The organism is Microbacterium sp. B35-30 (assembly GCF_010634855.1).
In the GTDB taxonomy this organism is placed as follows: Bacteria; Actinomycetota; Actinomycetes; order Actinomycetales; family Microbacteriaceae; genus Microbacterium.
Genome location: NZ_MWLQ01000015.1, coordinates 1 through 44,387 on the forward strand (window position 1 = coordinate 1; position 44,387 = coordinate 44,387).

The 44,387-nt window shown below is 71.1% G+C and carries 44 protein-coding genes; 21 read left to right on the top strand and 23 right to left on the bottom strand.

Going from position 1 to position 44,387, the window contains the following annotated elements; all coding sequences use genetic code 11:
* The 8 genes from B2K11_RS08450 to B2K11_RS08485 all read left to right on the top strand — a co-directional run.
* Positions 1-620: beta-propeller fold lactonase family protein (locus B2K11_RS08450; RefSeq protein WP_163617838.1), on the top strand; the 620-nt coding region annotated here is incomplete at its 5' end.
* A 52-nt stretch (positions 621-672) separates the two neighbouring features.
* Positions 673-1,488 carry a hypothetical protein gene (locus tag B2K11_RS08455; RefSeq protein ID WP_163617839.1) on the top strand — a complete coding sequence of 272 codons (816 nt, stop codon included), beginning with the start codon at positions 673-675 and terminating at the stop codon, positions 1,486-1,488.
* Positions 1,489-1,523: 35 nt separating this feature from the next.
* A complete protein-coding gene (locus tag B2K11_RS08460; RefSeq protein WP_163617840.1) occupies positions 1,524-2,285 on the top strand; it encodes a hypothetical protein in 762 nt (253 codons plus the stop codon).
* Between the two features lie 28 nt (positions 2,286-2,313).
* Complete coding sequence (locus tag B2K11_RS08465; protein WP_163617841.1) at positions 2,314-3,936, top strand: AAA family ATPase; 1,623 nt, start codon at positions 2,314-2,316, stop codon at positions 3,934-3,936.
* 37 nt (positions 3,937-3,973) lie between these two features.
* Positions 3,974-4,189, top strand: coding sequence for a DUF2997 domain-containing protein (locus tag B2K11_RS08470; RefSeq protein WP_163617842.1), 216 nt, complete (start codon positions 3,974-3,976; stop codon positions 4,187-4,189).
* Positions 4,186-4,971: a 4Fe-4S single cluster domain-containing protein gene (locus tag B2K11_RS08475; RefSeq protein WP_163617843.1), complete on the top strand. Its 786-nt coding sequence runs from the start codon at positions 4,186-4,188 to the stop codon at positions 4,969-4,971. The genes B2K11_RS08470 and B2K11_RS08475 overlap by 4 nt, the downstream gene beginning before the upstream one ends.
* On the top strand, positions 4,968-5,492 hold the full coding sequence (locus tag B2K11_RS08480) for a hypothetical protein (RefSeq protein WP_163617844.1): 525 nt from the start codon (positions 4,968-4,970) through the stop codon (positions 5,490-5,492). Before B2K11_RS08475 ends, B2K11_RS08480 begins: the two co-directional genes overlap by 4 nt.
* Positions 5,489-6,379, top strand: a complete 891-nt coding sequence (locus B2K11_RS08485; protein WP_163617845.1) for a helix-hairpin-helix domain-containing protein — start codon at positions 5,489-5,491, stop codon at positions 6,377-6,379. The genes B2K11_RS08480 and B2K11_RS08485 overlap by 4 nt, the downstream gene beginning before the upstream one ends.
* A gap of 93 nt (positions 6,380-6,472) precedes the next feature.
* On the opposite strand, the gene B2K11_RS08490 is transcribed toward B2K11_RS08485, so the two are convergent.
* On the bottom strand, positions 6,473-7,675 hold the full coding sequence (locus tag B2K11_RS08490; RefSeq protein WP_163617846.1) for an AI-2E family transporter: 1,203 nt from the start codon (positions 7,673-7,675) through the stop codon (positions 6,473-6,475).
* Between the two features lie 140 nt (positions 7,676-7,815).
* On the opposite strand from B2K11_RS08490, the gene B2K11_RS08495 reads away from it, so the two are divergent.
* The gene (locus B2K11_RS08495; protein WP_163617847.1) at positions 7,816-8,109 is read left to right on the top strand and encodes a chorismate mutase; all 294 of its coding nucleotides are present in this window, start codon (positions 7,816-7,818) and stop codon (positions 8,107-8,109) included.
* 82 nt (positions 8,110-8,191) lie between these two features.
* On the opposite strand, the gene B2K11_RS08500 is transcribed toward B2K11_RS08495, so the two are convergent.
* The 3 genes from B2K11_RS08500 to B2K11_RS08510 are packed head-to-tail and all read right to left on the bottom strand — an operon-like array spanning position 8,192 to position 10,202.
* The gene (locus B2K11_RS08500) at positions 8,192-8,887 is read right to left on the bottom strand and encodes a hypothetical protein (protein ID WP_163617848.1); all 696 of its coding nucleotides are present in this window, start codon (positions 8,885-8,887) and stop codon (positions 8,192-8,194) included.
* A complete protein-coding gene (locus tag B2K11_RS08505; protein ID WP_163617849.1) occupies positions 8,884-9,813 on the bottom strand; it encodes an ABC transporter ATP-binding protein in 930 nt (309 codons plus the stop codon). Before B2K11_RS08505 ends, B2K11_RS08500 begins: the two co-directional genes overlap by 4 nt.
* Complete coding sequence (locus B2K11_RS08510; RefSeq protein WP_163617850.1) at positions 9,810-10,202, bottom strand: GntR family transcriptional regulator; 393 nt, start codon at positions 10,200-10,202, stop codon at positions 9,810-9,812. Before B2K11_RS08510 ends, B2K11_RS08505 begins: the two co-directional genes overlap by 4 nt.
* A gap of 382 nt (positions 10,203-10,584) precedes the next feature.
* On the opposite strand from B2K11_RS08510, the gene B2K11_RS08515 reads away from it, so the two are divergent.
* The 5 genes from B2K11_RS08515 to B2K11_RS08535 are packed head-to-tail and all read left to right on the top strand — an operon-like array spanning position 10,585 to position 15,943.
* Entirely contained in the window at positions 10,585-11,976 is a 1,392-nt protein-coding gene (locus B2K11_RS08515) for a glycine betaine/L-proline ABC transporter ATP-binding protein (protein ID WP_163617851.1), read from the top strand.
* On the top strand, positions 11,973-12,965 hold the full coding sequence (locus tag B2K11_RS08520) for an ABC transporter permease subunit (RefSeq protein ID WP_239525870.1): 993 nt from the start codon (positions 11,973-11,975) through the stop codon (positions 12,963-12,965). Before B2K11_RS08515 ends, B2K11_RS08520 begins: the two co-directional genes overlap by 4 nt.
* Before the next feature lie 19 nt (positions 12,966-12,984).
* The gene (locus B2K11_RS08525; RefSeq protein WP_163617852.1) at positions 12,985-13,932 is read left to right on the top strand and encodes a glycine betaine ABC transporter substrate-binding protein; all 948 of its coding nucleotides are present in this window, start codon (positions 12,985-12,987) and stop codon (positions 13,930-13,932) included.
* A 47-nt stretch (positions 13,933-13,979) separates the two neighbouring features.
* Positions 13,980-14,876, top strand: coding sequence for a patatin-like phospholipase family protein (locus tag B2K11_RS08530; protein WP_163617853.1), 897 nt, complete (start codon positions 13,980-13,982; stop codon positions 14,874-14,876).
* Positions 14,876-15,943: a 1-acyl-sn-glycerol-3-phosphate acyltransferase gene (locus B2K11_RS08535; protein ID WP_163617854.1), complete on the top strand. Its 1,068-nt coding sequence runs from the start codon at positions 14,876-14,878 to the stop codon at positions 15,941-15,943. Before B2K11_RS08530 ends, B2K11_RS08535 begins: the two co-directional genes overlap by 1 nt.
* A 30-nt stretch (positions 15,944-15,973) precedes the next feature.
* Here B2K11_RS08535 and B2K11_RS08540 read toward each other — a convergent pair whose 3' ends face one another.
* The 5 genes from B2K11_RS08540 to purL form a co-directional block, all read right to left on the bottom strand.
* On the bottom strand, positions 15,974-16,963 hold the full coding sequence (locus B2K11_RS08540) for a hypothetical protein (protein WP_163617855.1): 990 nt from the start codon (positions 16,961-16,963) through the stop codon (positions 15,974-15,976).
* A 39-nt stretch (positions 16,964-17,002) separates the two neighbouring features.
* Positions 17,003-17,809: a hypothetical protein gene (locus tag B2K11_RS08545; RefSeq protein WP_163617856.1), complete on the bottom strand. Its 807-nt coding sequence runs from the start codon at positions 17,807-17,809 to the stop codon at positions 17,003-17,005.
* An 81-nt stretch (positions 17,810-17,890) separates the two neighbouring features.
* Complete coding sequence (locus tag B2K11_RS20440) at positions 17,891-18,067, bottom strand: hypothetical protein (RefSeq protein WP_204260057.1); 177 nt, start codon at positions 18,065-18,067, stop codon at positions 17,891-17,893.
* Between the two features lie 56 nt (positions 18,068-18,123).
* Positions 18,124-18,261 carry a hypothetical protein gene (locus B2K11_RS20445; protein ID WP_204260058.1) on the bottom strand — a complete coding sequence of 46 codons (138 nt, stop codon included), beginning with the start codon at positions 18,259-18,261 and terminating at the stop codon, positions 18,124-18,126.
* 170 nt (positions 18,262-18,431) lie between these two features.
* Positions 18,432-20,765, bottom strand: a complete 2,334-nt coding sequence (gene purL / locus B2K11_RS08550) for a phosphoribosylformylglycinamidine synthase subunit PurL (protein WP_163617857.1) — start codon at positions 20,763-20,765, stop codon at positions 18,432-18,434.
* 217 nt (positions 20,766-20,982) lie between these two features.
* On the opposite strand from purL, the gene B2K11_RS08555 reads away from it, so the two are divergent.
* From B2K11_RS08555 to B2K11_RS08570, 4 genes are all read left to right on the top strand, one after another.
* On the top strand, positions 20,983-21,408 hold the full coding sequence (locus B2K11_RS08555) for a metalloregulator ArsR/SmtB family transcription factor (RefSeq protein WP_163617858.1): 426 nt from the start codon (positions 20,983-20,985) through the stop codon (positions 21,406-21,408).
* Positions 21,409-21,410: 2 nt separating this feature from the next.
* On the top strand, positions 21,411-22,391 hold the full coding sequence (locus B2K11_RS08560; protein ID WP_163617859.1) for an SRPBCC family protein: 981 nt from the start codon (positions 21,411-21,413) through the stop codon (positions 22,389-22,391).
* A 20-nt stretch (positions 22,392-22,411) separates the two neighbouring features.
* Positions 22,412-23,290 carry an alpha/beta hydrolase gene (locus B2K11_RS08565; RefSeq protein ID WP_163617860.1) on the top strand — a complete coding sequence of 293 codons (879 nt, stop codon included), beginning with the start codon at positions 22,412-22,414 and terminating at the stop codon, positions 23,288-23,290.
* A gap of 109 nt (positions 23,291-23,399) precedes the next feature.
* Entirely contained in the window at positions 23,400-23,894 is a 495-nt protein-coding gene (locus tag B2K11_RS08570) for an SRPBCC domain-containing protein (RefSeq protein ID WP_163617861.1), read from the top strand.
* Positions 23,895-23,945: 51 nt separating this feature from the next.
* Here the strand turns inward: B2K11_RS08570 and B2K11_RS08575 are convergent, their stop codons facing one another.
* The 8 genes from B2K11_RS08575 to B2K11_RS08610 form a co-directional block, all read right to left on the bottom strand.
* Positions 23,946-25,067, bottom strand: coding sequence for an acyl-CoA desaturase (locus B2K11_RS08575; protein ID WP_239525871.1), 1,122 nt, complete (start codon positions 25,065-25,067; stop codon positions 23,946-23,948).
* A 244-nt stretch (positions 25,068-25,311) separates the two neighbouring features.
* On the bottom strand, positions 25,312-26,001 hold the full coding sequence (locus tag B2K11_RS08580; RefSeq protein WP_163617863.1) for a response regulator transcription factor: 690 nt from the start codon (positions 25,999-26,001) through the stop codon (positions 25,312-25,314).
* 10 nt (positions 26,002-26,011) lie between these two features.
* Positions 26,012-28,537 (bottom strand): DUF4118 domain-containing protein, encoded by a 2,526-nt coding sequence (locus B2K11_RS08585; protein ID WP_163617864.1) that lies wholly within the window; start codon positions 28,535-28,537, stop codon positions 26,012-26,014.
* 169 nt (positions 28,538-28,706) lie between these two features.
* Complete coding sequence (kdpC, locus tag B2K11_RS08590; protein ID WP_163617865.1) at positions 28,707-29,321, bottom strand: potassium-transporting ATPase subunit KdpC; 615 nt, start codon at positions 29,319-29,321, stop codon at positions 28,707-28,709.
* A 26-nt stretch (positions 29,322-29,347) separates the two neighbouring features.
* The gene (gene kdpB / locus B2K11_RS08595) at positions 29,348-31,552 is read right to left on the bottom strand and encodes a potassium-transporting ATPase subunit KdpB (RefSeq protein ID WP_163617866.1); all 2,205 of its coding nucleotides are present in this window, start codon (positions 31,550-31,552) and stop codon (positions 29,348-29,350) included.
* 3 nt (positions 31,553-31,555) lie between these two features.
* Positions 31,556-33,238: a potassium-transporting ATPase subunit KdpA gene (kdpA, locus tag B2K11_RS08600; RefSeq protein ID WP_163617867.1), complete on the bottom strand. Its 1,683-nt coding sequence runs from the start codon at positions 33,236-33,238 to the stop codon at positions 31,556-31,558.
* Positions 33,238-33,327: a potassium-transporting ATPase subunit F gene (locus B2K11_RS08605; RefSeq protein WP_163617868.1), complete on the bottom strand. Its 90-nt coding sequence runs from the start codon at positions 33,325-33,327 to the stop codon at positions 33,238-33,240. Before B2K11_RS08605 ends, kdpA begins: the two co-directional genes overlap by 1 nt.
* Complete coding sequence (locus tag B2K11_RS08610; RefSeq protein ID WP_163617869.1) at positions 33,324-33,467, bottom strand: hypothetical protein; 144 nt, start codon at positions 33,465-33,467, stop codon at positions 33,324-33,326. Before B2K11_RS08610 ends, B2K11_RS08605 begins: the two co-directional genes overlap by 4 nt.
* Positions 33,468-33,674: 207 nt before the next feature.
* On the opposite strand from B2K11_RS08610, the gene B2K11_RS08615 reads away from it, so the two are divergent.
* Together B2K11_RS08615 and B2K11_RS08620 are read left to right on the top strand one after the other, a co-directional pair.
* Positions 33,675-34,187, top strand: a complete 513-nt coding sequence (locus B2K11_RS08615) for a toxin-antitoxin system HicB family antitoxin (protein ID WP_163617870.1) — start codon at positions 33,675-33,677, stop codon at positions 34,185-34,187.
* Between the two features lie 16 nt (positions 34,188-34,203).
* Entirely contained in the window at positions 34,204-35,058 is an 855-nt protein-coding gene (locus tag B2K11_RS08620; RefSeq protein ID WP_163617871.1) for a DUF4097 family beta strand repeat-containing protein, read from the top strand.
* Positions 35,059-35,073: 15 nt separating this feature from the next.
* Here B2K11_RS08620 and sufU read toward each other — a convergent pair whose 3' ends face one another.
* The 6 genes from sufU to B2K11_RS08650 all read right to left on the bottom strand — a co-directional run bounded on the left by sufU (position 35,074) and on the right by B2K11_RS08650 (position 43,610).
* Positions 35,074-35,571, bottom strand: a complete 498-nt coding sequence (sufU, locus tag B2K11_RS08625) for a Fe-S cluster assembly sulfur transfer protein SufU (protein WP_163617872.1) — start codon at positions 35,569-35,571, stop codon at positions 35,074-35,076.
* Complete coding sequence (locus B2K11_RS08630) at positions 35,568-36,869, bottom strand: SufS family cysteine desulfurase (protein ID WP_204260059.1); 1,302 nt, start codon at positions 36,867-36,869, stop codon at positions 35,568-35,570. Before B2K11_RS08630 ends, sufU begins: the two co-directional genes overlap by 4 nt.
* 71 nt (positions 36,870-36,940) lie before the next feature.
* Positions 36,941-39,067, bottom strand: coding sequence for an APC family permease (locus B2K11_RS08635; RefSeq protein ID WP_204260060.1), 2,127 nt, complete (start codon positions 39,065-39,067; stop codon positions 36,941-36,943).
* A gap of 158 nt (positions 39,068-39,225) precedes the next feature.
* Positions 39,226-40,452, bottom strand: a complete 1,227-nt coding sequence (locus B2K11_RS08640) for an amidohydrolase (protein WP_163617873.1) — start codon at positions 40,450-40,452, stop codon at positions 39,226-39,228.
* Positions 40,453-40,780: 328 nt separating this feature from the next.
* Positions 40,781-41,800 (bottom strand): LacI family DNA-binding transcriptional regulator, encoded by a 1,020-nt coding sequence (locus B2K11_RS08645; protein WP_163617874.1) that lies wholly within the window; start codon positions 41,798-41,800, stop codon positions 40,781-40,783.
* Between the two features lie 127 nt (positions 41,801-41,927).
* Entirely contained in the window at positions 41,928-43,610 is a 1,683-nt protein-coding gene (locus B2K11_RS08650) for an alpha-amylase family glycosyl hydrolase (RefSeq protein ID WP_163617875.1), read from the bottom strand.
* A 218-nt stretch (positions 43,611-43,828) separates the two neighbouring features.
* Between B2K11_RS08650 and B2K11_RS08655 the strand changes: the two genes are divergently transcribed.
* On the top strand, positions 43,829-44,347 hold the full coding sequence (locus B2K11_RS08655; RefSeq protein WP_163617876.1) for an adenine phosphoribosyltransferase: 519 nt from the start codon (positions 43,829-43,831) through the stop codon (positions 44,345-44,347).
* Positions 44,348-44,387: the final 40 nt, after the last annotated feature.

Here is a 44,387-nt window from a genome sequence, read left to right on the forward strand (position 1 = left end):
CCGATGCCGATGCCGATGCGACGCGTCCGTCCCGGGCGCACCAGGCCGTCTTCCTGCCCGGCGGGCTCGTGGCGACGACCGACCTCGGGTACGACGTCGTGCGCTTCTGGCGAGACGGCGGCGATCGGCTGCGGCCGATGCAGCAGGTGACGCTCCCGAAGGGCAGCGGACCGCGGCACATGGTGTGGCACCCGAGCGGTCACCTGTACGTCGTCACCGAGCTGTCGTGCGAGCTCTTCGTGCTCGCGCCGTCGATCGACGGCACGTGGCGCTTGGTAGGTGGCACCCCGCTCGGGGCGGGCACGCTCCCCGGTGACAGCGCTGCGGAGCTGGCGCTCGCGCGCGACAGCCAGTTCGTGTACGCCGGCGTACGCGGCAGCAACACCCTCGCCGCGCTCCGCGTGCGCGGCGCGGGCGACGAGGTCGCTCCGGTCGCGCTCGTCGACGCCGGCGTTGACTGGCCGCGGCACCACGCGGTGGTGCGCGACATCCTGCTCGTCGCCGGGCAGCTCTCGGACGAGGTCGCCTCGCTGACGCTCGATACGCGCACCGGCGTGCCCGGCCGCGTGCGGCATCGGACCGACGCCCCGTCGCCGACCTGTCTGCTGCCCCTGCGCTGAACGGGAGCGATCGCGTCGGGTTGTATAGCCTGGTCGGGGTCGGAAGGCGGGAATGAGTTCGAACACGACGCTGAGCGGCGCCGCGCGGGGACGCCTGCTCGCCTTCAACGGGTTCGTCTGGATCTTCGGGCTCGTCGTCATCGTCATCATCGGCGCCGTCCTGCTCGCGGAGACGGGCGACGAGGTCTCGGCGTCCGACGACTACGCGTATGAGCCGTGGCTGAACCCCGATCCCGTGCTCGCCGACGACGAGGGTGATGGCGTGTACAGCGGGGTCGAGGGCGCGATGGTGCCGCTCGACGGGCTCGATCCGGCACAGCCGCTGCTGATCACCGAACTCGATGACACGTACGTCGGCAGAGTGTCGGTGACCGGTCCCGGCGGCGAGATCCTCACCGAGGGCGAATACGGCGGGCCCGCCGAGTTCGAGTCGTACATCGCATCCGACGGCCACTGGGTGATCGTGCCGCAGGCGGACGTCGAACTCTGGATCGACGGGTTCAGCGACGAGCGCTGGCGCATGAAGGTCACCACTCCGCCGGTCGAGGAGCGCTCGGGCACGGTGAGCGGCTTCGGGCCCGCCGTGTTCGCGCTCGACGCGACCGCCACCACGGCGCGCGTCAGCATGCGCGGCGAGGGCCGCGTGAGCATCGAGACCGTCACATCGGCGGGCGTGACCGAGGTGTTCAGCGAGAACGAGCCCACCGACCGCTCGATCGCCTGGGCCGACGGCGAGCCCGTGCTGTTCGTGATCGACGCCTGGGACGACGCCGGCTGGACCATCGTCTTTCCCGAGGACGCGGCATCCACCCCCGCCGGCACACCCGCGCCGACGCCCGAGCCGGGCGCCACAGGGGTGAGCCCCTGATGGCGGGCGCCGATCGCATTCGGCGGTTCTCACTCGTGACCTGGATCGTCGGCACCATCGTCATCGCGGCGATCGCCTTCACCGTGCTGCCGCAGGTGGCGGTGAACCCGCAGACCGGCGACGTGTACGTGGGCGAACCCGGCGAGGAGGACTATCAGCCGTGGCTCGCCGACGATCCGCAGGAGTACGAGATCGTGGACGGCGTGATCGACGGCAACGCCGCGGGCGGCTTCCTGCGGATCGACGGTGGTTCCGACCTCCTCATGCTCGAGAATCGCGAGGGCGCCGGCGAAGCCGACTGGGTGCGCGTCTTCCAGCAGCAGGGCGTCGAGTTCGACGTCGATTCCGAGCAGTGGCAGTACCCGGCCTACCTCGGCTCGCTGTATCCCGATTCCGACGTCCTGGTGCTGCCGGGCGCGGAGGACGGGCTGCTGTGGTTCTCGCCCTCGCTCACCGACTGGACCGCGCGCGTCTCGACACCGGAGGCGCTGCCGATGGGCGAGACCGCCACCGGTCAGGGCAACGCCGTGCTGGTGTACGAGGGCGAGGCCTTGAGCGGCCGGTTCCAGCACACCGGGAGCGGCCTGTTCATGGTCGCGGTCGTGACCGTCGGCGGGTGGGACCTCCTCGTGAACGAGTTCGACGAGGTGGACGTCCGCGCCTCCTGGGAGCCGACGGATCGCGTCGTCTTCCAGGTCGAGGCCGACACGGGCGACGGCTCCTGGACCATCGCGCTCGACACGCCCGCGGGCGATCCCGCGCCCTCGACGACCCCGACACCAGCGCCGACGCCATGACGCGGCATCCGACCGACAAGGAGCAGATGTGACGTTCGCCGACACTCTCACCGAGGCGTTCAAGGCGCGCCTTCCGCTGCTGTACATCGAGACCGGCGAGGAGGTGCGCGCGATCGGCGCGATCTCGGACGCGGCCGAGACGCAGCGGCACCCCCGCGCCCTCTGGACCTGGACGGCGGCGCTCGGGCTGCTGGGCCCCGACGGCAAGGCCGTGGCGAACACCGCGAACCCCGCGCGGGCGCTCCAGCACGTCGCCGGCATCCACGACCCGAGTGTGTTCGTGTTCTGCGACCTGCACGCGTACTTCGGCGGCGAGCACCGCGCCGGCGACCCCGCTCTCGTGCGCACCGTGCGCGAGACGGCGCTCGAGTTCCGCCACGGCGACGTGTCGCGCACGCTCGTGATCACGGCGCCGGTGCGGGTCATCCCGCCCGAGCTCGACGAGGTCACACACCTGCTCGACTTCCCGCTGCCGACCGCGGCCGAGATCCGCGGGCTCCTCGAGACCATGATCGACAACAACGCGTCGGGCGACGGCAGGATCCGGGTGGATGCCGACGACACCGCCCGCGACCAGCTCGTGCACGCGGCACTCGGCCTGTCGATGGCCGAGGCCGAGAACGCGTTCGCCCGCGCCATGGTGAACGACGGGCGCCTGTCGGGGCATGACGTGCCGATCGTGCTCGACGAGAAGCGCCAGGTCGTCCGCAAGTCTGGCGTCCTGGAGTTCGTGCGGGGCGAGATCGACCTGGACGACGTCGGCGGGCTCAACAACCTCAAGCGCTGGCTGTCGCGCCGTGACGGCTCGTGGCTCGGCGACGCACGCGCGTACGGACTGCCCGCCCCGAAGGGCGTGCTCATCACCGGCGTACCGGGCTGCGGCAAGTCCCTGACCGCGAAGGCGACCGCGGCGTCATGGGGGCTGCCGCTGCTGCGGCTCGACATCGGCCGCATCTTCTCGGGCCTCGTCGGCTCGAGCGAGCAGAACCTGCGCACCGCGATCGCCACCGCTGAAGCGGTCGCACCGTGCGTGCTGTGGGTCGACGAGATCGAGAAGGGCTTCTCGAACACGACCGGCCAGGGCGACTCGGGCACGACGGCGCGGGTCTTCGGCACCTTCCTCACCTGGATGCAGGAGAAGCGCCACCCGGTGTTCGTCGTCGCGACCGCCAACAACATCGACGCGCTGCCGCCGGAGTTCCTGCGCAAGGGCCGGTTCGATGAGATCTTTTTCGTCGACCTGCCGACGGCCCACGAGCGCGAGGTGATCTGGCGGCTGCAGCTGCGCTCGCGCGCCACCGACGCGAACGGGCTCGAGGCGGTGGCATCCGACGACGCGGCGATCGCGGCGCTCGTGGCCGCCAGCGAGAACCACTCCGGTGCCGAGATCGAGCAGTCGGTCGTCTCGGCGCTGTACGAGGGCTTCACCACGCGCGGCGAGGTGACGGCCGACGTGGTGCGACAGGTCGTGGATACGATGATCCCGCTCGCCGTGACCCAGGCCGAGGAGGTCCAGCGCATCCGCACGTGGGCGACCGAGCGTGCGGTCCGTGCCACCGGCAGCGAGGATCTGGACCCGGCCGAATCGACCGGCGCTGTCGCCGAGGGTGCACTGTCGTCGCGTCGCGGCGGCCGCACTGTGGACTATTGAGCACCACAACCGCCGCCGACGGAAGGATGACCAGATCATGGCCAAGCAGCTCGTGGTGAGGCTCCGCGCCGACGGCACCGTCGACGCCGAGACGATCGGCATGCACGGGGCGGAGTGTCTGGATCACATCGAGGCGCTCGAGGCGCTGCTCGACGCCGAGACCGCCTCGTCGCGCTTCACCGAGGACTACACGACCGCGTCGGTGGAGGGCCGAACCCGGCTCGAGGCCGAGCAGAAGGACGGCGCCTCATGACACCCGTCGTCATGCAGTCACCGGGCGTCGGCGGCGAGACCTCGCTCCTCGGCACGGTCGAGCCGGTGCGTCGGACGTCCCGGGGGATGGCGCCCACGCTGCGCTGGTCGCGGTTCCTCGCGGCTACCGAGGCGGAGGGGCCGGGGGTGCGCGCCGCGGTCTGGCTGCAGGGGTGCGCCGTGCACTGCCCCGAGTGCTTCAACCCGCAGCTGTGGGCCGACCGCGGCGGACTCGTCGGGGACTCGGATGCGCTCGCCTCCGAGTGGGTCGAGCGTGCGACGGCGGCCGGGGCGGAGGGCGTGACCCTGCTCGGCGGCGAGCCGTTCGATCAGGCGGGGGCTGCGGCATCCATCGCCCGCGCCTTCCGCGCAGCCGGCCTCGGCGTCATGACCTTCACCGGCTACCCCCTCGACCGCCTCACCGCGTGGGCCGCCGGCGGTCGCGACGACATCGCCGCGCTGCTCGAGGCGACCGACCTCCTCTGCGACGGGCCGTACCTGCGCAGTCTGCCCGACGTGGCGCGCCCCTGGGTGGGCTCGCGCAACCAGGGCATCCGCGCGCTCACCAATCGCTACGCCGACGACGTGCGCCGCATCGCCACCGACGGCGGCGCCGACCGGATCGAGGTGCGGATCGCCCGCGACGGCACCGTCGCGGTGAACGGCTGGGCGACGGATGCCGCGCTCGCCGGCCTGCTGGACGACCTGGGCCCGCGCGCCGACAGCCCTGCGCAGGTCGCGGCGGGATCACGTGCACGAACGAGAGCGGAGGCCGCGCGATGAGCGTGTCGCTGATCCTGATCCCCGCGGCGCTCGCCGCTGTCACCGCGATCACCGCCGCCGGCGGCATCGGCGCGCTCTCGCAGACCGGCGGGGTGCGCGACGACGACCGCGCCGGCACGGACGCCACCGCCGACAACGGTCCCCGCCCGATCTCGGTGCGCACCCGCATGAAGGACCCCGACCTGCTCGGCGACGCGCTGCGCGACATCGGCGCGACGGAGCTCACGCGGCAGGGCGACGACCTCGCCGCGGTGATCGACGGCGTCGAGCTCACGATGACGCGCACCCCGGAAGGGGTTTGGGGCGCGCACTTCCGGCGCCCGGACGGTCTCGAGCTCGCTGAGGCCGATGCCGCGGCACTGGTCGAGCGGCTGGACGCCGCCTATGCACTGCGGGTGCAGCAGTCGGTAGCGGCGCGCATCCGCGAGCGCGCGGCATCCGCCGGCTTCGAGCTCGTCTCCGAGACGCGCGACGGCGACGACACCGTCACGATGGTGCTCGACGTGAAGGACTACGCATGAGCACCTCCACCCGCATGGGCACCGCGAAGGACGCCCCGAGCATCGCGTGGATGCTCGGCATGAGCTCGTGGATGCTGCTGACGGTCATTCCCGGACCGATCGTCACCTGGCTCGGCTTCTCGATCATCGGGGTCGCATCGCGCAGCCGGCGCCTTCTCATCCTCGCCGTGGTGTGGGGCGCGGCCGCGATCCTGGTGAGCCTCGAGATCTGGGGACAGTGGCAGCCGCTCGTCCGGGGGATCGTCTACCTCTCGGGGATGCTCGTCGCCCTCATGGTGAATCCGGGATGGCTCCGCACGATGTGGCAGCGGCGCCTCGACGGAGCGGGCCGGCGTGGTGACGCCGCGTCGCGGACGGGCGGGACGGGCTCCGGTCGCTCGTCGGGCTCAGGTACGAGCACGACGAGGAAGCCCACCTCGCGTGCGTGGCGGCGCTCACGCGCGGCTGCCACCCGCGCGGCCGCCAAGGCCGAAGCCGAGGCGAAGGCCGAGGCGGCGGCCGACGAGATTTCGCGGGCGAAGGCCGACGAGACGTCCCGGGCGAAGGCCGACGAAGCATCCCGGGCGAGGGCCGACGAAGCGGACCGGCTCGCGGCGGCGGCCGGCGCGTCGCCTTCCGACTACCTCGAGGGCGACGCCCCCGCCCCGGCGCCGATCGACGTCAACACCGCCCCCGCCGCCGAGCTCGAGGAGCTGCCCGGCATGACCCGCTCGCGTGCGCGCCGGGCGGTCAAGGAGCGCGAAGCGCAGGGCGGCTTCACGTCCGTCGAGGACTTCGGCGAGGCCGTGGGCCTGCAGCCGCATGAGATCGTGCGGCTGCGCAAAGCCGCGACCTGCTCGCCCCGCCCGCGGGGCGAGCGCCGCTTCGGTCGTCGCGTCGACTACTGAGGCCGGGAATGACGGATGCCGCGGGCCGCGGCATCCGTCACCCGAATCGACCGGGATCGCGCGACCGCGACCCGGCGAGGGGGGCGACCCGCGTCAGAGCTTGGCGTCCTGCTTCGGTATGAAGACCTGTTTGATGATCAGCAGTATCGATGCGGTCACCGGCACCGCGACCAGCGCGCCGAGGAGGCCGAGCAGCGTGCCGCCGATGAGCGCGCCGATGACGACGAGGGATCCGGGGATCTCGATCGCCTTGCTCATCACCTTGGGCGTGATCACGTACGCCTCGATCTGGATGTAGATCAGGTACGCGATGGCGAAGATCAGCGCCGACAGTGGGCTCGTGAACAGCGCGAGGACCGACGCGGTGATCCAGTAGAGCACCGGACCCACGAGCGGGATGATCGTGATCGCGAACGCCAGCACGCCCATCAGCAGCGGGAACGGCAGCTGCAGGAAGAAGTGCAGCAGGAAGGCGACGATCGAGTTGAAGAACGCCAGCACCACCATGCCCATGAGGTAGCTGCCGACCGAGTCGGTGATCTCATTGGTCATCGACCGCACCTTCACGCGGTTGCGCGCCGGAGCGAACCGCATGAGCGACTCCTTGATGCCGGGGAGCGAGGCGATGAAGTAGAGGGTCAGGACGATCACGATGAGGCCGCCCGAGATCGCCGTGGCGATGCCGGCGCCGACCTTCAGCAGCCCGCCCGAGATCGCGGCGATGTTCGCGGGGTTGGTGATCCACTTCTCGACGTCGGTGACCAGCGTCCCGAGGCCGGTGCCGAAGATCCCCTCCAGCCAGTGGAAGAAGTCGGAGTCCTCGAAGTTGTCGATCGTATTGGGGATGCCGGTGATGAACGCCCCGATCTGCTCCACCAGCGTCGGGACGACGAGCAGGATGAGGCCGATCAGCACGACGCCGAAGGCGAGGAAGACGATGGTGATCGCCCACGCGCGCTTGACGTTGTGGCGGACGAACCACTTGATGACGGGATCGAGCCCCAGCGCGGCGAACATCGCGAAGGCGATGTAGATGATCACCGTCGAGATGTTGACGAGCGCGAGCCCGAGCAGGGCGGCAGCGAGTCCGCCGAAGGTGAGCAGGAAGCCGACCGTGAAGGGGCTGTCGAGGCGCGCCCAGAACGGCTTCGCCGACCGATCCGTGGGACTGGCGAGAACTGTGCCGTCGGCGGCGGGAGCATCGCCGACGGCGTCGGTGCCCGCGGCCGGATCGACGGCGAGCGGGTCGGCGGCTTCTGTGGCGCTCGCGCCGAGCGAGGACGAGGCGTCGGTCATGCGTCACACTCTAGGGGCGGGCGGGCACACGGACGGACAGGAGCCGAGATTTCGTGCTGATCGGGGGACGCCGCCCCGCAGGGTCGAGCTGGCGCGGTCGGGTCGCGCGGCTCGGGTATCGTCGTCGCGAGGAGGTTTGCATGACCGAGGATCCGACGGCGACGCTGCGGCGTCTGCGCAGCAGCATCGACAACATCGACGCCTCCCTGGTGTATCTCCTGGCCGAGCGGTTCAAGGCCACCAAGCAGGTGGGCCATCTCAAGGCCGAGCACGGCATGCCCGCCTCCGACCCCGCCCGCGAGGAGCAGCAGGTCGCCCGCCTGCGCCGCCTCGCCGAAGAGGCCGACCTCGACCCCGCCTTCGCCGAGAAGTGGTTCAACTTCGTCGTGGCAGAGGTCATCCGCCACCATACCGAGGCCGCCGACAGCCGCTGAGACGACGGATGCCCCGACCCGGCGCACAGCGCCAGGTCGGGGCATCCGCTCTCCGGGCGGAAGCCCGAGGCCCGGAGAGGCTCTACGGCACCGCGCGCCGCAGGGTCAGGTACGAGATCCCGCCGAGGACCAGCGTCAGGACGAGACCGCCGAGGGCGAACCCGAGCGGGCCCTGCACGACGAACCACGTCCAGACGTCCGCCCACATCTCCCAGCGCGTGATCGCCCAGACGGCGAGCAGCAGCACCACGGCGACGCCCACCCAGATGAGGGTCAGCAACAGCGCGCCGAACCGCTTGTACACGGTCGCCGACCAGAACCCCAGCATGAAGATGAGCATCGCCATGACGAAGTAGAAGGCTGCGGCGCCGAGCGCTCCCCGCGACACGACCCAGTCGAGTGCGAAGAAGTAGCCGTTGATGCCCCAGCCGTTCGTCGCCTCCTCGACGAGGCCGCCGATGGCGAAGACCGCGGCGAGCAGCACCGCGCACATCGCGGCCGCCAGCATGGTTCCGAAGAAGAACTCGCGCCGCGTCACGCTCATCGCCTGCGAGAACGGGAACGTGAGCGTCAGCGACGAGATCCCCACGAACAGCAGCACCCACAGGGGCGCCTGCGAGCCGCCGCCGTAGAAGGGCCCGGGCAGGCCGGAGCTGTAGAGGATCGCGTAGATCACGATCGACATGGCGAACGAGGCGCCGAGGACGATCAGCGGCACCCAGACGAACGTCTGCTTGTTGATCAGCTGCATGCGCACGACGTTGACGGTGCGGTTCATCGCAGAGCTCCTTCGTCGAGGGTGGATGCTGCTTCGCCGGCGTCCTGCCCGTGCGCCGTGGTGGTGCGCACGATGAGCTGCTGCAGCGACACCGGTGCGACGTCGAGCCCGGCGGCATCGAGGCGCTCGCGGTCGGCGAGCGACAGGGCGCCCAGGACGGTGACGGATGCCACATTGCCCAGGCGCTCGCGGTGGATGACCTGGCGGCCCGCGACGAACGCGTCGACGGCGGACGCGTCGCCCACGATGTTCGCGGCGCGGTCGCGCACCGAGTCGGTCGCCTCGTCCATGATGATCCGGCCGCGGTCGATGACGAGCACGCGCTCGATGAGGTTCGACACCTCGTCGATCAGGTGGCTCGACAGGATCACGGTGCGGGGGTGCTCGGTGTAGTCCTCGAGCAGCCGGTCGTAGAAGATCTGCCGCGCGACGGCGTCGAGGCCGAGGTAGGGCTCGTCGAAGAAGGTGACCTCGGCACGGGCGGCGAGGCCGATGATCACGCCGACCGCAGAGAGCTGTCCGCGCGACATCTTCTTGATGCGCGTCTTCGCCGGCAGCTGGAAGTCCTCGATCAACTGGTCGGCGAAGTCCTGGTCCCAGTTCGGGAAGAACAGGCGTGCCGTGGCGAAGGCGTGCTTCGCGAGCGCGTCGTCGGGGTACTTCTGACTCTCGCGCACGAAGCACAGGCGCGAGAGCACCTTCGCGTTCTCGTAGGGGTTCATGCCGAACACGCGCACGTCGCCGCTCGTGGCGAAGTTCTGCGCGGTGAGGATCGACATGACGGTGGTCTTGCCGGCGCCGTTGCGCCCCAGCAGGCCGTAGATGGTGTTCTTCTCGATCGTGAAGCTCACGTCGTCCACCGCGACGACGTCGCGGTAGCGCTTGGTGAGGCCCTTCACCTCGATGACGGGCATCCCGGTCGTCATCGTGTGCTTCCTTCCATGGTTGTCGCGGCGTGCGCGCCGGCACGGTCGCGGATGAGCAGAGCGAGGTCGTCGGGCCCGAGCCCGAGTTTGCGGGCCTCCGCCAGCAGCGGATCGACGAAGCGGTCGGCGAACGCGTTGCGGCGCTCGGCGAGCAGCAGATCCCGTGCGCCAGGGGTGACGAACATCCCGATGCCGCGCTGCTTGTACAGCACGCCTTTGTCGGTCAGCATGGCGATTCCCTTCGCGGCGGTGGCGGGGTTGATCCGGTAGAAGGCGGCGAGCTCGTTGGTGGACGGCGCTTGGGCCTCCGGGGCGAGTGAGCCGTCGATGATCGAGTCCTCGACGCTCTCTGCGACCTGGAGGAACAGGGCACGGCCTTCTTCGATCACGACACTCCTGAGTGGGTTGGTTACTTACTTGAGTAACTAACCATGGCAGTGGTCGGCATGTCAAGTGCCGCAAGTCGCCGCGCGTCCGTCCGCGTCACGGCCCAGCACCGCGCGCGTCGTGATATCGCGCGTGCGCGACCTACCCAGCGAGCAGACGCCTGTCCAATTTGCCCGGCCGCGGGCCGTCGTGAAACGGTGGATCAGGCCCCTCATGGGGCTGTTCCCGACCAGTCCGCGGTCACGGGTGACGTCCTCACGGGGCGTCAGACCGGTGAACGTATGGTCGGCGGCCGACGCGCGGATCCGACATCCGCTGCGTGTACGGCCGCCACCCGGGCGCAACCGCTGCAGCTTCTGCACGGAAGCTGCCGAGGTGCACACAGTGACGCTTCCTCCTGCCATCGAGGCGAAGGGCCTCTTCAAAGTCTTCGGACGAAACCCCAAGGACGCCGTCCGGCGGCTCCGCACCGGCGCGACGCGCGCCGACGTCGCGGACGCCGGCTCGGCCGCCGTGATCGACGCGAGCTTCACCGTCCAGCCGGGAGAGATCTTCGTCATCATGGGGTTGTCCGGCTCCGGCAAGTCCACCGTGCTGCGCATGCTCAACGGACTGCTCCCGCCCACCGCGGGCGACGTGCTCGTGCAGGGGCAGAGCGTCACCAAGGCCTCGGCGAAGGCGCTGCGCGGCATCCGCCAGCGTTCCGTCTCGATGGTGTTCCAGCACTTCGCGCTGCTGCCCCACCTGACGGTGCTCGACAACGCCGCCTACGCGCTCGAGATCCAGGGCGTCGGGCGCGACGAGCGACGCGAGCGGGCGCGCGAGATCCTCGGCAAGGTCGGGCTCGACGACCGCGCCGACGCGATGCCCGACGAGCTCTCGGGGGGCATGCGTCAGCGCGTGGGACTGGCCCGGGCGCTCACCTCGGGCACCGACATCCTGCTCATGGACGAGGCGTTCTCGGCCCTCGACCCGCTCATCCGGCGCGAGATGCAGGAGCAGCTCATCGAGCTGCAGCGCGAGCTCGGACGCACCATCGTGTTCATCACGCACGATCTCAACGAGGCGATGTTCCTCGGCGACCGCATCGCCGTGATGCGCGACGGCCGCATCGTCCAGAACGGGACGCCCGAGGAGATCCTCACCGACCCGGCGAACGACTACGTCGCGCAGTTCGTGCAGGATGTCGACCGGGCGCGCGTGCTCACCGCCGGCTCCGTCATGGCGCCGCCCGCCGCGACCACGCCGGTGGGTGCCGGCGTGCGTGGAGCGCTGCGGGTGATGCGCGACCTGCAGGTCGGTTCCGTGTCCGTCATCGAGAACCGCAGGTTCCTCGGCACGGTGACGGACCGTGCGGTGATCCGGGCCGTCAAGGACGGTCGAACGGACCTTCGCGCGATCGTGCACACTGCGCACGCGGCCGTGCACGTCGACGACCCGCTGACGGATGTCGTCGAGCGCGCCGTGGAGCGCCCGGTGCCCGTCGCCGTCGTCGACGACGCCGGCCGCCTCGTGGGCGCGATCCCCCGTGTGACCCTGCTGGCCGCACTCGGCAACGTGCCGCCGGTCACCCGCGAGAACCCGGTCATCGACCTGCCGGCCACGGTGCCGGCGAGTGAGATCACGCAGACGCTCGCGGCGGTCGAGCAGCCCGCGGCCGCGCTGCTCTCCCGCTCGGCCGCACCGACGGCGGTCGCCGCGCCCGGCGCCCGTCCGGCAACCGGGAGCCGAGCCACGACCGATGCCCGCGCCACGACCGAGGGAGCCGCCCGATGAACGATGTCTTCCGCCTCCCGCTGGGCGATGTGGTCGAGACCGCCGTCCGCTGGATGATCGACGTGCTCGGCGGCTTCTTCGACGTCGTCGCCCTCATCTTCAACGGCCTCTACGGCTGGCTCGACGCGTCCCTGTCGACCCCGCCGTTCTGGGTCGTGATCCTCGTGATCGCCGCCTTCGCATACTGGTCGAAGGGCATGCTGCTCGCTATCGGCAGCGCCGTCGGACTGCTGGTGATCGTCGCGGTCGGGCAATGGGCCAACGCGATGGACTCGCTCGCCCTCGTGATCCTCGCAGCCGCGGTGGCGATCGCCATCGCCGTTCCCCTCGGCATCTGGGCGGCGCGCAACGACCGTGTGTCGGCCGCGCTGCGCCCCGTCCTCGACTTCCTGCAGACGATGCCCGCGTTCGTCTACCTGATCCCGGCGATGCTGATCTTCGGCGTCGGGCCCGTGCCCGGCATGGTCGCGACCATCGTGTTCGCCCTCGCTCCCGGCGTGCGCCTGACCGAGCTCGGCATCCGCGGTGTCGACCCCGAGATCGTCGAGGCCGGTCACGCGTTCGGCGCCTCGCCCGGGCGCATCCTGCGGCAGATCCAGCTGCCGCTGGCGCTTCCGAGCATCATGGCCGGCGTGAACCAGGTGATCATGCTGAGCCTGTCGATGGTCGTCATCGCCGGCATGGTCGGCGCCGGCGGTCTCGGCGGACAGGTGGTGCAGAGCCTCAGCCGCATCGATATCGGCCTCGGCGTCGAAGCCGGCCTGTCCGTCGTGATCCTCGCGATGATCCTCGACCGTGTCACGTCCGGATTCTCCACGCCGCGCCCGCGGACGGTGCGCCGCGCCGCCGCCGTTGCGAGTGAGACTCCGGACGCGGAGACGGATGCCGCACGCCCGGTGACCGTCGGCGGAGGCCTACCCGCCACCGAGGCAGCGGCATCCGTCCCCGACGACGCGCCGTCCGCGCGACCCGAGCCCGCCCACGTCTGACCGACCCGAGAGGACTGACATGATCACGCGACGCATCATCGCCGCCGGCATCGCCCTGGCGGGCACCGCCGGACTGCTCGTGACCGGCGCCCTCGCGCAGACCGGCGCCGGCGATGCCGGCAAGGGCCACCTGACCATCGCCGTCTTCAACGGCTGGGACGAGGGCATCGCCGCGTCCGAGCTGTGGAAGGCCGTGCTCGAGGAAGAGGGGTACACCGTCGAGCTCGCCTACGCCGACCCCGCGGCGGCCTACACGGGCATCGCGCAGGGCGACTACGACCTGACGCTCGACACGTGGCTGCCGCTCACGCACGCCGACTACATGGACACCTACGGCGACGACCTCGTCGACCTGGGTGCCTGGAACGACGAGGCGAAGCTCACCATCGCGGTGAACGAGGACGCCCCCATCGACTCCCTGACCGAGCTCGCCGCCAACGCCGATCTGTTCGGCAACCGCCTGGTCGGCATCGAGGCCGGATCCGGCCTCGTCACCGTGACCCAGGACGACGTCATCCCCGGGTACGGCCTCGAGGGCATGGACTTCGTGACCGCCTCGACCCCTGCCATGCTCACCGAGCTGCAGGCCGCGACGGTCCCCGCTGCCTCTCCAGACGCCGCTGGCGCGTCGCCCGGAGCCTCGGGCGGCGGGGGCCCAGCCGGGCGCAATGTCGCCGTCACCCTCTGGCGCCCGCACTGGGCGTACAACGCGTTCCCGATCAAGGACCTCGAAGACCCCGACGGCCTGCTCGGCGACGCGGAGGGCATCCACACGGTCTCCTCGACCGCGTTCGTCGAGGAGCAGCCCGAGGTCTCGCGCTGGCTCGAGGACTTCCGCATGGACAACGAGCTGCTGTACTCCCTCGAGGACGCCATGTTCGGCGCGTACGACGGCGACGACTACGGCCCCGTCGTGGCGGAGTGGATCGCCGACAACCGGGACTGGGTCGACGGCCTCACGCGCTGACCCTGGGAATCTCTGCCGCGGCCCCGCACCCGAAATAGGGTGTGGGCATGACGGTGGCGTTCGTTCTCGGCGGTGGGGGCGTCCGCGGCGCCGTCGAGATCGGCATGCTGCGGGCGCTCCTCGAGTCCGGCATCCGTCCCGATCTCGTCGTGGGCACCTCGATCGGCGCCATCAACGGCGCGCTCGTCGCGAGCGACCCGACGCCCGCCGTCGTCGACCGCCTCCTCGACGCGTGGACCTCGCCGGCGGCGAACGCCGTCTACGGCGACTCGTTCTTCGCGCAGTTCACGCGGCTCGTGAAGACCAAGACGCACCTGAACTCGCCGGCGCCGCTGCGGCACCTTCTCGAGCGGTCGCTCGGCGCAGACACCCGCTTCGAAGACCTGCCGGTGCGCCTGCGGGTGGTCGCCGCGAGCATCGAGCGCGCCGCCGAGCACGTTTTCGAGTCGGGCCCGCTGGTGGAGGCGATCCTCGCGTCGGCGTCGGTGCCGGGCCTGCTGCCCCCGACGCGCATCGGCGACGAGCACTTCATCGACGGCGGCATCGTGAACTCGATCCCGATCGATCAGGCGGTGGATGCGGGAGCCCGCACCGTCTTCGTACTGCAGGTCGGCCGCATCGAGACGCCGCTCGTCGCGCCGCAGTCGGCGGTGGAGACCGCGCGCGTGGCCTTCGAGATCGCACGCCGCCACCGGTACGCGCACGACGTCGCCACGCTGCCGGCGGGCGTCGCCCTTCACGTGCTGCCCAGCGGCGGCGGGCTTGACGGCGACGATGCGCTGATGTCGTACCGCCGCATGGCCACCGTCCGCCGGCGCATCGACGCCGCCTACGATGCGAGCCGGTCGTTCCTGGCCGAGCGGGGCCTCGGCGGCGAGCAGCCTGCCCGAGGCGGCGACGCGCTCCGCGGGGACGACACCGCCCGCGGTGAGGGCGAGGCCTGATGGGCGTGCCGCCGACCTGGGTGCGCCGCATCCTGCTGGCGCCGCTCGTGATCGTCGCGGCCCTCGTCATGCTGGTGCTGACGCCGGTGTGGCTGCTCGTCGCGCTCGCCCTCACGTCGCTTGTGCCGGGGCGGTTCCGGCTGCCCCGCGTGCTCTGGCTCGTGACCGTGTACCTGCTGTGGGACGCCATGCTCGTCATCGTGATGTTCGGGCTGTGGATCGGCTCGGGGTTCGGGTACGCGCTCCGCCGACCGGGCTTCGTGACCGCCCACTATCGCCTCGCCGGCTGGGGGCTGCGGGTGCTGTTCCGGATCTTCGGCGGCGTGCTGCGGCTCACCATCACCACGACGGGGGCCGATGGAGGGGAGGCGGCGTCGGGCCGGGCCGCGTTCGAGCGGCTCTTCTCCTCCAGGACCCCGCTGGTCGTCGCCAGCCGGCACGGGGGACCCGGCGACTCGCTGATCCTGATCCACACGCTGCTGAACGACGTCGCCCGGCAGCCGCGCATCGTGCTGAAGTACACGCTGCAGTGGGACCCCGCGGTCGACATCCTGCTGCACCGCGTGCCGTCGCGGTTCATCGTGCCGACCGGCTTCGGGAACCGTCACATCGGCGGGGGCCTGCGCGTGGAGGAGGCGCTCACCGCGCTGGCGGCGGGACTCGGACCCGACGACGCGTTCGTCATCTTCCCGGAGGGCGGCAACGTCAGCCCCACCCGGCGCCGCTCGCGGATCGACCGTCTGCGCGCCGCCGGGCGCGAGGCGATGGCCGTGCGGGCCGAGGCGCTGCGGCACGTCATGGCGCCGCAGCCTGGCGGCATGCACGCTGCGCTGGATGCCGCCCCCGACGCGGACGTCGTCTTCATCGCCCACACCGGCCTCGACCGGCTCGTCACCCTCCGCGACATCTGGCGCGAGCTGCCGATGGACAAGGGCATCACGATGCGCGCCTGGCGCGTCCCCCGTGCGGACGTGCCCGAAGACCTGGAGGCCCGCGCCGCCTGGCTGTTCGACTGGTTCGCACGCATCGACGCGTGGATCGACGCGCAGCCCGTGGTCAGCGCCTGACCGCGCGCGGCGACTGGTGTGTGCGGGCGCTCAGCGGTGGGGTTTGGGGTGCGTCACACGGCCGGGCATGTCGCCGGTGCCGCGTGACGGAATGGGCCACTGGGTGGCCGCGGGCGGAGTCGTGCTCGGGCGCCTCGGCGCGGGCAGCGGTTCGGCAACAGGCTCCGGCGTCGTCGTCGGCGGGGATGCCCCGGGTGCGACGGGTTCGGATGTGGGCGTGGCTGCGGCCGGTGTCGGCGTCGTGGTGGGTCCGAGCTCGAGCATCACCTTGCTCTCGAGCACCTCGATCGCCTCGTCCGAGATCGAGATGAGCCCGTCGAGCTCTTCGCGCACGCGCCGGTAGGCGAGCTGGCGCTCCGCCGGCGTGGCCGCCTCGTCGATGGCGACGGTGAGAAGCTTCTTGGCGGTGTCGAGCCGCTTGCGCTCGACCTCGGTGAAGCTCGAGTCGCGCAGGCGCCGGGCGTCGCGCTCGGCGACGTCGAATGCCACCTCGAAGTCGGCCACGGCGTTGCGGTACTCGGTGAGCTGCTCCTTCGACGGACGCGCCTTGGATGATGCCGGTCGCAGCCCGTCGGCGATGCGCTTGGCGCGCAGGAACGCCGCCGTGAGCGGCTGGCGACCGTCGCTCATCGCGGGGAACGCGATGATCTTGGCGACGTCGAGCTCGTACTCGAGCCAGCGCGCCGTGACGGCGTCATGCGTCGCGAAGAGACGCTCGAGCTGGGTGGTCTGGGTCTCGCGCACCGGGGCGGCGGCCCCTCTGCCTGCGGCGACCTCATCGCTCACGCTCTGGGTGATCGAGCCGGCGTCGACGGAAGGCAGGGATGCCGCCGGAACCGCCTTGCCCCGTGCCGCGGCCTGTGCGGCCTTGAGCTCGGCCTTCGCGTGCATGACCTCGAGACGCCGCTTATGCCGGCGTCTCGTGCTCTGCTCCCACGCGTTTCCAAAGGCGGCAAGAAGGCCGAACGCAGGGAAGGCCAGCCACCAGAAGTCGCGCAGGAACTCGAAGAACGGCTCCACCCTGTCATGCTAACGGCCTCGCGGACCGCTGTGTCGTGCTCAGGGCACCCTGCCAGCGGGCGGGTCGGTCGGCCGCGGCGGCGGCATCCGTGCGATGAGCGAGGGCAGGCGGTCCGCGAGCTCCGCAATGACGGCGGCCGCGGCCGTCAGCCCGGCGGCGGCCGTCGCTGCGGGTGAGGCGGGGCGGGCGGCTCCGGGGACCCCGGCCTGACGCTCGGCCTCGTCGAACGTGGACTCGAGATGGCGCACCGCGGCGCTGTACTCGCGGAACTGCTCGGGCGTCGCGCGCTCGCGCAGCGTCGGGCGCGCGGCGAGGGCCTCGCGCTGGGCACGGAGGAACGCGACGGTGGCCGGATGCCGCACGTCGGTCATCTGCGGGTACTTCAGCGCCCGGTCGACATCGGTCTCGTAGGCCAGCCATCGCAGGTTGACGGCATCATGCGCGGCGTACAGCCTGTCGATCGGAAGGGGATCGCTCGACGTCGCCGCCCGGTACTGGGCGTAGCCCGCCTGCACCCTGGACCTGCTCGCGCGGAGCGCGAGCGACGCCGTCTTCTCCGCCTGCTTGGCCGCGAGCAACTCGCGGCGCGCATCGCCGGCTTGGAACGCCGGTGCGCCGTGGCGCGATTTCGCCGTCAGCAGGTCGGCGGTCGCGGTGCGCACGCGCGCCTTGGCGGCGACGAGCTCGCGGTAAGCCAGCGATTCCTCCTGGCGCGCGGCATCGAGCTCGAGCCTTCTGGCTCGGCGGCTGCGCGTCGTTAGGCCGGCGTAGGTCGCCGCTCCGGCGCCGGCGGCGGCCGGAGCGATCCACCACCAGCTCGACACGATCAGGAGGATCGGCTCCACCCTGCCATGGTAGCCGCGGCTGCCGTCCCGAGTCCGGGAGTTCGCCGACGATCTGCGCGGGGGCGGAGGGTGGAATCCGGATCAGTGCGAGCCGATGTCCATCGTCCCGCCGTGGCGACGCCGGTCGGTGGCCTCGTACACCGGGTTGCCCGGGCCTTCGGCCGGCTCGCCGGGGCGCACCTGGCGGGTGTCGTACGACTCGCGCGGGGGCGAGAAGAAGTTCCGCACCCGGGTCCACAGCGACGGCTTCTGGCTCATGGCCAGACCCTACGGGATGCGACCCCTCGAAGCGAGCGCTTCGGGGGGCGAGCGGATCAGCCGAAGAGGAGGGCGAACACCGTGGCTCCGCCGCCGACGAGGATGAGGGCGACGATCGTCACCCACGCGATGATCTTGACGCGCCGCTGCCGGGTGTCGTTGAAACCGCTGTACTCGTCGTCTTCCGGCGCCATGCGTCCCATCCTATGGTCCGCGACGTTTCGTCTCGCTCGTTCCTCGCTCGCTCAACGATCCGCGGTGGGTGTTCGCGCGCGCACGAACGCGGGTGCGGCCGAGGTGGCGCCCGGCGGAGAGCGGTCGCTGAGCGAAGGGCGCTCTGGCGCCCGAGACGAAACGCCCGGGGTCAGGCGGTGTGCTCGGTGACGATCGGCCCGAAGGCGTCGGGCAGGGTGGACGTCGACAGGCCGCGCAGCTCGGCCAGCGGCACCGTGAACAGTCCCTGCACCTCGAGCGCCGGCTCGTCGCCGTCCGCGGCGGAGTCGGTCACGCCGATGCGCAGCACCGGGTAGCCCCGGCCCTCGCACAGGCCGCGGAACTTCACGTCGTCCTCGCGCGGCACCGTGACGATGACGCGGCCCGTGGACTCCGAGAAGAGGGCGGTGGCGGCATCCACACCGTCCCGCTCCATGATCTCGTTCAGCCACACGCGCGCGCCGACGCCGAAGCGCATGACGCCCTCGGCGAGGGTCTGTGCGAGGCCGCCCGACGACAGGTCGTGCGCCGACGACACCAGCGACTGCTGGCCCCCGGCGTGGAGCAGCTCGGCGAGCTTCTTCTCCTGCGCCAGGTCGACCGCCGGCGGGCGACCGCCGAGGTGATCGTGGATCGTGCCGGCCCACTGCGAGCCCGAGAGCTCGGTCGCGGTGACGCCGAGCAGGTAGATGTTCTCGCCGGCGTCCTGCCACCCCGACGGGATGCGGCGGGCGACGTCGTCGATGATGCCCAGCACGCCGACCACGGGCGTCGGGAAGATCGGCTGGTCGCCGGTCTGGTTGTAGAACGAGACGTTGCCGCCCGTGACGGGCACGCCGAGCTCGAGGCAGGCGTCCGAGAGGCCGTCGACCGTCTGCGAGAACTGCCACATGACCTCGGGGTTCTCGGGGCTGCCGAAGTTGAGGCAGTCCGTGACGGCGGTCGGCACCGCGCCGGTGACGGCGACGTTGCGGTACGCCTCCGCCAGCGCCAGCTTCGCACCCTGGTACGGGTCGAGCTGGCAGTAACGGCCGTTGCAGTCGGTGGCGATCGCGAAGCCCAGGCCCGAGTTCTCGTCGACGCGGATCATGCCGGCGTCGTCGGGGAACGCCAGCGCGGTGTTGCCCATGACGTAGTAGTCGTACTGGTTGGTCACCCACGACGTGTCGGCCAGGTTCGGGCTCGCGACGAGGCGCGTGAACTGGTCGCGCAGCGTCTGGGCGTCGGTCGGGCGGGGAAGAGCGGATGCCGAGTCGTCGCGCAGCGCGTCGATCCAGGTCGGGTAGGCCACGGGGCGCTCGTAGACCGGTCCGTCGACGGCGACCGTCGACGGGTCGACGTTCACGATCTCCTCGCCGTGCCAGAAGATCTGCAGGCGCCCGTCACCGGTGACGTCGCCGAGGACGCTGGTCTCGACATCCCACTTGCCGACCACCGCGAGGAACGCGTCGAGCTTCTCGGGAGCCACGATCGCCATCATGCGCTCCTGGCTCTCGCTCATGAGGATCTCCTCCGGCGTGAGCGAGGGGTCGCGCAGCAGCACGTTCTCGAGGTCGACGCGCATGCCCGAGCCGCCGTTCGCGGCGAGCTCGGACGTGGCGCACGAGATGCCGGCGGCGCCGAGGTCCTGGATGGCCTCGACGAGCTCATCGCGGTAGAGCTCGAGACAGCACTCGATGAGCACCTTCTCGGCGAACGGGTCGCCGACCTGCACTGCGGGGCGCTTGGTCGGGCCGGTGCTGTCGAACGAGTCCGAGGCGAGGATGGATGCCCCGCCGATGCCGTCGCCGCCGGTGCGTGCGCCGAACAGCACGACCTTGTTGCCGGCGCCGGTCGCGTTGGCGAGCTTGAGGTCCTCATGGCGCAGGACGCCGACCGCCAGCGCGTTGACGAGCGGGTTGCCCTGGTAGACCGCGTCGAACACGGTCTCGCCGCCGATGTTCGGCAGGCCCAGGCAGTTGCCGTAGAAGCTGATGCCCGAGACGACGCCGTGCACCACGCGAGCGGTGTCGGGGTTGTCGATGGCGCCGAAGCGCAGCTGGTCCATGACGGCGACCGGGCGTGCGCCCATCGAGATGATGTCGCGCACGATGCCGCCGACGCCGGTCGCGGCGCCCTGGAACGGCTCGATGTAGCTCGGGTGATTGTGGGACTCGACCTTGAAGGTGACCGCCCAGCCCTCGCCGATGTCGACGACGCCGGCGTTCTGGCCCATACCCACCATGAGGCGGGTCTTCATCTCGTCCGAGACCTTCTCGCCGAACTTGCGGAGGTAGATCTTCGACGACTTGTAGGAGCAGTGCTCCGACCACATGACGGAGTACATCGCCAGCTCACCCGAGGTGGGGCGGCGGCCGAGGATCTCGCGGATCCTGTCGTACTCGTCGGGCTTGAGACCGAGCGCCGCGTACGGCTGCTCCTTCTCCGGCGTGGCGGTGGCGTTCTCGACGGTATCGGCGACAGCGGTGGAAGAGGGGGTGGTCACGCGGCTCAGCTCCAGAAATTTCGGGGGATGCCGGACCGGTCCAGTCTAGTTCGGCCGCGGCATCCGCTCGTCTCGTGCGACGGCAGCCTCGAACCAGGGGATCTGCCGCCATGCCGGGCGGCGTCGCCCTCGGTCTCGGGCGGAAACCCCGGCCTCGGCGAAGAGATGCGCACGAAACGGTTGACGGATGCCGCACCCGGGCGTAACGTACAACCAAATGGTTGTACGAATTGAACTCACCGATGACGAGACCGATCGCGTGTTCCACGCGCTCGCGACGGCGACGCGGCGTGACATCCTGCGCCGTGCGATCGAGCGCGAGCACTCGGTCTCGGCGCTCGCCCGCGACTACGACATGTCGTTCGCGGCGGTGCAGAAGCACGTCGCCGTGCTCGAGGCGGCCGGGCTCATCGTCAAGCGCGCCGAGGGCCGCGAGCGGCTCGTCCGTGCGGATCCGGCGATGATCGCCCGCGCGCGTGCGCTGCTGGGGCACTACGAAGACATGTGGCGCGGGCGCATCGACCGGCTCGACGCACTCCTGGCGGGCCCCCGTGGGTCGGGGCCGCCGATTGCGCACCCCGGCCCCGATGAATCCACGACGCAGGAATCCACGACGCAGGAATCACCCACGCAAGGAGAATGACAATGCCTGTCACCGATGTCACCACCGACGCGGAAGCGCTCACCATGACGATCACGGCCGAGTTCCCGGCCCCGGTCGAGCGGCTCTGGGAGGTCTTCACCGACCCCCGCCAGCTCGAGCGCTTCTGGGGCCCGCCCGGATACCCCGCGACCTTCACGTCGTTCGACCTCACCGTCGGCGGCCGCGCGCGCTATCTCATGACCAGTCCACAGGGCGAGAAGTATCACGCGACCTGGGAGTTCCTCGAGATCAATGGCCCCCGCTCGCTCGCGGTGCTGGACTCGTTCGCCGATGAGAACGGCGACGTGCGCGAAGACATGCCGACCTCGCGCATGACACTCGCCTTCGAGCCCACATCATCCGGCGCGCGGCTCGAGAGCGTCACGCGCTTCACGTCGGCCGAGGCGCTGGAGCAGGTCGTGGCGATGGGGATGATCGAGGGTTCGACGATGGCGATCAACCAGCTCGACCGGGTGCTGCAGGGCCTGCGCGACTACGCCGCCGGCAAGGGCACGCAGACCGAGATCCTCGACGACACGCATGTGCGGATCACCCGCCTCATCGAGGGCCCGATCGACCTGGTCTGGCGCGCCCACCAGGAGCCCGAGCTCCTCGAGAAGTGGATGCTCGGCCCCGACGGCTGGCGGATGTCGGTGTGCGAGGTCGATCCTGCCGTCGGCGGTCGTTACCGCTACGAGTGGGAGCCCCTCGAGGGCACCGAGGGCGAGCGTTTCGGGTTCGACGGCGAGACCGTGCTGTCGGAGGCGCCGCGTCGTGCCGTCACCACCGAGCACATGACGGGCACCGACTACCCGTCGACGCTCAACGACCTCAACCTCGAGGAGGAGGACGGCGCCACGCTCATCACGCTGCTCATCGAGTACCCCGACAAGGAGACGCGCGACATCGTGCTCGCCACCGGCATGACCGACGGCATGGAGACCAGCTACGCACGCCTCGAGGGTGTGCTGGCCGCCGTCTGACGGTCGACACGGAGACGATGATGACCGAGAACACCGTCACGCGTGCCGTGACCACCCACGTCGTGGGCGCCGGAGACGACGCGATCACCTACGACATCCACGGCGACCTGGCGGAGGCGACGGTCGATCGGCCCGCGCTGTTCCTCTTCGCCGGGCCGATGGACGCGAGCGGACTCGCACTCCTCGCCGCGCACGTCTCGGACAGACCGGTGGTGACGTACGACCCGCGCGGCGCCGGGCGCAACCCTGTCGGCGCCGCCGACATCACGGTCGAGCAGCACGCGTCCGATCTGCACCGCGTCATCGCGGCGCTCGGTGCGGGCCCCGTCGATGCCTTCGGCACCAGCGGCGGGGCGGTGCACCTGCTCGCGCTCGCCGCCGCCCACCCGGGCGACGTGCGTATCGCGGTCGCGCACGAGCCGCCGGTCGCCGAGCATCTCGACGACCGCGACGCAGTGCTCGCCGTGATTGCCGACATGAAACGCACCTACGGCGAAAAGGGCGACGGCGCCGCGATGGCGAAGTTCATCCCCTTCGTGATGCTCGACGGACCGGTGCCTGACGACTACCTCGACGGGCCCGCGCCCGACCCCGCGATGTTCGGCATGTCGTCCGAGGACGACGGCGCCCGCACGAATCCGCTGATGCGGAACATGCCGGCGACCATCGCGTACCGCATCGACGTCGACGCGTTGCGAGCGCGGGGCGAACGCCTCGTCGTCGCGGTCGGCGTGGAGTCCGGCGACGCGTTGGCCGCACGCGGGGGCCGTTCGGTCGCCGCCGCCGTAGGCGTACCGGTGGCGGACTTCCCCAGCCACCATGCCGGCTTCACCGATCAGCCGGGCTACCCCGGCGACCCGGCGGGTTTTGCCGCCCGCCTTCAGGAGGTTCTCGGTTGACGTATGGGGCCGCCGGCGTCGCGGCGCCACGGGTTCGACGGCGAGACCCTGCTACCCGCGCCCCGGAGGGCGTGCTCGCCGCGGTGTGACCGGAGAAAGGGAGACGACGATGGCTATGACGTTCGACGTGGAAGTGAGCCGCGAGTTCGAGGCGCCGATCGAGCGCGTCTGGGCGGCGTGGACCACGCCCGCCGACCTGCGGGAGTGGTGGGGACCGGAGGGGTTCACGTGCCCTCGCGCGGAAGCCGACATCCGGGTCGGCGGCGCGATCATCGTGACGATGCGGGCGCCGGCGGAATGGGGTGGAGCCGACTACCACAACCGCTGGGACATCACCGAGCTCGAGGCGCCGACGACCCTGCGCTACGTCATGCGATTCTGTGACGAGGACGGGACGCCGATCACACCGGCTGAGGCCGGAGTCCCCACGGCGACGACCGAAGACGGCCGCCACGAGGTGACGTTGACCGACCTCGGGGACGGGCGCACCCGCCTCGACATGGTCGAGCACGGCTACCTGACCCCCGAGGCGCGGGACATGTCCCGCATGGGGCTGGAGCAGTGCCTCGACAAGATGCAGCGCCTGGTCGGATCCGCGGGTTGAACGGAAAGGGGACGGATGCCGCGGCATCCGTCCCCTTCTCTCGAAGTCAGCTCAGACGCTGCGGAACCGGTTCACCATCGGGCAGTCGAACGGGTCGCGGGCCGCGAGGCCGACGCGGTTGAGGTACGCGATGACGATGCCGTACGACTGGATCAGGCTGGTCTCGGTGTAGGGCACGCCGCGTGTGCGGCACTGCTCCATCACGATCTCGCGGGTCTTGGCCAGGTGCGGGCGGGCCATGCTCGGGAAGAGGTGGTGCTCGACCTGGTAGTTGAGGCCGCCCATGAGCGTCGTCGCCCACCAGCCGCCACGGATGTTGCGCGAGGTGCGCACCTGCTTGGAGAAGAAGTCGAGCTTCGCGTCGGCCGCGATGATCGGCATGCCCTTGTGGTTCGGCGCGAACGAGGCGCCCATGTACACGCCGAACACGGCCAGCTGCACGCCGAGGAAGGCGAACGCCATGCCGACCGGCAGGAACAGGAAGAGCGGCGTGAGGTAGAGCGCGAAGCGCACGGCGATCAGCGACAGCTCGATCCAGCGGCCCTTGACCTCGCCGCGCGAGAGCAGGTGCTTGAGGCCGAGGAAGTGCAGGTTCAGACCCTCGAGCGTGAGCAGCGGGAAGAACAGCCAGCCCTGCTTGCGGGTGATGAGCGCGCCCAGGCGGCTCACCTTCGCGGCATCCTCCTCGAGGAAGCGGATCGTGTCGACCTCGATGTCGGGGTCCTTGCCGACGCGGTTGGGGTTCGCGTGGTGGCGGTTGTGCTTGTTGTTCCACCACGAGAGGCTGATGCCCACGATGCCGGAGGCGAGGACGCGGCCCAGCCGGTCGTTCGCCGGTCCGGAGGCGAGGATCTGCCGGTGGGCGGCCTCGTGCGCGAGGAACGAGACCTGGGTGAAGATGACGCCCAGCGCGCCGGCGATCAGCAGCTGGTACCAGGTGTCGCCCAGCAGGATGAATCCGGTGATCGCGCCGCCGAGGGCGAGCACGAGTGCGGCGCCGACGAGCGCGTAGAACCACTGGGCCCGCGCGAGCAGGCCGGTCTCGCGTACTACCTGCGACACCTCGGTATAGGCCCGCGCGACGGGGGGGAAGGTCTCGGAGCCGGCATAGGTCTGACGGACCGGGCCCAGACGGGCGACCTCAGGTGCGACAGCGGTGATGGTGGCGATGATCGCACCTGCTCTGGTCGATTGCCGACCGCCTGGTCGACGCGAAGCGACAGACGAATGCCGGTCGCTAGGGCCCACACTACGCAGGTGCATATGACCGCAGGGGAATGGGCTGACGATGCCCAGCATGTTGGGGGTGCATGCCCAGGCGCAACCCCCTTGACAGGGCTTGGCGCCGCCGCCGACGAGCGCCAGGGCCTCGGCTGACGCTGACGCGGCCAGCCCCGGTCAGGGAGGCGTCGCACCGTCAGGCGGGGTCGGGGGTGTCGGTGAGCAGGCGGTAGCCCATGCCCGACTCGGTGAGCAGGTGCGAGGGGTGGCCGGGGTCGGCCTCGAGCTTCTTGCGCAGCTGTGAGATGTAGAGCCGCAGATAGCCGGTGTCGGCCACCTGCTCGGTGCCCCAGATGTCTTTGAGCAGGGCCTGCCGGGTGACGAGCGACCCGGGGTTGCGGGCGAGGAACTCGAGGATGCGCCACTCCGTCGGCGTCAGATGGACGCGCTCGCCGCTGCGGGTGACGGTCTTCGTCGAGAGGTCGACGACGACGTCGCCGAAGGTCACGACGGGAACTCCGGATGCCGCGCCCACGCGCCGTGACAGTGCCCGCAGCCGTGCGAGCAGCTCGTCGATCTGGAACGGCTTGGTGACGTAGTCGTCGGCGCCGGCATCCAGCGCCTCCACCTTGTCGGCCGAACCCGTGCGGCCCGACACCACGATGATCGGGGCCGTCGTCCAGCCGCGCAGCGCCTGGATGACCTGCACGCCGTCGAGCCGCGGCATCCCGAGGTCCACCATCACGATCTCGGGATGCTCCTTGGCCGCCAGGGCTACCGCCGACGCCCCGTCGGGAGCGGCGACGACCTCGTAGCCGTGGGCGGCGAGGGTGATGCGGAGAGCCCGGACGAGCTGCGGATCGTCGTCGGCGATGAGCACCTTCACGACAGGTCATTCATGAGAGCGGCCTCTCTTCGGCGTGGAGGGGGTCGGCCACGGGCAGCGAGATGACCATGGTGAGGCCGCCTCCCGGAGTGTCTTCGGGGGCGAGCGTACCGCCCATGCCCTCGGTGAAGCCCTTGGACAGGGCGAGCCCGAGACCGAGGCCGGCGGTGTTGTCGGTGTCGCCGAGTCTCTGGAACGGCGTGAACATGTCGTCGCGGCGATCGGGCGAGACCCCGCTGCCGTGGTCGACGACCCGGATCTCGGCGGTGCCCCCGAGGCGGCTCGTCGTCACCCGGACGCGGCTGCCGGCGGGCGTGTAGCGGGCGGCGTTCGCCAGCACATTCACGAGCACGCGCTGCAGGAGCACCGGGTCCGCCTCGACGGACGGAAGCTCCGGGTCGAGGGCGAGCTCGAACCGGTCGGGCCCGGCGCCGAGCTCGTCGAGCGCGGCGAGCACGACTCCCGCGCTGTCGACCGCCTGCAGCGACACGGCGAGCACCCCTGCCTGCACGCGGCTGACGTCGAGCAGATCGGTGACCAGTGCCGACAGCGTCATGAGCGACTCGTCGGCTGTCGCGATCAGCTCGGCCCGGTCTTCGGGCGACAGGTTCGCGCCGGAGGCGCGGAGCCCCCCGACCGCAGCCACGGCAGCCGCGAGCGGGCGGCGCAGATCGTGGCTCACCGCCGACAGCAGGGCGCTGCGAACCTGGTCGGTCTCGGCCAGCAGGCCGGCCCTGCGCGCGGCCGCCGTGAGGTCGGTGTGCTCGAGCGCGGCCGAGAGCTGCGCCGTCACCGCATCGACGAGGCGGCGCTCCGACGCGTCGAGCACGTGGCCGTGCAGCTCGAGCGTGGCCGGCGGGCCGCCGTTGCGGCGGGCGACGGTCACCGCATCGAAGCGCCCGTCGCGCACGGGCTCGCCGTCCGTGGCGAGCACTGAGCCGTCGGCATCCACGAGCCGCACTCCTGCGAGGCCGATCGACTCCCGCGTCCGTGCGATCAGTGCGGGCACCGCCGAGTCGCCGCGCAGGACGCTCCCGGCGACCGTCGCGAGCAGTTCGGCCTCGGCCTCGGCCCGTCGAGCGGCGCGGGCCGCGCGGGCCGCGCGGTCGACGATGAAGCTCACGAGCACCGCGATGACGACGTACAGCAGCAGGGCCCACACGTTCCGCGGATCGGCGATGCCGACCGTGTAGTACGGCGGCACGAAGAAGAAGTTGAGGGTGAGCCCTGACATGACCGCCGCGAAGACGGCCGGCCAGATCCCGCCGACGAGCGAGACCAGCACCACGAGGAGCTGGTACGCCAGGACGTCGCTCGTGATGGTCTCGTCGCTGCGGATGGAGACCAGCAGCCACGTCAGCAGGGGGCCGCCGACGATCGCCAGCAGGAAGCCGAGCAGTCGCCGCTTCATGCTGAGGGCGCCGCCGGTGATGCGCGGCAGCCGGAACCGGTCGCCGGCGGCGGCATGCGTCACGATGTGCACGTCGATGTCGCCGGACTCGCGGATCACCGTCGCGCCGATGCCTGGACCGGTCAGGGCGGCCGCGAGCCGCCCCCGGCGGCTCACCCCGATGACGAGCTGCGTCGCGTTCACCGAGCGGGCGAACTCCACGAGGGATCGCGGGACGTCGTCGCCGACGACCTGGTGGTACGTGCCGCCGAGCGACTCGACCCGTGCACGCTGGGCGGCGAGCGCGCCCGGGTCGCCGGCACGCAGACCGTCCTGGCTCGACACGTGCACCGCGAGCAGCTCGCCGCCGGCCGATCGCGCGGCGATGCGGGCACCGCGGCGCAGCAGCGTCTCGCCCTCCGCCCCGCCGGTGAGCGCGACGACCACGCGCTCGCGCGCCTGCCAGGCGCCTCTGATGCCGTGCTCGGCACGGTACCTCTTGAGCGCGCTGTCGACCTCGTCGGCGAGCCACAGCAGCGCGAGCTCGCGCAGCGCGGTCAGGTTGCCGAGCCGGAAGTAGTTCGACAGCGCCGCGTCGATCCGCTCCGCCGGGTACACCAGCCCGGCCGACAGGCGGTCGCGCAGTGACTGCGGCGACAGGTCGATCACCTCGACCTGATCGGCGGCCCGGACGACGGCATCCGGAACCGTCTCCTGCTGGGCGACGCCCGTGATCTGCTCGACCACCCCGCCGAGCGACTCGATGTGCTGCACGTTGACCGTCGTGATCACGTCGATGCCGGCGTCCAGGAGCGCGTCGACGTCCTGCCAGCGCTTGTGGTGGGGCAGCCCGGGAGCGTTGGTGTGGGCCAGCTCGTCGACGAGCGCGATCGCGGGATGCCGCGCGAGCACGCGCTCGAGATCCATGTCGGTCAGCTCGACCCCGCGATGCGAGATGGTCGTGCGGGGGACGACGGTGAGGCCCTCGACGAGGGCGGCCGTCGCGGCGCGGTCGTGCGTCTCGACGACGGCGATGACGACGTCGCGGCCGTCGTCGGCGAGGCGGCGGCCCTCTTCGAGCATCTCGTACGTCTTGCCGACTCCGGGCGCTGCCCCGAGCAGCACCCGCAGCTTGCCGCGCTTCATGTGGTCACCCTACGACCCTCCTGGTGGTGGCGATTCCGGTCGGTGTTCCAAAAGCGGGTCGGTGACCCGACACGCCGGGCCGCAGCATCCGATGCCGGCGTGTCGGCGTGACGGACCCGACTTTTCTTATGCTGACCGGAGGGGGACGGATGCCGTGGGCCGGGATCGGTCATGAGCCCAGGGCATCGAGCGCGAGGTTGAGCTCGAGCACACTCACGCGGGGATCGCCGAGGTAGCCGAGGTCGCGCTGCTGGGTGTGGGCGTCGACGAGACGGCGTACGTCGGCCTCTTCCAGCCCGCGTGCGTCGGCCACACGGCCGACCTGCAGCTGGGCGTAGGCGGGGCTGATGTGCGGGTCCAGGCCGGAAGCCGATGCAGTGACGGCATCGGCCGGAACCTCGGACACATCGACGCCCTCGAGCTCGGCGATCGCGACCTGGCGGGCCCCGATGGACGCGACGAGGTCGGGGTTCTCGGGACCCAGGTTGGAGCCGCTCGAGGCGCCGCCGTCGTAGCCGTCACCGGCCGCCGAGGGACGCGACTGGAAGTATTCGGGCAGCGCCGCCCCCGAGGCATCCGCGAAGGACTGACCGATGAGCGCCGACCCGACGGTTTCGCCGCGGGCGTCGTGCACCGGCGAGGCGTTCGCCTGCCATGGCAGTGCCAGCTGCGCGATGCCGGTCACGACCAGCGTGTAGCCGACTCCGAGCACGAGGGTGAAGACGAGCATCGCGCGGACGGCGACGCCGGCGGTGCGGAGGGTGGTGCGGGTGGAAGTGGACATGGTGGTCTCCTGTCTGGCTCGAAGGGTCAGAAGCCCGGGATGAGGCTCACGACGAGGTCGATGAGCTTGATGCCGAGGAAGGGGGCGATCACGCCGCCCAGCCCGTACACGAGCAGGTTGCGGCTGAGGATCTGCGAGGCGCTCGCCGGCCGGTACGCCACACCCCGCAGGGCGAGAGGGATGAGGACCACGATGACGACGGCGTTGAAGATGATCGCGCTCGTGACCGCCGAGGCCGGCGAGCTCAGCTGCATCACGTTCAGCGCTGTAAGGCCCGGGAAGACGCCCATGAACATCGCCGGAATGATCGCGAAGTACTTCGCGATGTCGTTGGCGAGCGAGAAGGTCGTGAGGGCGCCGCGCGTGATGAGCAGCTGCTTGCCGATGCGCACGATGTCGATGAGCTTCGTCGGGTCGCTGTCGAGGTCGACCATGTTGCCGGCCTCCTTCGCCGCCGACGTGCCGGTGTTCATCGCGACGCCGACGTCGGCTTGCGCGAGCGCCGGAGCGTCGTTCGTGCCGTCGCCGGTCATGGCGACGAGGTTGCCGCCCCGCTGCTCGCGCCGGATGAGGGCCAGCTTGTCTTCGGGGGTCGCTTCGGCGAGGAAGTCGTCGACGCCGGCCTCCTTCGCGATCGCGGCGGCGGTCAGCGGGTTGTCGCCGGTGACCATGACCGTGCGGATGCCCATCGCGCGCAGCTCGTCGAACCGTTCACGCAGGCCTTCCTTGACGATGTCCTTGAGGTGCACGACGCCGAGCACCCGCGCTTCGGCGGCGGACTCCGTGGACGGGCGAAGGGTGGCGACGACGAGCGGCGTGCCGCCGGACTGCGCGATGGCGTCGGTCTCGGCGGTCAGCAGCGCGCGCGTCGGAGCGCTCACGGGAGCGCCGGATGCCTCGAGCCACGCCAGCACCGCCGAACCCGCGCCCTTGCGCACCTGGGTGCCGTCGGGCAGGTCGACGCCGCTCATGCGGGTCTGCGCTGTGAACGGCACCACGACGGACCCGGCGGGTTCGTCGACGGGTTCGTCGACCGCACCGCCGCGGGTCGCCGCGAGCTCGACCACCGAGACGCCCTCGGGGGTGGGGTCGGCCAGCGACGACAGCGCCGCCGCGTGCGCCAGTTCGGCATCGCCGACGCCTGGCAGCGCGACGAAGTCCGACGCCCGGCGGTTGCCGTAGGTGATCGTGCCGGTCTTGTCGAGGAGGAGGGTCGTGACGTCGCCCGCCGCCTCGACGGCCCGGCCCGACATCGCGAGCACATTGCGCTGCACGAGGCGGTCCATGCCGGCGATGCCGATCGCCGACAGCAGGGCGCCGATCGTCGTCGGGATGAGGCACACCAGCAGTGCCACGAGCACGGGGATGCTGACAGGGGCCGCGGCGTACGACGCGATCGGGTTGAGGGTGAGCACGACGATCACGAACACGATCGACAGACTCGCCAGCAGGATGCCGAGAGCGATCTCGTTGGGCGTCTTCTGGCGGCTCGCACCCTCGACGAGCGCGATCATGCGGTCGACGAACGTCTCGCCCGGCTTCGACGTGATGCGCACGACGATGCGGTCCGAGAGCACGCGGGTGCCTCCGGTGACCGCCGAGCGGTCGCCGCCCGACTCGCGCACGACCGGAGCCGACTCGCCGGTGATCGCCGACTCGTCGACCGTGGCGATGCCCGCGATGATGTCGCCGTCGCCGGGAATGAGTTCGCCGGCCGACACCACCACGACGTCGCCGAGACGCAGGTCGGCCGAGGAGACCTCGACGACGTCGGCGCGGCCGGCCGCGGCATCCGTTGTCCGGACATCGCCGGTAACCAGGTGAGCCGTCGTCGACGTGCGGGTCTGGCGCAGCGTCGCGGCCTGCGCCTTGCCGCGGCCCTCGGCGACCGACTCCGCAAGGTTCGCGAACAGCACCGTGAGCCAGAGCCACACGGCGATGCCCCACGTGAAGCCGAAGGGCACCGCGGTGCCGCCGGATGGCTCGGGGCCGCCGAGGAACGGCTCGGCGATCGCGATGGCCGTCGTGAGTGCGGCGCCGACCCACACCAGGAACATGACGGGGTTGCGCCAGAGTGCGACCGGGTCGAGGCGCCGGAAGGCGCCGGGAAGAGCGGCCCACAGCTGCGCGGCGCCGAAGGCGCGGGAGGATGCCTCCGTCCGAGCAGGCTGGGGATGCCGGGCGGGACCCTGAACGGGGTCGGGCGTCGAGACGAGCGTGGAGGTGGACATGAGTCAGACGAGCCCTTCCGCCAGGGGAGCCAGCGTGAGAACGGGGAAGTAGGTGAGTGCGGTGATGACGACCGCGACGACGGCCAGCAGGCCGACGAACTGCGGGCGGTGGGTGGGCAGCGTGCCGGCGCTCGACGGCGTCGACTTCTGGGCGGCGAGCGAGCCGGCGAGAGCCAGCACGAGCACGATCGGGACGATCCGGCCGAGCAGCATCGCGACGCCGAGCGCCGTGTTGAGCCAGGGGGTGTTGGCGGTGAGCCCGGCGAAGGCCGAGCCGTTGTTGTTGGCCGCTGACGTGAAGGCGTAGAGCACCTCGCCGAGGCCGTGCACGCCGGGGTTCCAGATCGACGTCGACTCGACATCCGCTCGGATCGCCGGGATGCCGAAGCTGAGCGCCGTGCCGGCGAGCACGAGCACCGGGGTCACGAGGATGTACAGGCTCGCGAGCTTGATCTGCGCCGGGCCGATCTTCTTGCCGACGTACTCGGGGGTGCGGCCGACGAGGAGCCCGCCGACGAACACGGCGATGACGGCGAGCACGAGCATGCCGTAGAGCCCCGACCCCACGCCGCCCGGTGCGACCTCGCCGAGCATCATGTTGATCAACGGGATCATGCCGCCCAGCGCCGTGTACGAGTCGTGCATCGAGTTGACCGCGCCGGTCGAGGTGAGCGTGGTGGCACCGGCGAACAGCGTCGAGCCGAAGATGCCGAAGCGCGCCTCCTTGCCCTCCATCGCGGTGCCGGCGAGCTGCGGCGCGGTGCCCAGCCCGAGCGACTCGAGCCACGTCAGCGCGACGATCGAAACGACGGCGATCGACGCCATCACGGCGAGGATCGCGTATCCCTGCCGGTCATCGCCCACGATGCGGCCGAATGCGCGCGGCATCGCGACGGGGAGCGCGAGCAGCAGCAGGATCTCGAGCAGGTTCGACCATGGCGTGGGGTTCTCGAACGGGTGGGCCGAGTTCGCGTTGAAGAAGCCGCCGCCGTTGGTGCCGAGGAGCTTGATCGCCTCCTGCGAGGCGACCGGTCCACCCGGGATCACCTGCGTGCCGCCGGTCACCGTGGCGACCTCGGCGAAGCCGTTGGCGTTCTGCACGACGCCGGCGAGCACGAGTGCGATGGCCGAGACGACCGCCAACGGCAGCAGCAGACGGGTGAGACCGCGGGTCAGGTCGACCCAGAAGTTGCCGATGGTCGCCGAACCCCGCCGAGCGAAGCCGCGGACGAGCGCGACCGCGACCGCGATCCCGACGGCCGCCGACACGAAGTTCTGCACCGCGAGGCCGGCGAGCTGCACGGTGTAGCCCATCGTGAGCTCGGGCGAGTAGGACTGCCAGTTCGTGTTGGTGACGAACGAGATCGCGGTGTTGAAGGCGAGGCCCTCGGGCACCGCCGGCAGGCCGAGCGAGTACGGCAGCAGACCCTGCAGCCGCTGCAGCGCATAGACGAAGAGCACGCCCACGATCGAGAACGCGAGCACGCCGCGGGTGTAGACCTGCCAGGTCTGCTCGGAGCGAGGATCGACGCCGACGAGCCGGTACAGCCCGCGCTCGACGCGCGCGTCCTTCTGGGTCGTGTAGACGTGCGCGATCCAGTCCCCGAGCGGCCGGTACAGCAGTGCGAGGATCAGCAGCAGGGTCGCCAGCTGCAGGATGCCGGTGAGCACGGTCGCGGCATCCATCAGAACTTCTCCGGGTTGACGAGGGCGACCAGCAGGTAGGCGATCGCCGCCAGGGCGAGGACTCCCGCGACGAGTGAGAAGACGATCATCGGCTCCCCTCCTCGCCGCGCATCGCGTCGTGCGGAGCGGTGGCCCGGTCAGGGGCCGCCAGCTTCTCGGCGCCCCGGGCGATCAGCCACACGAGCGCGAAGAGCGCGAGCGTCAGGGCGAGGTAGATGACATCGAGCACAGGAACTCCCGGATGGTGCGGTCCGCGCGGCGGACCCTGCGGTCGCCCGCGGTGCGGCGGGCGTGAATCCGATGCAACTCCCGAGCGGATGCCGCAGCCGCCGTCCTCACGGAATCCGAACGCCGCGCGGCCCGACGCTCACGGTCCCCAGGCGCTCCGCTCGAGTCCGACGTTGACGTGACGCCATTGTGATGTCACTCTGACGTCATGCAGATCGCCGGTCATGTCGAAGAGCTCCAGCGACAGCTCGCGGCGGCTTCGGCCACGGGTGGGACGGAGACCGCCGAAGTTGCCGCGCGTCTGGCCGCCGCGCTCGAGCCTGCCGCGCGGCTGGCGATCCTCGAGGCCCTGTCAGAGGCGGCGGGCGAGATCACGCGCGAGCTCGCGCCGGGCTCCGTCGATGTGCGCCTGCGCGGTCGCGAGGTCGACTTCGTCGTGTCGCGCCCCGGCGCCGAGTCCGCCCCGACGGCAGCGAGCGCCAGCGGGCCGGTCACCGTCGCCTCGGCGTCGGCGGCGGCATCCGTCGACGACGCCGACGACGCCACCGCCCGCACGACCCTGCGGCTGCCGGACTCGCTCAAGGTCCGCGCCGAAGCCGCCGCCGCGGCGGAAGGACTGTCGCTCAACACCTGGCTCGTGCGCGCCGTGACGGCCGCGCTCGATCCGGCGTCGGACGCCCCGGCGCGCACGAGCGCGTCGTACATCGGCTGGGTGCGCTGAGGAAGGGCGTGCGCTGATGACGACGTTTCCGGTGTCGGGTCCGGCCGCCGTGCGCATCGAACTGCAGATGGGGCGCATCGACGTCGTCGCCGAGCAGCGCCGCGACCTCGCGGTCGACGTGGGTCCGGCCAACCCGCATCGCAACGGCGACCGCAGCGCCGCCGACGCCGTGCGGGTGATCCACTCGGGATCCGACCTGCGCATCGTCGGCCCCGTGCGGTTCACCTTGTTCGGCTCAGGCGATTCGGTCGACGTCTCGGTGCGTGTGCCGACCGGTTCCGACGTGTCGCTGGCCCTCAAGTACGGGTCGATCCGCGTCGCCGGCGCGGTCGGCACCGCGCGCATCGCGCTCGACTACGGCGATGCCACCCTCGAGCGCACCGGCCGCGCCGACCTCGGTCTCGGCCATGGCGAGCTGCGGGTGGAGCACGTCCGCGGCGACGCGGACGTCAGCATCAGCTCGGGCCGTGCGCGCATCGGCATCGTGGATGGCGCACTGCGACTGAAGGGATCGGATGCCGGCATCGACGTCGGCTCCGTCTCGGGCGTCGCCGACATCGCGACCTCGAGCGGTGTCGTCCATCTCGGCGATCCCGGGCCGGCACTCACCGTCCGCTCGGCCTACGGGCCGGTGCGGATCGGCGACCTCAACGGCGGGACGGCACGGATCGAGGCGTCGTACGGCGCGGTGACGCTCGGCATCCGCTCGGGCACGGCGGTGTGGCTGGACGCGTCCAGCCAGCACGCCGCGGTGCGCAACGAGCTCGCCGCCGCCACCGGCCCGATCGAGGGCGAGGCCTCTCTGGAGCTGTACGCGCGCACGGGGTACGGCGACATCACCGTGCACCGCACGCACCCGGTCGCCGGCTGACGGCGTTCTTCGGCGTCAGGCGCGGGCGGCGGCGTCCTCGAACGCGACCCACGCGAGCATGGCGCACTTCACGCGGGCGGTGAACTTCGAGACGCCCGACAGCGCGGCGGCGTCGCCGTACACCTCTTCGTCGAGCGGGGTCTCGCCGCGTGAGCGCAGCGCCTCGCGGAAGCCCTCGACGAGAGCGGATGCCTCGGCCCGCGGCATCCGTCCCTCCTCTTCGATCAGCGCGGCGAGCATGGATGCCGAGGCCTGCGAGATCGAGCAGCCGGCGCCGTCCCACGTCACCTCGTCGACCGTGCTGCCGTCGTCGGACAGGCGGACGCGGAGCGTGATCTCGTCGCCGCAGATCGGGTTGCGCTGGTATGACATGGCGACCCGGCCGGTGTCGGCGGGGTCATCGGCGGCTCCGGCGGCGGTTTCGGTGGTGGCTGCGGCGAGGAGCACCTTGCCGTGCGGGCGCTTGGAGTGGTCGAGGATCAGCTCCTGGTACAGCGACTCGAGGCCGTTCATGCGCCGGCTCCGAAGAACCCGCGCACACCCGAGAGCGCGTCGAGGAACACGTCCGCGTCGTCGGCGGTGTTGTAGAGCGCCGTCGACGCGCGCACCGACGCGGTGAGCCCGAATCGGCGGTGCAGGGGCTGGGCGCAGTGGTGCCCGACGCGCACCGCGACGCCGCGGGCGTCCAGGAACTGGCCGACGTCGTGCGCGTGGACGCCCTCGACGTCGAACGACCACAGTCCGACCCGCTCCGCGCCCGGCGCATCGCCGAGCAGGCGGATGCCGGGGATCGACCGCAGCCCCTCGCCCAGCCGGGCCTCCAGCGCCTTCTCGTGCGCGTGCAACGTGCTCATGCCGACGCCGTCGAGGTAGCGGACCGCGGCCGCGAGGCCGATCGCCTGCGACACCGGCTGCGTGCCCGCCTCGAACCGCTGCGGCGGCGGCAGGTACGAGGCCTCGTCGAGCGTCACCGTCGTGATCATCGACCCGCCGGTGAGGAACGGCGGCAGCGCCTCGAGCACGTCGGCGCGGCCGTAGAGGCCTCCGACGCCGTACGGTCCGAGCATCTTGTGGCCCGAGAACACCGCGAGGTCGACCCCGAGGCCCGGGAGGTCAAGGGGCAGATGTGGCGCGGACTGGCAGGCGTCGAGCACGGTCACTGCGCCGACGGACTGGGCCAGGGCGACGAGCTCGGCCACCGGGTTCACGATGCCCAGCACGTTCGAGACGTGCGTGAACGCGACGATGCGCGTGCGCTCACCAATGACGGCGGCTGCGGCATCCATGTCCAGCGTCCCGTCGTCGTGGACGGGGATGTGACGCAGCACGGCGCCGTTGCGCGCGGCCAGCTCCTGCCAGGGGATGAGGTTCGCGTGGTGCTCGGTCTCGGTCACGACGATCTCGTCGCCGGGCTGCAGCGCGAAGCGGGCGGATGCCGGAGCGCCGCGCCCGACCGACGCGTTGCCGATCGCGTAGGCCACGAGGTTGAGCCCGGCAGTCGCACCGCTGGTCCACACCAGCTGCTCGGGCCGTGCGCCGACGAAACCGGCGACGGTGGCGCGCGCGTCTTCGAAGAGCTCGGTCGCCTCGGCGGCGAGGGTGTGCGCGCCGCGGTGGACGGCGGAGTTCGCGCGGGTGAGGAAGTCCACCTCGGCGTCGATGACCGCCTGCGGCTTCTGGCTCGTCGCGCCCGAGTCGAGGTAGACCAGGCGCTCGCCGTTGACGCGCTCGCCGAGGATCGGGAAGTCCGCGCGGAGCGCCGCGGCGTCCAGGAGCGCGGCCGGCGAAGGGGCAGAAGCGGAAAGGGTCACCCTTCAAGGCTACGCGGGATGCCGCCGCCCGGCGCGGGCTCGCGTGACACCGTCGCGTGAGACGCCCGCGGTCAGCGCTGCGCCGGGACCGGCGGCTCAGCCCCGTCCGCCTTCTCGGGCGGTCCGGCCGGGCGGATGACCCGCCGGCCCACGCGATTGACCTCGGGCGCCGACATCCGACCCGCGCGGTCGTCGCCGGGAAGCGCCCGCGAGCGGCGCCCGTATATGAGCTCGGACGAATCCAGCAGCCACGGCACCAGCGTGATCGAGACGCCGTGCACCAGCATGAGCTGCTGCGCGATGCGGCGGGCGCGGCGGTTGTGCAGGATCGACTCCCACCAGTGGCCGACGATGTACTGCGGCAGGTAGACGGTGACCACCGCGGACCCGTTCTGCTGCCGGTATGCCTTGACGAACTCGGCGATCGGGCTGGCGTAGGTGCGGTACGGCGACTCGATGATCTTCAGCGGGATGGGCATGCGGTGCGCCCGCCATTCCGCCTCGAGGGCCGCGGAATCCTCCTTCGTCACCGAGATGTGCACCGCGAACGTCTTGTCGTGCTTGGCGGCCAGGGCGTAGTCGACCGCCTTCACGACCGGCTTCTGCAGCTTGTTCACGAGGATCAGGGCGACGTCGCCCGTCGAGCCGAAGTGGGTGCGGTCGTCCATCGCGATCTCGTGCTCGACGTCGCGGTAGTAGCGGTGCACGCCGATCATGAGGAACGACAGCACCGGGATCGCGAGGAAGATCAGCCACGCGCCGTGCGTGAACTTCGTGACGGTCACGATTATCAGGACGGATGCCGTCATGGTGGCGCCGAGCGAGTTGATGAACAGGCCCTTGCGCAGACCGAACAGCTCGGAGCGGACCGCCCTGCTGCTGCGCTCATCGGCGGGAAGCTCGCGGATCGCCTTCAGCCCCCGCCGCCAGTGCCGGATCATGCCGATCTGACCGAGCGTGAACGAGACGAAGACGCCGATGATGTACAGCTGGATGAGGTTCGTCAGGTTCGCCTGGTAGACGATGAGCACGCCGATCGCGACCAGGCCCAGGATGATCATGCCGTTGGAGTACACCAGGCGGTCGCCGCGGGTGTTGAGCGCCTTGGGTGCGTAGCCGTCGCGGGCGAGCACCGACCCCAGCAGCGGGAACCCGTTGAACGCCGTGTTCGCCGCGAGCAGCAGCACGATCGCGGTCGCGGCCTGGATGACGAAGAACGGGATCGAGTTCATGCCGAACACGGCCGACGACACCTGCGCCATGAGGCTCGGCTGCGGGTTCGCGCAGTCGAAGCCGATGAGGTCGCAGGGGTTCTCGGCGTAGTGCACGCCCGCCACCAGCGCGATGGCGGTGAGCCCGGAGAAGAGGAGGATCGCGATCCCGCCCATGAGCGCGAGCGTGGTCTGCGCGTTGCGCACCTTGGGCGTGCGGAACGCCGGCACGCCGTTCGAGACGGCCTCGACGCCCGTCAGCGCCGAGCAGCCGCTCGAGAACGCTCGCAGCACCAGCAGGATGACGGCCGCCTGGGTGAGGTCCTGGGTCTCGACCGCGTAGTGCGCGCTCGACGCCACCGGCGGTTCGCCCATCACGACCTGGAACAGTCCGACGACGATCATGACCCCGACCGACCCGATGAAGACGTACGTCGGGATCGCGAACGCGCGTGAGGCCTCGCGCACGCCCCGCAGGTTCATGAGGACGATCAGGATGACGAAGCCCACCGCCATCTCGACGCGGAACGGGTTGAGACCCGGCAGCGCCGAGATGATGTTGTCGACGCCGGAGGCCACCGACACCGCGACGGTGAGGGCGTAGTCGACCGCGAGAGCCGCGGCCACGACCACGCCCGGGATCTCGCCCAGGTTCTTGCGGGCGACCTCGTAGTCGCCGCCGCCGGACGGGTAGGCCTTGATGAGCTGTCGGTAGCTGATCACCACGACGGTGAGGAGCACCACCACCGCGGCCGCGATCCACGGGGCGAAGGCGAGGAACGCCAGGCCACCGGTCAGGAGGATGAGGAGGAGCTCCTGCGGCGCGTAGGCGACGGACGACAGCGCGTCGGAGGCGAAGATCGGCAGCGCCCTCTTCTTCGGAAGCAGGTGCTCGTCGGTATCGGTGGACGCCAGGGGATCGCCCAGGATGAGGCGCTTGGCCTTCGGCGCCTCGTCTACCGACGGCTCACGGCTTTCGTTCGTCACGGCCCGTAACGCTACGCGCGAGGACTTCGCGAGGACGCATCCGGGCAGCGATCCTCACGGAATCCATGCACCGGGCGGACACGGTCGGCACCGGCCGCACCCGGGGCAGCGGCCGCAGCGGGGTGACGGATGCCGCGACCCGCGGCATCCGCTCGCCCTCAGGCGGTGGGGGCGTCGAGGAACTCCCGCGCGGCGACCACGAGCGCGTCGACGCCGCGGCTCAGCGTGGGCTGCAGCACGGGCGCGAAGAAGGGCGAGTGGTTGGTGGGGATGTCGCGCTCGACCGTGCCGGCGGCGAACGCCTCGGCGAACGCTGCGGCGTCGGCACCGCCCCAGAACCAGAAGACCAGCGGAACACCGGCCTCGCGGGCGAACCACGACACGTCCTCACTGCCGGTGAACATGCCGGGGTCGATGACGGTGCCCTCGCCGAACGCGGCGTCGAAGGCGGCGGTGAGACGTTCGGTCGCGGCGACATCGTTGATCGTCGGCGGAAGCGTGTGGTCGGTGACGATCACCGGGGGGTGCTCGGCGCCGGACGCCTGGGCCTCGGCACGCACGATGCGTTCCACCTTCTCGAGCACGCGGGCGCGCGCCTCGTCGTCGGGGTAGCGCAGGCTCAGCTCGAGCTTCGCCTCGGCGGGGATGATGTTGTTCTTGAGGCCGGCGTGGATCGAGCCGACGGTGACGACGGCGACGTCGCGCGGGTCGACCTCGCGCGACACGATGGTCTGCAGGCGCATGACGGTGGCCGCCGCCATCACGACCGGGTCGATGGTCGCCTGGGGCCGGGAGCCGTGGCCGCCCCGACCCAGCAGGGTGACGGTGAGTCCGTCGGATGCCGCCATCTGCGTGCCGCTGCGGACGCCGATGGTTCCCGCGGGCAGCGGCGTGACGTGCTGGCCGAGCACGATGTCGGGCTTCGGGAAGCGGTCGAGCACGCCGTCCGCGATCATCGCCTGCGAGCCGGCGCCGTACTCCTCGGCAGGCTGGAAGACGGCGACGACAGTGCCCGACCACTCGTCCTTCGTGGCGACCAGTCGCTCGAGCGCTCCGAGCAGCGCGGTGACGTGCATGTCGTGGCCGCACGCGTGCATCACCGGCACGTCGTTGCCGGACGGGTCGGTGCCGCGGGCGGTGCTGGCGTACTCGAGGCCGGTCTGCTCGGGCACGGGCAGGGCGTCCATGTCGGCGCGGAGCCACACGACGGGGCCCTCGCCGTTGCGGATCACGGACGCGACGCCGGTCTTGCCGATGCCCTCCTCGAACTCGATGCCCAGTTCGGTGAGGCGCTGCGTGATCACACCCGCCGTGCGGGTCTCCTGGAAGGACAGCTCCGGATGCCGGTGCAGATCGATGTAGAGCGCTTCGAGGTCGAGGGTCATGGGCTCGAGCCTATCCGCGGCGTCGCGGGCCTGCCGCCCGGCCCCGGCGTCGCGACACGCGCCTACGCGTCGGGCGCTGCCGCATGCGGTTGGGGTGTCACGACATGCCGTGTCGAGGCGGGCGTTGCGGCGTGTTGTGACCCCCGGAAGCGCCGCGGGGCGCCGGGCCTCGGTTGAGGTGTCACGACCTGTGGTTCGAGGCGAGAGCGCGAAAAAGTCGGGTCGGTGACGGCGACGCGCCGTGGATGGATGCCGGGTGCCGGCGTGTCGTGTGACGGGCCATGCTTTCGGCAGAACCGCGAGGGGTTCCGAGGGCCGGCCAAGGGGGTCAGGAGGGGAGGCGTGCGGTCGATGCGCGCACGATGAGCTCGTACGGCAGTTCGCCGGGCCGGTGCGGCGGGGCGTCGGAGTCCGCGGGTTCGAGGGCCTCGAGGATCGCGTCGGCGGCCCGCTCGCCCTGGCCGAGGGGGAACTGGTCGACCGTGGTCAGACGGAAGAACTCGCCGAGCTCGTGGCCGTCGATGCCGATGACCGAGAGGTCCTCGGGCACGCGGTAGCCGAGCTCGCGTGCGGCCAGCAGCGCCCCGATCGCCATCTCGTCGGATGCCGCGAAGATCGCGGTCGGCCGGCCGCCCGGCTTTCCGAGCAGCTGCTTGGCGGCGCGGAAGCCGCCCTCGATCGTGAAGTCGGCGGGCTCGAACAGTGACGGGCGGACGGTGATGCCGGCATCCGCCAGCGCCTGTTCGAAGCCCTGGCGACGCTGCGTCGGGATGTGGAAGTCGATGTCGAACTCGGGGCTCGCGCCGATGTGCGCGATCTCTCGGTGGCCGAGGGCGAGGAGGTGCTCGGTGGCCAGGCGGGCGACGGCGACGTCGTCGACCGTGAGCGTGGTGAGGCGCGGGTTGGGCCCGCCGATGGCGATCACCGGCAGGTCGAGCGCCACCAGCCGCTCGGTCTCGTCCTCGCCGAGCTCCAGCGAGATGGCGATGACGCCGTCCACGCGCTGACGCCGGAGGAATGTGTCGAAGATGTCGCGACGCTCCGCCCGATCGGCGGTGAGGCTGTACAGCGTGATGTCGTAGCCGCGGCGCATGAGGGCCGACGCGATGCCGCTCAGCACCGTCGAGAAGAACCAGCGGTCGAGGAACGGCACGAGCACGCCGATGTTGCGCATGCGCCCCGACGCGAGGCTCGAGGCGGATGCCGACACCACGTAGCCGAGGCTCTTCGCGGCCGCCTCCACCTTCGCCTTGGCGCCGGCCGAGACGTGGCCCCGCCCGCTCAGCGCGCGCGAGACGGTCGCCGTCGAGACGCCCGCCTGGCGGGCGACCTCGTCGATGCTGACCACGCCGTCACCTCTCTCCGCCCGGGTTGACTTGCCCCATGTGTACAACACGCGCGGCGTGTCGCGTGCATATAAGGCAAGTCAACGAGCGTGTTCGTGCCCGGAGGCCGCCATGCCCGGAGGCTCCGGCTCAGTCGTTCGTCAGCCAGACAGTCGTGTCGGCCGGCAGTTCGCCGCCCACGATCGGACCGCTCGACGCGATCACGATACCGCTCGGCAGCGCGATCGGCGTGGAACCGGTGTTGGCGATCACGGTGACATTCCCGTTGCGGAATGCGACGGCATCCGTTCCGTAGCCGTCGATCCACTCGAGCGAGCCGGCGCCGAGTGCCCGGGCGCGTCGTTCGGCGAGGAGCGTCCGGTACAGCTCGAGCGTCGATCCCTCGACCCCGGACTGGGCGCTGCGGGCCAGCGTGGCCCACTCGGCCGGCTGCGGCAGCCACGAGGCACCGGTGGGGCTGAAGCCGTAGGCGGGGGCATCCGCGGTCCACGGGATCGGCACGCGGCAGCCGTCGCGACCGTACCGCTCGCCGTTCGTGCGGAACCACGTCGGGTCCTGACGGGCGGAACCGGGGATGTCGATGACCTCGGGCAGGCCGAGCTCCTCGCCCTGGTACAGGTACGCCGAGCCGGGCAGCGCGAGCATGAGCGTCGTCGCGGCGCGGGCGCGGGCGAGGCCGACCTCGGGGATCGGCTGGCCGGGGGACTCGGGGCCGATGCCGTGACCCTGCGGGTTCTCGGCGGTCAGCGCGAGGCGCGACGCGTGGCGCACGACGTCGTGGTTCGACAGCACCCACGTGCTCGGTGCGCCGACGCCCGGGAAAGCCCGCAGCGACACGTCGATGACCTTGCGCAGATGAGCGGCGTTCCACTCGGTGGAGAGGTAGGGGAAGTTGAAGGCCTGGTGCATCTCGTCGGAGCGCACCCACTGCGCCGTGCGCTCGGCGGTCGGCAGCCACGCCTCGGCGGCCAGGGCGCGGTCGCCCTGGTACTCCTCGAGGATCTTCCGCCAGTCGCGGTAGACCTCGTGCACGGCATCCTGGCCCCAGTAGGGCACGTTCTCCTCTTCGCCGCCCATCGATCCGGCCTCGGGGTCGGGGATGTAGTCGGGGAGGCCCTCGGCCTTGATCAGGCCGTGGGCGACGTCGACGCGGAAGCCGTCGACGCCGCGGTCGAGCCAGAAGCGCAGGATGCGGCGGAACTCCTCGCGCACCTCCTCGTTCGACCAGTCGAAGTCGGGCTGCGACGAGTCGAAGAGGTGCAGATACCACTGGCCGGGCCGGCCGTCGGGCTCGACGACGCGCGTCCAGGCCGGACCGCCGAAGACCGACTCCCAGTTGTTCGGCGGGAGCTCGCCGTGCGCGCCCTGTCCGTCGCGGAACATGTAGCGCCCACGCTCGGCGCTGCCGGGAGCGGCGACGAGCGCCTGCTGGAACCACTCGTGCTGGTCGGACGAGTGGTTCGGCACCAGATCGACGATGACACGGATGCCGCGGTCATGGGCCCCGGCGAGCATCGCGTCGAAGTCGGCCAGCGTGCCGAACAGCGGGTCGACGTCGCAGTAGTCGCTGACGTCGTAGCCGGCGTCCTTCTGCGGCGACCGCTGGAACGGGCTCAGCCAGATCGCGTCGACGCCGAGGCTCTTCAGGTCGTCGAGGCGCGAGGTGATGCCCGGCAGGTCGCCGATGCCGTCGCCCGACGCGTCGGCGAAGGAGCGGGGGTAGATCTGGTAGATGACGGCGGTGCGCCACCATTCGCCGCCGATGGGGGCGAGGAACGCGTCCGTGCGCTCAGCGGTCTCTGCGGAAGTCATCGGGCCAGTCTACTGCAAGCGCTTACAGTGTGACGCGGCGCCGGCGCCGGCTCCTCAACTGAGGAACGGCGAGGCTTCTCAATTGAGGAACGGCGCGGGCGCTTGGTTGAGCAAGGACGCAAGTCCTCGGCTGAGGAACGGCGCGGGCGCCGGACGCGCCGCGGTGGTGGCGGAAGCGCGGAGGCGGCGGAGATGGAGCCCGGGCGTAGGGTGGGCGAGTGCCGTCAGAAGCCCTCACACGCGCCGAATCCCTCATCCGCACGATCCCCGACTACCCCGAGCCGGGCGTGCTGTTCCGCGACATCACGCCGCTGCTGGCGGATGCTCGCGCCCTGCGCACGGTCATCCACGCGATGATCGCCCCGTTCGAGGGATCGTTCGACGTGGTCGCCGGGGTCGAGGCGCGCGGGTTCCTGCTCGCCGGCGCCGTGGCGATGGAGGCCGGTGTGGGCCTGGTGCCGATCCGCAAGGCCGGCAAGCTGCCGCTGCCCGCGGCATCCGTCACCTACGTGCTCGAGTACGGCACCGCCACGATCGAGGCGCACGACGACATCGCCGAGGGCAGCCGCGTGCTGCTGGTCGACGACGTGCTCGCCACCGGGGGCACCCTGGTCGCCGCCCATCAGCTGGTCGGCGAGCTCGGCGGCGTCGTCGTCGGCACGGCGGTGCTGATGGAGCTGACCGCGCTCGGTGGCCGCGAGGTCGTCGGCGACGTGCACACGGTTTTCACCGGCTGACCTCGTCATCGAGCCGACGGTCTGCGCCGGGTGCGGGGCG

Coding starts and splice junctions, on each gene's coding strand:
- B2K11_RS08455 (WP_163617839.1), top strand. CDS start 673: ATGAGTTCGAACACGACGCTGAGCGGCGCCGCGCGGGGACGCCTGCTC.
- B2K11_RS08470 (WP_163617842.1), top strand. CDS start 3,974: ATGGCCAAGCAGCTCGTGGTGAGGCTCCGCGCCGACGGCACCGTCGAC.
- B2K11_RS08475 (WP_163617843.1), top strand. CDS start 4,186: ATGACACCCGTCGTCATGCAGTCACCGGGCGTCGGCGGCGAGACCTCG.
- B2K11_RS08480 (WP_163617844.1), top strand. CDS start 4,968: ATGAGCGTGTCGCTGATCCTGATCCCCGCGGCGCTCGCCGCTGTCACC.
- B2K11_RS08485 (WP_163617845.1), top strand. CDS start 5,489: ATGAGCACCTCCACCCGCATGGGCACCGCGAAGGACGCCCCGAGCATC.
- B2K11_RS08490 (WP_163617846.1), bottom strand. CDS start 7,675: ATGACCGACGCCTCGTCCTCGCTCGGCGCGAGCGCCACAGAAGCCGCC.
- B2K11_RS08495 (WP_163617847.1), top strand. CDS start 7,816: ATGACCGAGGATCCGACGGCGACGCTGCGGCGTCTGCGCAGCAGCATC.
- B2K11_RS08500 (WP_163617848.1), bottom strand. CDS start 8,887: ATGAACCGCACCGTCAACGTCGTGCGCATGCAGCTGATCAACAAGCAG.
- B2K11_RS08505 (WP_163617849.1), bottom strand. CDS start 9,813: ATGACGACCGGGATGCCCGTCATCGAGGTGAAGGGCCTCACCAAGCGC.
- B2K11_RS08520 (WP_239525870.1), top strand. CDS start 11,973: ATGAACGATGTCTTCCGCCTCCCGCTGGGCGATGTGGTCGAGACCGCC.
- B2K11_RS08525 (WP_163617852.1), top strand. CDS start 12,985: ATGATCACGCGACGCATCATCGCCGCCGGCATCGCCCTGGCGGGCACC.
- B2K11_RS08530 (WP_163617853.1), top strand. CDS start 13,980: ATGACGGTGGCGTTCGTTCTCGGCGGTGGGGGCGTCCGCGGCGCCGTC.
- B2K11_RS08535 (WP_163617854.1), top strand. CDS start 14,876: ATGGGCGTGCCGCCGACCTGGGTGCGCCGCATCCTGCTGGCGCCGCTC.
- B2K11_RS20440 (WP_204260057.1), bottom strand. CDS start 18,067: ATGAGCCAGAAGCCGTCGCTGTGGACCCGGGTGCGGAACTTCTTCTCG.
- B2K11_RS20445 (WP_204260058.1), bottom strand. CDS start 18,261: ATGGCGCCGGAAGACGACGAGTACAGCGGTTTCAACGACACCCGGCAG.
- B2K11_RS08555 (WP_163617858.1), top strand. CDS start 20,983: ATGGTTGTACGAATTGAACTCACCGATGACGAGACCGATCGCGTGTTC.
- B2K11_RS08560 (WP_163617859.1), top strand. CDS start 21,411: ATGCCTGTCACCGATGTCACCACCGACGCGGAAGCGCTCACCATGACG.
- B2K11_RS08565 (WP_163617860.1), top strand. CDS start 22,412: ATGACCGAGAACACCGTCACGCGTGCCGTGACCACCCACGTCGTGGGC.
- B2K11_RS08570 (WP_163617861.1), top strand. CDS start 23,400: ATGGCTATGACGTTCGACGTGGAAGTGAGCCGCGAGTTCGAGGCGCCG.
- B2K11_RS08585 (WP_163617864.1), bottom strand. CDS start 28,537: ATGAAGCGCGGCAAGCTGCGGGTGCTGCTCGGGGCAGCGCCCGGAGTC.
- kdpC (WP_163617865.1), bottom strand. CDS start 29,321: ATGTCCACTTCCACCCGCACCACCCTCCGCACCGCCGGCGTCGCCGTC.
- kdpB (WP_163617866.1), bottom strand. CDS start 31,552: ATGTCCACCTCCACGCTCGTCTCGACGCCCGACCCCGTTCAGGGTCCC.
- kdpA (WP_163617867.1), bottom strand. CDS start 33,238: ATGGATGCCGCGACCGTGCTCACCGGCATCCTGCAGCTGGCGACCCTG.
- B2K11_RS08605 (WP_163617868.1), bottom strand. CDS start 33,327: ATGATCGTCTTCTCACTCGTCGCGGGAGTCCTCGCCCTGGCGGCGATC.
- B2K11_RS08615 (WP_163617870.1), top strand. CDS start 33,675: ATGCAGATCGCCGGTCATGTCGAAGAGCTCCAGCGACAGCTCGCGGCG.
- B2K11_RS08620 (WP_163617871.1), top strand. CDS start 34,204: ATGACGACGTTTCCGGTGTCGGGTCCGGCCGCCGTGCGCATCGAACTG.
- sufU (WP_163617872.1), bottom strand. CDS start 35,571: ATGAACGGCCTCGAGTCGCTGTACCAGGAGCTGATCCTCGACCACTCC.
- B2K11_RS08640 (WP_163617873.1), bottom strand. CDS start 40,452: ATGACCCTCGACCTCGAAGCGCTCTACATCGATCTGCACCGGCATCCG.
- B2K11_RS08650 (WP_163617875.1), bottom strand. CDS start 43,610: ATGACTTCCGCAGAGACCGCTGAGCGCACGGACGCGTTCCTCGCCCCC.